41 protein-coding genes and 3 pseudogenes are annotated in these 46,310 nt (G+C 41.1%); 5 read left to right on the forward strand and 39 right to left on the reverse strand.

Annotated features, from left to right (window positions below; genetic code table 11):
- Positions 1 to 274 precede the first annotated feature (274 nt).
- On the reverse strand, positions 275 to 1,702 hold the full coding sequence (locus BI182_RS07390; RefSeq protein ID WP_286806596.1) for an adenylate/guanylate cyclase domain-containing protein: 1,428 nt from the start codon (positions 1,700 to 1,702) through the stop codon (positions 275 to 277).
- 15 nt (positions 1,703 to 1,717) lie between these two features.
- The gene (locus BI182_RS07395; RefSeq protein WP_286806598.1) at positions 1,718 to 1,966 is read right to left on the reverse strand and encodes a single-stranded DNA-binding protein; all 249 of its coding nucleotides are present in this window, start codon (positions 1,964 to 1,966) and stop codon (positions 1,718 to 1,720) included.
- Between the two features lie 1,002 nt (positions 1,967 to 2,968).
- On the opposite strand from BI182_RS07395, the pseudogene BI182_RS07400 reads away from it, so the two are divergent.
- A pseudogene (locus BI182_RS07400) lies at positions 2,969 to 3,427 on the forward strand (IS630 family transposase); the annotation flags it as partial.
- A 205-nt stretch (positions 3,428 to 3,632) separates the two neighbouring features.
- On the opposite strand, the gene BI182_RS07405 reads toward BI182_RS07400, so the two are convergent.
- From BI182_RS07405 to BI182_RS07475, 15 genes are all read right to left on the reverse strand, one after another.
- Complete coding sequence (locus BI182_RS07405; RefSeq protein ID WP_353744758.1) at positions 3,633 to 4,637, reverse strand: MFS transporter; 1,005 nt, start codon at positions 4,635 to 4,637, stop codon at positions 3,633 to 3,635.
- Positions 4,522 to 4,932, reverse strand: a complete 411-nt coding sequence (locus tag BI182_RS07410; RefSeq protein WP_242988605.1) for an MFS transporter — start codon at positions 4,930 to 4,932, stop codon at positions 4,522 to 4,524. The genes BI182_RS07405 and BI182_RS07410 overlap by 116 nt, the downstream gene beginning before the upstream one ends.
- 209 nt (positions 4,933 to 5,141) lie before the next feature.
- The gene (locus BI182_RS07415; protein ID WP_286806599.1) at positions 5,142 to 7,475 is read right to left on the reverse strand and encodes a methyl-accepting chemotaxis protein; all 2,334 of its coding nucleotides are present in this window, start codon (positions 7,473 to 7,475) and stop codon (positions 5,142 to 5,144) included.
- A gap of 382 nt (positions 7,476 to 7,857) precedes the next feature.
- Positions 7,858 to 8,091, reverse strand: a complete 234-nt coding sequence (locus BI182_RS07420; protein WP_070372589.1) for a hypothetical protein — start codon at positions 8,089 to 8,091, stop codon at positions 7,858 to 7,860.
- 161 nt (positions 8,092 to 8,252) lie between these two features.
- Positions 8,253 to 9,587 carry an aminomethyltransferase family protein gene (locus tag BI182_RS07425; RefSeq protein ID WP_070372637.1) on the reverse strand — a complete coding sequence of 445 codons (1,335 nt, stop codon included), beginning with the start codon at positions 9,585 to 9,587 and terminating at the stop codon, positions 8,253 to 8,255.
- Between the two features lie 205 nt (positions 9,588 to 9,792).
- Positions 9,793 to 10,983, reverse strand: coding sequence for an MFS transporter (locus BI182_RS07430; protein ID WP_111887169.1), 1,191 nt, complete (start codon positions 10,981 to 10,983; stop codon positions 9,793 to 9,795).
- Between the two features lie 50 nt (positions 10,984 to 11,033).
- Positions 11,034 to 11,939: a carbon-nitrogen hydrolase family protein gene (locus BI182_RS07435; protein WP_070372591.1), complete on the reverse strand. Its 906-nt coding sequence runs from the start codon at positions 11,937 to 11,939 to the stop codon at positions 11,034 to 11,036.
- A 267-nt stretch (positions 11,940 to 12,206) separates the two neighbouring features.
- Positions 12,207 to 14,213: an oxidoreductase gene (locus BI182_RS07440; protein ID WP_286806600.1), complete on the reverse strand. Its 2,007-nt coding sequence runs from the start codon at positions 14,211 to 14,213 to the stop codon at positions 12,207 to 12,209.
- Positions 14,214 to 14,258: 45 nt separating this feature from the next.
- Complete coding sequence (locus BI182_RS07445; RefSeq protein WP_286806601.1) at positions 14,259 to 15,842, reverse strand: malonate decarboxylase subunit alpha; 1,584 nt, start codon at positions 15,840 to 15,842, stop codon at positions 14,259 to 14,261.
- A 41-nt stretch (positions 15,843 to 15,883) separates the two neighbouring features.
- On the reverse strand, positions 15,884 to 17,047 hold the full coding sequence (locus BI182_RS07450) for a thiolase family protein (RefSeq protein WP_286806602.1): 1,164 nt from the start codon (positions 17,045 to 17,047) through the stop codon (positions 15,884 to 15,886).
- Positions 17,048 to 17,179: 132 nt separating this feature from the next.
- On the reverse strand, positions 17,180 to 18,031 hold the full coding sequence (locus tag BI182_RS07455; protein ID WP_286806603.1) for a 3-hydroxyacyl-CoA dehydrogenase family protein: 852 nt from the start codon (positions 18,029 to 18,031) through the stop codon (positions 17,180 to 17,182).
- Between the two features lie 30 nt (positions 18,032 to 18,061).
- Entirely contained in the window at positions 18,062 to 18,982 is a 921-nt protein-coding gene (locus BI182_RS07460; RefSeq protein ID WP_286806604.1) for an enoyl-CoA hydratase/isomerase family protein, read from the reverse strand.
- A gap of 797 nt (positions 18,983 to 19,779) precedes the next feature.
- A complete protein-coding gene (gene ltrA / locus BI182_RS07465; protein ID WP_286806605.1) occupies positions 19,780 to 21,195 on the reverse strand; it encodes a group II intron reverse transcriptase/maturase in 1,416 nt (471 codons plus the stop codon).
- A 471-nt stretch (positions 21,196 to 21,666) separates the two neighbouring features.
- Positions 21,667 to 23,121 (reverse strand): sigma-54 interaction domain-containing protein, encoded by a 1,455-nt coding sequence (locus tag BI182_RS07470; protein WP_286806606.1) that lies wholly within the window; start codon positions 23,119 to 23,121, stop codon positions 21,667 to 21,669.
- A 250-nt stretch (positions 23,122 to 23,371) separates the two neighbouring features.
- On the reverse strand, positions 23,372 to 24,706 hold the full coding sequence (locus tag BI182_RS07475; protein ID WP_070372598.1) for an aminomethyltransferase family protein: 1,335 nt from the start codon (positions 24,704 to 24,706) through the stop codon (positions 23,372 to 23,374).
- A 178-nt stretch (positions 24,707 to 24,884) separates the two neighbouring features.
- On the opposite strand from BI182_RS07475, the gene BI182_RS07480 reads away from it, so the two are divergent.
- Both BI182_RS07480 and BI182_RS07485 read left to right on the forward strand, forming a co-directional pair.
- Positions 24,885 to 25,790 carry a LysR family transcriptional regulator gene (locus BI182_RS07480; protein ID WP_286806607.1) on the forward strand — a complete coding sequence of 302 codons (906 nt, stop codon included), beginning with the start codon at positions 24,885 to 24,887 and terminating at the stop codon, positions 25,788 to 25,790.
- Positions 25,791 to 26,480: 690 nt separating this feature from the next.
- Positions 26,481 to 27,986 (forward strand): annotated as a pseudogene (locus BI182_RS07485) (IS5 family transposase).
- A gap of 28 nt (positions 27,987 to 28,014) precedes the next feature.
- Here the strand turns inward: BI182_RS07485 and BI182_RS07495 are convergent.
- The 22 genes from BI182_RS07495 to BI182_RS07600 all read right to left on the reverse strand — a co-directional run bounded on the left by BI182_RS07495 (position 28,015) and on the right by BI182_RS07600 (position 44,483).
- Positions 28,015 to 28,461 carry a uroporphyrinogen decarboxylase family protein gene (locus BI182_RS07495; RefSeq protein ID WP_286806610.1) on the reverse strand — a complete coding sequence of 149 codons (447 nt, stop codon included), beginning with the start codon at positions 28,459 to 28,461 and terminating at the stop codon, positions 28,015 to 28,017.
- A gap of 88 nt (positions 28,462 to 28,549) precedes the next feature.
- On the reverse strand, positions 28,550 to 30,160 hold the full coding sequence (locus tag BI182_RS07500) for a recombinase family protein (RefSeq protein WP_286806612.1): 1,611 nt from the start codon (positions 30,158 to 30,160) through the stop codon (positions 28,550 to 28,552).
- A complete protein-coding gene (locus BI182_RS07505; RefSeq protein WP_286806614.1) occupies positions 30,157 to 31,464 on the reverse strand; it encodes a recombinase family protein in 1,308 nt (435 codons plus the stop codon). Before BI182_RS07505 ends, BI182_RS07500 begins: the two co-directional genes overlap by 4 nt.
- Positions 31,465 to 31,528: 64 nt before the next feature.
- Positions 31,529 to 31,684, reverse strand: coding sequence for an SHOCT domain-containing protein (locus BI182_RS07510; protein ID WP_175440976.1), 156 nt, complete (start codon positions 31,682 to 31,684; stop codon positions 31,529 to 31,531).
- The gene (locus BI182_RS07515; RefSeq protein WP_286806616.1) at positions 31,681 to 32,106 is read right to left on the reverse strand and encodes an RNA polymerase subunit sigma-70; all 426 of its coding nucleotides are present in this window, start codon (positions 32,104 to 32,106) and stop codon (positions 31,681 to 31,683) included. Before BI182_RS07515 ends, BI182_RS07510 begins: the two co-directional genes overlap by 4 nt.
- Before the next feature lie 67 nt (positions 32,107 to 32,173).
- A complete protein-coding gene (locus BI182_RS07520; protein ID WP_070372605.1) occupies positions 32,174 to 32,680 on the reverse strand; it encodes a phage holin family protein in 507 nt (168 codons plus the stop codon).
- Between the two features lie 63 nt (positions 32,681 to 32,743).
- Positions 32,744 to 34,072: a Kelch repeat-containing protein gene (locus BI182_RS07525; RefSeq protein WP_286806619.1), complete on the reverse strand. Its 1,329-nt coding sequence runs from the start codon at positions 34,070 to 34,072 to the stop codon at positions 32,744 to 32,746.
- Entirely contained in the window at positions 34,062 to 35,750 is a 1,689-nt protein-coding gene (locus BI182_RS07530) for a hypothetical protein (RefSeq protein ID WP_286806620.1), read from the reverse strand. The genes BI182_RS07525 and BI182_RS07530 overlap by 11 nt, the downstream gene beginning before the upstream one ends.
- A gap of 18 nt (positions 35,751 to 35,768) precedes the next feature.
- Complete coding sequence (locus BI182_RS07535; RefSeq protein WP_286806621.1) at positions 35,769 to 36,740, reverse strand: hypothetical protein; 972 nt, start codon at positions 36,738 to 36,740, stop codon at positions 35,769 to 35,771.
- Positions 36,741 to 36,752: 12 nt separating this feature from the next.
- Positions 36,753 to 37,904, reverse strand: coding sequence for a phage tail protein (locus BI182_RS07540; RefSeq protein ID WP_286806622.1), 1,152 nt, complete (start codon positions 37,902 to 37,904; stop codon positions 36,753 to 36,755).
- Positions 37,905 to 37,912: 8 nt separating this feature from the next.
- Complete coding sequence (locus BI182_RS07545; RefSeq protein WP_286806624.1) at positions 37,913 to 38,296, reverse strand: hypothetical protein; 384 nt, start codon at positions 38,294 to 38,296, stop codon at positions 37,913 to 37,915.
- On the reverse strand, positions 38,296 to 40,602 hold the full coding sequence (locus BI182_RS07550) for a phage tail protein (RefSeq protein ID WP_286806626.1): 2,307 nt from the start codon (positions 40,600 to 40,602) through the stop codon (positions 38,296 to 38,298). Before BI182_RS07550 ends, BI182_RS07545 begins: the two co-directional genes overlap by 1 nt.
- A 71-nt stretch (positions 40,603 to 40,673) precedes the next feature.
- Positions 40,674 to 41,129 (reverse strand): hypothetical protein, encoded by a 456-nt coding sequence (locus BI182_RS07555; RefSeq protein WP_286806627.1) that lies wholly within the window; start codon positions 41,127 to 41,129, stop codon positions 40,674 to 40,676.
- 16 nt (positions 41,130 to 41,145) lie between these two features.
- Complete coding sequence (locus tag BI182_RS07560; protein WP_286806629.1) at positions 41,146 to 41,424, reverse strand: hypothetical protein; 279 nt, start codon at positions 41,422 to 41,424, stop codon at positions 41,146 to 41,148.
- Between the two features lie 261 nt (positions 41,425 to 41,685).
- Positions 41,686 to 41,853 (reverse strand): hypothetical protein, encoded by a 168-nt coding sequence (locus BI182_RS07565; RefSeq protein WP_286806630.1) that lies wholly within the window; start codon positions 41,851 to 41,853, stop codon positions 41,686 to 41,688.
- Between the two features lie 11 nt (positions 41,854 to 41,864).
- Positions 41,865 to 42,263, reverse strand: a complete 399-nt coding sequence (locus BI182_RS07570; RefSeq protein WP_502691634.1) for a hypothetical protein — start codon at positions 42,261 to 42,263, stop codon at positions 41,865 to 41,867.
- A 2-nt stretch (positions 42,264 to 42,265) separates the two neighbouring features.
- Positions 42,266 to 42,841, reverse strand: a complete 576-nt coding sequence (locus BI182_RS07575) for a major tail protein (RefSeq protein WP_286806632.1) — start codon at positions 42,839 to 42,841, stop codon at positions 42,266 to 42,268.
- Positions 42,841 to 43,185 (reverse strand): hypothetical protein, encoded by a 345-nt coding sequence (locus BI182_RS07580; RefSeq protein WP_286806634.1) that lies wholly within the window; start codon positions 43,183 to 43,185, stop codon positions 42,841 to 42,843. Before BI182_RS07580 ends, BI182_RS07575 begins: the two co-directional genes overlap by 1 nt.
- Positions 43,182 to 43,613 carry an HK97 gp10 family phage protein gene (locus BI182_RS07585; protein WP_286806635.1) on the reverse strand — a complete coding sequence of 144 codons (432 nt, stop codon included), beginning with the start codon at positions 43,611 to 43,613 and terminating at the stop codon, positions 43,182 to 43,184. Before BI182_RS07585 ends, BI182_RS07580 begins: the two co-directional genes overlap by 4 nt.
- A complete protein-coding gene (locus BI182_RS07590; RefSeq protein WP_286806636.1) occupies positions 43,606 to 43,938 on the reverse strand; it encodes a head-tail adaptor protein in 333 nt (110 codons plus the stop codon). The genes BI182_RS07585 and BI182_RS07590 overlap by 8 nt, the downstream gene beginning before the upstream one ends.
- Positions 43,939 to 43,940: 2 nt before the next feature.
- Positions 43,941 to 44,252, reverse strand: a complete 312-nt coding sequence (locus tag BI182_RS07595; protein WP_286806638.1) for a head-tail connector protein — start codon at positions 44,250 to 44,252, stop codon at positions 43,941 to 43,943.
- Between the two features lie 18 nt (positions 44,253 to 44,270).
- Entirely contained in the window at positions 44,271 to 44,483 is a 213-nt protein-coding gene (locus tag BI182_RS07600; protein ID WP_286806639.1) for a Head fiber protein, read from the reverse strand.
- A 174-nt stretch (positions 44,484 to 44,657) separates the two neighbouring features.
- On the opposite strand from BI182_RS07600, the gene BI182_RS07605 reads away from it, so the two are divergent.
- Both BI182_RS07605 and BI182_RS07610 read left to right on the forward strand, forming a co-directional pair.
- On the forward strand, positions 44,658 to 45,194 hold the full coding sequence (locus BI182_RS07605) for a transposase (RefSeq protein ID WP_286806640.1): 537 nt from the start codon (positions 44,658 to 44,660) through the stop codon (positions 45,192 to 45,194).
- Positions 45,195 to 45,341: 147 nt separating this feature from the next.
- Positions 45,342 to 46,127 (forward strand): annotated as a pseudogene (locus BI182_RS07610) (DDE-type integrase/transposase/recombinase); the annotation flags it as partial.
- Between the last annotated feature and the right edge of the window lie 183 nt (positions 46,128 to 46,310).

A 46,310-nucleotide genomic window follows, 5' to 3' on the forward strand; every position in this document is an offset into this window, starting at 1 on the left:
AGCTGTCAATGCGGACTCTTTCCGTGGTGTGGAATTCGTTGATGTAATCCAGTGGGTGTTCAGAAAAGTGTTCCAGGTGAACCATGGCTTAGGCTTCCTTAAAGTGCTTAATGATTAATCATTATACCATAGTTGAAAAGCTCGGCTTAGCCGGAATAATTTGATTAAATCAGGACTGTTTTGACACTTATAATTTGACAATTAACACCAATATCTGATATAAATCATCTTTTTCTAGTTTATTTTCGTTTTTCATAGTCCGACCACCTTACAGTTAATATCCCATATCTTTTAATTTGTTTAACGCTTCTTGAAAATCATATATATTGCTTTGAGATATTCTTGTTTCCAACTTTCCTTTTAACGATGCCCAATGTCCCGATTTTCTAACAATCCCTTCAAAGTTGCGGAACAATACCTTTTCCCCATATTGCGCACATACACATAAAACATCATAGGCTTCTTCATACATATCCAAATCATAATAAATATCAATTAAATAATAATTCAGGTCTAAAATCACATCTTTTTTCTCTTTTTCTATACGATTTCCATACAAATACATATCATTAATCAATTTGATCCAAAAATCTTTTCCAATCTGTTTTATAGCGGGGTCGCTCGGATATGCTTTAGCGAAAAAATCTCTATTAAGATTATATTCATTAATATGATTTCGCTTGTCTTTCTCTTCAAGTGTTATCTGCATATCCTGCAACTGTTGTTCTTTCTGGCTTAAGCGAGATTCCTTCTGACTAGTTTGATTCTCTCGCATTTCTAAATTTTCTTCTCTTTTTTTAATATTCGCAAGTGCTATAGACAATTCGGCTGACTTTTTACTAATATCATCAATTAAAGATAATGCCTCCGCTTTTGTTTCCTCAAATATTTGTTCAATAGCTGATGTTCCATTATCTTTCTCATCTTCACCGATAACCAATTCTGCATTTACATTGTCAGGTAATTCTAAATAATAATCCTTTGATACATACCCCTCAAAAGCTTTTGTTCCTTTAAGTCGTTCTGTTTTTGTCCAAATATCCTGTTCATTATCTATTTCTTTAAACGTCGTTTCATCAATAAATATTTCTCTTGGAGTAGCTAAGGAACATAGGCGACTCGCATAATTTGTGGTTGAACCAACCCAAACAATGCCAAGTTCATTTTCTGTTGCTTCATCCGCCTCTTTTCCACGCATACCAACCTTAGTAACCATAATGTTTCCTGTACAAATGCCAATACCGCAAGCAACTCCGAGGCCATCCATATATTTCTTCATCTTAGGATTAAGACAATAGTCGATTAAAGTCAATATGTATCTAGCAGCATTTAAGGCCTTCTCAGAGGATGTTGTTTTTATATCATCCTCAATACTGTCTTGAAATACACCCATAATTCCATCTCCAGCAAATTGACGACTATATCCACCAGTGTATCTTATTGCTTGGATAATAGAACGTATAAAAGCTCTATAGACTTTTACCATCTTTTTAGATTTAATTTCATCTGTCAAATCTGTTGATTTTCTCATATCTACAAATAAAATTGAGAGTTTACCTTTGAAAACTTTATTCGAGTCAGCGATTTCATCTATGGGAGGAATTGCATCAGTTAACTCTATATTTTCCACCTTTTGAGTTAATATATTTTCAATTGCATTTTTAGCCGTTTCAAACTCGTCTTTTGACAATGAATATGCCATTTGCACACCACCTGCTTATTTCTTGTTCTCTTTTTTTATTTTATACTTCTGCTGTCCTGAAGTAGTTTTTTCAATCGGTTGAACCTTACCGCCATACCGATTGATGTGGTTAAGAAACAGCGTACCAAGCAATAATCTATCCTTACGTGGTATTCGATTCCACTCATATCCTCTGAACAATTCTTTCAAGAGAAAGACCTCGTTGTAATTTAGATTTTCGATTTCCTTTAGTGCAAGTTCTAATAGTTCGTTGACATCATACATATTTATCCTCCTGACAATCGCAATGACAACGTTGTCAATAATACTATTTTACTACTTTCTGTGATTTTGTCAATATATGAACGAAAAGCAGCCCCATCAACAGACCACTTTTAGTAGTGAATACCAAAACCATCATTCAGAAAAACATCTAGCTAACGTACCATGTTGCAAACACCTCTAGACGTTTGCGTTCTATCCAACCTTGACGCTTATATGAACGGTAAATTTTCTCTGAAATTTGTACTTTTTACCGTCAAAGGTTATGTAATATTCTAAGAAATTTTCCTTTGATAGAAACCACATATAGAATATCTGTCTTGATAATACAGATTTTTTATATAATTGTCTACTGATTAATGGATTAAGTGCCATGTGCAAAAATTTCAAAAATGCATCTACTCCTACTTCTGTGTTATGCAATACATTCTTCACATTATAACCACTAATGCAATTACCTAGTCAAACTGTTACTACTAAATCTTAGCTACTCATCCATAACCTATCTTTTTTAAACCCGTTAACTCGGCCCTGCGTTAAGGTATGTTTGGATATTTCCTTAAAAAATAGAGCAAGAACTTAAATTTTCTAAACACTTTGAAATCCAATTGTTTAACACTTTTTAATAGTATATTTCTAAACCGGTGACATCAATACAACTGTCTCAACGCACCCGTTTTTGGAAATACGTCATCATTCTTCAATTCCTAAAATGCACACCCCTATTAAAAAATGCACCCTTTTGCACACCCCTACTCTGTAAAAAATATTTTCTACACTTTGGCAAACTTTACTATTTTCGACATTCAACCATTTTATTTATATCGAATTCATATCTGCTATGAAACCGCTTTGCAAAGCCATTTCTACCACAATACAAAAAGCCACCTCATCACAAGGTGGCCTTCGATTGTATTAAATTTTACGTACGATTTTGTCTAAGAACGTAAATTATAATACAATTTAGCGGTATTGTCAATTACGCTAAATTGTATTATTACGCTAAAAAGTATAATAATTAAATATTTGGACCGGTATGTACCGACTTATGGGAAACATCGCGGTGTAAAATTGGTCGGAAATCTTAACTACGAAACCGGTGAAGTTTACTGCGAAGGAGCATGAAACCTATGATGCAGCGGTTTTCCTCGGATTCCTTGAAAATTTACTTTCAAGGAATCCGGATGGTAAGACCGTTCTGATTCTGGACAACGCACGTATCCATCACGCAAAACTGCTGATTCCCTTTCTTACTGAGAATGCTGACCGGCTCCAACTGATTTTCCTACCGCCTTACAACCCGAATCTGAATCTCATTGAGGGACTCTGGAAGTGGCTGAAGGAACGGGTCGTTAATAATGTATTCTATCATTCTGTTTCTGAAATACGTAAGAATGTTGCTGATTTCTTAACCTCCATTCAGTCCGGGAAGCGGTCATTCAGAGACTGTGTTTCAAGTTATAGCTATTCAAAATCTTTAATCAATTATATATAGTTTTTCTGACAAAAAATTGTTGACTGTTTCAAAATCTGCTGGCATTAACTAACTGTTTCACTTATGGGATGTACAACCATATTGATACCTTTTTACGCTTACACCCTTCATATTTAATCATTTAATTAAAACGTCAACAAATATTTCATATACCTATAAAACTTTATCAAACAACTATTGAATCACTGGCAAATGCGCTTCTTTCGGTTTCCGGATAAAAAATGATGCAACTGTACCGAGTACAACCAGAATAATAACCATCTCAAGAATTGCGACACACGAATGCGTCAGATCAAATACAATACCCGCAGCCATCGATCCAAATGATGAAACCAGCATATTCATATTCACAACGGAAAGATTGATCGGATAGTTCTTTGAACCATAAAAACGATTAACATAGGCCGATCCTGTCGGGGTTATGCAGCCGTAAGCAAGCCCCGTTACGATATAAGCGACGATCAGTAATACCATCATATGACTTGTTAATGCGGTTATCAGCAATATTATCGCGATTATAAATATCACACTCCCAATAACCATTGTGAAAAAATGTCCAATTTTATCGAACAGTGTACCGAATACAATCCGTCCCACTCCATTAAAGACCGAAATAAGACCGACAACCGTTGCTACAGTACTCATTGTGATTTCCGGACAAGCTTCCATTGCCATCGGTGCCCCCTGCGAAATGATGGCCAATCCCGCTGCTGAGAGCGACGTCGCCCAGAAAAGATATAACCAGAATGAAGGGCGCACTACCATTTCTTTTGAACAAATCTCCTCATAACTTTTTTCAGATTCTTTAACATTTTCTGTTACATCAACATCCCATTGTTTATCGTTCTTTACTATAAAAAAACCGGCAAAAGCCATGACGACAAAAATAATAAACCCAAATACTAAAAACGTTGTCCTCCAACCGCCATTGCTATCCATTGGCGTTACCGCAGTGTAGACTTTTCCAATAATAAAACCGCTTATCCCAAATCCCATTAGCAGAAGCCCTGAAATAAATCCCTGTTTATCAGGAAACCAGCTCGTTACTGAACTCATTACTGCATTATACACTAGTCCTAAAGCCAAGCCCGCCAATACCCCAAAACCCAAATAAAGGGTAATCAGTGAATCGGCAACTGAGGTAATACTGAAACCAGCCAGAAACAGCAGGGCCGAAATCCAAACAATGACTCGCGGTGTCAGTTTTTTTTTGCATTACTCCACCAAGGAAACCGCCCAGGCAAAAACAAAACATGATAATTGTAAACGTGACTGATAGCTGGCTTTTTGTCCACTCTTTATACATCATGGCGATTGGCGCCTGCAAAACAGTCCATGCATAAACAAGACCGGCCAACAACATAATAACAACTCCGACGCTGGCATATATCCAGCGATTTAGATGATTCATTTCAATAATTATTCCTTTCGTTTCACTCAGAAGACAAAATGTTCTGAAATATTTTATCTTCAAGTATTATTTTCCAAATGAGAAAATGCCACTAAAAGATCTACAGTTTGCCAACTAAGCCTTTCGTAATGGCATTTAAACAACTTATTGTCGTTTTTTGTTTTAATTGAAGTTGAGCTAATCTTCATTCTTAACATTTACGCTTAGTCTGCCGCTCTACCAATTTGTTCTTCATATAACAGCTAAAACTGTTTGGTGATATCGATGAAAAATTAGCACTTCCCATTCTTTAATTTAAATCGATATAGCTTATTTTTAAGCATTTCCGCTTGCCCGGACAGTTCTTCACTGGCCGCTGCACTTTCTTCAGCAGTCGCTGAATTCTGATGGACTACCTGTGACACCTGCTCAATGCCCTGGTTGATCTGAGCAATTTCTACGGCCTGTTGAGTTGATGCCGAAGCAATACGACCATTAATTTCGGAGATCTTACCGATCCCATCTACCATTTCATGAAGAGATATTGCAGTTTGATTGGCAATCTCAGTTCCATTTTTCACCTTATTGATGGTACCTTCAATTAGAAATGTTGTCTCTTTTGCGGCATCCGAACTACGTGCTGCCAAAGTTCGTACTTCTTCCGCTACCACTGCAAAACCTTTGCCATGTTGTCCAGCTCTGGCTGCCTCAACAGCTGCATTTAAAGCCAGAATATTTGTCTGAAAGGCGATATCATCGATCACTTTTATGATCTTTGAAATATCGATGGATGACTGATTGATTTTTTCCATAGCATGTTGCATGGTAGCCATTTGCCCATTACCAGCTTCAGCACCTAATTTGACATTCTTTGATAACACCTGTGCTTGATTTGCTGAATCCGCATTTGTTTTAGTCCGATTGGCAATTTCACTAATCGCAGCAGTCAATTCTTCAATAGCACTGGCCTGCTCAGTCGAACCTTGTGCAAGCGACTGACTACCACTGGCTACCTGACTGGCACCTGATAAAACCTGCTCAGCAGCATGGTTGATTTCTGATAACAGCTCATTCAGAGTTTCAATAATATCATTTAGAGCAGTGGAAATTTCAGAAAAATCACCATCAAAACTATCAATAGTATCCAATGCCAAATTTCCGTTACTGATTTCGCCAGTTATATCTTTTATTCGCTTCGTGATCCAGTTCAGATAAGTATTGGTCTGATTTACTGATTGTTTCAACTTATCGAAGTCGCCCTGGTAATCGCCTTTGACCATAACGTTCAGATTACCGCCTGAAACAGCTGTCATCACAGTAATTACTTCATCTAAAGGTGCTTTTATCCGTTTTAGAATTGCGTTAAGACCAATAATCAGCGTTTTCCACGCCCCTTCAAATCCTATTTCATCAGCGCAGGCACTTAGATTCCCTTTCATTATTTCCTCAATCATCCAAGTCGTGTTGTCAATCAAACCGCCAACTGATGCTCCTACCTGTCGCATCATCTCTCTGATACTTTCATATTGCTGATAGACTTCCTGCGTAAATTCATTCGGCTCACCAAGATTCAAGTCAAAATTTAGCTCTCCCCTTGCTAAATTACCCAAGTTCCCCACAAGCCGTTTTATTTCCGTTTGATTGTAAGCATTCACACTCATTACAGCTGTCTGATCTAGTGTCATCTCTAAGATATCCGTAGTGGGCTTCCCATTTTTATCAAGTAAATAAGCAATATCTTGCTTATAATATTTTCCTCTTGCATCAAAGTTTACAGTATTTATGCTTCTTTCAATCAACATTTTTCTGGCACAGTTTTCATTCCCACACATGCTCGAGCCGGATAAACTACAATCCATACCCACTGCCATTTCACGCGTTTCAATGACGCCTTTGCTAATAAAATAATCAGCCATGCCTTTATTGATATATTTGTATTTGTAATTATCGTCTGTAACCATCAAAGCATATGGAATTGCATCAAGGATTGCCCCGAGAAAATCCTTTTGTTCAGTTGCTTTTTTTAGCGCTTGCTGCTGATTTATAAAGACCCTTTGAAATCCTCCAGAAAGTTCCATAACACCAGGTATTTTTCTGTCTCCCTTATCGCATTGGGTTAATAGAACATTTTCTTCAGTTGTAGCTTCTAATACACTTAAGCACTCATTTATTCTCAATAATGCCAAATCAAAAGGAATGTTAGCTGATAGCAACTCGCTTTTAGGTGAAAAATCTCCTTCCGAAATTGAATGAACCATCTTATAATGGAACTCAATCTGATGCTCAACCATTTTGATTCGTAAGATCAGTTCATCCAACGGATTACCACCCTCACTTGCCAGAACGTTACCAACTCTGCTTTGTTCTGATATGTTAATTCTACCCAACATATCAGCCATATTGACAATTTTGGTATACCATTTTTTCATTGAAAGACAGTATACGCTGATTGCAGAAATAGAAAATATTAAGAAAATAACAGCCATTAAAGAATTAATTGTTTCGTTGATTTTATTAGATGGGTTAAATATTCCCAGTAATAGAACCAGTAGCATCAAAGTGATCAAAAACAATGGTGCACATTGATCAATAATTATTTTTTTTAATAGCCTTCTTTTGAATTTCATTTTTCTCTCCTTGTATCTCTACAAAGTGATACACTTACCAAATAACACATTCGGTAAATAAGTAACCTTTGCATAACCACCTGTTAAACGAAGCTGATGTCATACCGGTGCCCTTTTCACCTTTCCATAATAATCCGCTGTATAATAATCAACGGAATCGTATCGATGGCAAACCAGTAACTAATTTCCATGACACGATTCCAAAGTTATGTTCAATAAAGAAGAATTGACCTGTTATAACCACAAAACTGAAAATTTCCAACACCATTGGAACTGCGGAAATATAAATAAAATTGATCATCAAAATAAATATGCAACAAGCCCATCTAATCTACAGTTTTTAAATTTTCTGCCATGTTAAAATCGCTAAATTGTACAGTTATTATTTGCTTTTCTCATTCACTTCTGCAAAACACTTGGCTATCTTTTGTTTATTCACAACAAAGGTCATTAAAACACCCAAAAAGGTGCTGACTAATCCACTTATCCCATTATTGATCGCATTTGCTATTTCATTTTCAGGTATACCAATTACAAAATAAGAAATTATAAAACTCATTATAAACCCCATAACAATACCTGGTAATCCCATAATTAGAATATCTTTTACTTTCAATTATTTCACCTCTATTTATCGCTAAAATTTTCAAATCAATTGAACACATTATTTTATGACTCATCTATTAGCACGACTTTCCCGGCAGTGCCAGGTTGCGCCTCAGTCCTTTATTGTGTTTACCATGCCCATCTCTTGATCATGACCTGTTAAATAAAATCTCAAACGTTGAATACTGGATGGGGAATTTTTTCTACATCAAATGTTTCATTTCTATATTCTTCATTGTAATAAGGGAATTGTGCCACTATTGCCCGGATTTCCTTTTGAGGTGTACCCGGCGTTCCCCAAAGGATTTTGAGTTCTTTTCCTTCTATAGCGAATTCTGATTTGATAAACGCAAGAGAAATCATACGACGGTGGTAAAAGTCATGTGTTCTGCCTGAAGCCACACCGACAACACTCCCTTCACATAATACCTTGCTGATAATGAACGGTTCATCAGCTCCATCTCCTACCTTTGTAATTATGTCTAAGGGCTCTACCTCAGCACCCATGAACTGGCTGGCAAAAATCTCTCCAACATCTGCCGCATTCCACTCCAAAGTTACGCACTTTCTCGGACTTTTCTTTTCAATTTCCTGTAGCGCTTCTTTACCAACAAAGTCATGATCATAACTAATTAGATAATCCCACGCAAGGTCATGCGGTGTCACGAATGCATTCTGAACATCATCACTTGCACTTCCTGAGAATGGGTAGATTTTATGGTGAGGAGCAATATGTGGTTCATTAGTAACGAACTGTGCAAGCGCATCTCCGCTAGAAAGCCACGGATACCAGAAATGAATCCATTGATTCGGATAGCCGCCCTGAGTGTGATTTCTGCAGTATGTATTCGTGCCTTGCTGCTTAATACCAAATTCCTTACCTGCTTCCATGATGGTGTCAAAGACCAAATCGGCATTTTTTTCTTCACCATGAACTTCATAAGCTAAGCAACCCGACATCCCGAGCCGCACTACAGTCATATCTGTACCAGCGATCTTAACGTCCTTTTTGCCTGCGAACTTAATGTCGTGTAAATCTGTCTGGGTAGCTTTTTCGAGTATTTGAAGAGACTTTGGTCCATCAATCTGGAAAAAATACTCGTCTGTTATCCACTGGCCTTTTACATTCATTCCAAGTGTGTCCACATAAAATGGCAACGCTGGTGCCAACCAATAAGTACGGAATGTCTCATCATCGATTCTAGTTATTAATCCATCAGCAATAAGCTGTCCTTTCTCATTGCACATTAATGCATGTCGGGAACCGCTAATCTTTAACTTGCTAAAATCCCTATTTACGCATACGTCATTCAGTAGTTTTACTGCATCTGGTCCTGAGACATCATAGACCGGTGAAATATTCAAAAAGCATCCTAACCATGCGGTCTCTCTGCATGCAAGCAATTCCTCTTTAGGTGACGAAACCAAGAATGGATACAGCGATGGTCCTCGCTTATTCATAAGTTTGCAATCCCGATTAATCGAACTATCTACTGAAAATTTCATTGTTATATTTCCTTTCATAATAAAATTAATTTTATATTGATAGCGGATAACGCAAGCAGCAATTACTACGATGTTGGTGTTATCCGCTTTAACCTCATGACACCTTAAATTCATGTCTTTATAGTCAGAAAATTTTAAATCGTTAAGCTTTTAAACAAATGGATACCATCCCCCCACTGAAAAACCTTATAAAATTCAAATGACTTTACGCTACATTATCAGCTTTTTTTTGACTGGACTGTGAGAGTAGTGTACAAACTATCGACACAACAAAACCTATAAGTGCAATGACTCCAAACAGCAAATACGAACCCCTTGCAGTTGTAACATTAAATAAACTTTCAATCATTGGGATGATATACGATGCTAAAAAATAAGCAAGCGAATAAACCACTCCAAGATATGTTATAGCCATTGTCGCTCTTTCTTTAGGCACCAATACAGCTACTCTTGCTGTAAAATACGGTTGGATCAGTCCTACCGCAGCACCCGCTGTAGCGCAGGCAAGATAAACGCCTGTAATACTGTACGTAAAATAATAAATAACATACCCTGTCCCCAATAGACAGCATCCCAACGCAATTGTATATCTCTCAATTTTAGTATATATTTTCCCAAACAGCATTCCCGATAGAAAACCTGCCACAAATACAGTCGCACTTCCAATCCCTATCTGCATGGGTGTCCCCAATTGCTCAGTGGTAACAAATACCCCCATCTTCAATTGGTTTATAACTAAGATTACCGATAGAAAAAACACAGCAGCTAGAAAATAGTAATATGAGGAACTGAATTTCTGCATTTTTTCTTCCTTTGCCGCATGTTGATAAAGTTTTTTTTCTGGTTCATCTTTAGGTAAAGCCAAAAAAGCCAACAGTGCGATGGGCAAAGCAATCAGATACAAGAACAACGCATAGTGATAATCAACGACAGCAATTCTTCCTGAAGCAAGTGCCAGTAGAACACCGATTCCACATGCTGTAGCCTGCATGATCCCTAACATACTTGCTCGTTCTTCGCCATCAAAGTACTGTACAGCGAGAGCTCTTGCAAGAGGATAAAGAATCCCCATTCCAACTCCAAGCAATGCTCTCATAGCCAAGACATAATAGATATTTTCAAATAAAAGAGTCCCTGCTCCAGCTAACGAAAAAATAGATAAGCCTATTACTAGAAGAGTCTTTTTACTAAACCAACTGCACAATTTTCCTCCTATAAAAATAAACGGAATAACTGTTAGATTGGGAATGAGATAAATCAAGTTGGTCATTACAGCGCCATTACTTGAATATGTTTTCACAATATTCCCGAAAACTGAAACAAAAATACCGATATTAATATATAGGTAAGTCGAAGATAGAGCAAGTGATGCTTTTACTAATTTTTTATTTTCCATATAAAACCCCTCCTGTATTTTTAAGGTAATTTTAGCTGCTCATCATACAGCTATCTTCTGTGTTTTTCAAAATACGGTATATATATATCAGTTCGTAGATCTCTGATAGAATCCATGTTTCCAAGACCAAAAGTAGCAAAGCAGTTTGCAATTGCCGCCTTTGGATCAATCTCCGCAATCGCCATGTCTTCTTCCCAGCCAGTTGTAACAATAACATAACCTTCTGGACTATATATTCTTGCATGCCCTGCTTCAAGGCCTTCTTCCATGCGGGTAATATTTTCCGGGCTAGCTCCACAGCTATCTACAAGTACAACGGCGTTTTCAAGCGTACGGCAATAACCAGTACTCGTCCAGAGATTCAAAGTGAAATCATCCTCGCCTGTGCTTTTATCTGTTCCTGGCCAGGCGGACATTGCAAGTATTATTTCTGCACCCCCAATTTTTAGGCATCTTGCGATTTCTGGCCACCACCTATCAAAACAGATCATCATACCAATTCTACCGATTTTTGTGTCGAACACCGGTATCTCGTTACCAGGATGGAAGAAAAGCCGTTCTGTACCGGGTTGTTGAATTTTTCTGTATTTCCCTATAAATCCTTCTGGCCCAACCAATACACCACAATTGTAGAATCTGTCACAATACTCCTTGTCTTGTTCTGACATGGTCCAAGAGATATAAATATTACGCTCTTTCGCCTTTGCAATCAAGGCCTGAACTGAATCACCCTCGGGCACATACTCCGCTGCATTCACCCAATAAGATGTCGCATCAATGTTGGTAGACATCATAGTAAATGTAGTTGGAATACCTGGAAGACAAAATTCAGGAAACGCAATAAGATCAACCCCTTTTTGGGCTGCTTCATCAATAAAACACAACATTTTTGCCAAATTTACCGCCTTATCAGGAACACTTACCATTGCTACGGATGCAATTTTAATTTTAGACATTACTTTTCCTCCTTTAAATTGTTTTCTTAAAATTGTAGTTTTTGTTTTTAAAGCGCTCAGTCTTTATTAATTCCTCCTTACAAGATTTGGTTATAATTACAGCAAATCTTGTGCCAAGTTTTTTTCCGCTTTTGCCACGTTAAATCAGGTTTCCGTTTCATTATGCGTCGCAATGTCTCAAGTTGAGAATATAAAAGATGCGCATTTCTGACACATTTCGAGACACTTTGGATTTCTATATATTATATCAATAGAAAGTTACTTCGATTATTCTGCGAGTGCTTCTTTAGCGTCTTTCAGAGCATCTATCACTTTTCGTGGTTTTCTAGCGTCGCCAATTACAACCATATCTGCAATTTTCCCTTTTAATTGCTCTGCCAATTTATTTTCGGCTCGAGATCCAATTGCCAAAACAACTGTTTCTGCAGGTATAATCTCCCTTGTGCCGTCGGAACGTTCTACGGTAACTGAATTTTTCTGAATAGAGATAACTTTTGAATCAGGATGTTTGTCAACATTGTATCTTTCCAAATTTGTCATCATAATCCACTTGGAAGAAGGTCCAATATCCGATCCAATTTTAGGCTGCATTTCAACAATGGAGACTTTTTTGCTGCCATGAGTCAATAATTCATATAGCATTTCAGGTGTTTCTGCACGATTCAGAAAGAGAAATTTAAGCGTATCTGCACTGATAGTTCCTTCTTCAGCAATTTTTAACGCAGTTTCTATACCAACCGCTCCACCCCCAACGACAACAACCTTTTTTCCAATAGATGCTTTCCCACGCAGAACATCCCACGCTGAAACTATATTTGCACCTTCCTCTTTTGGAAAATCAGGAAGTAAGGGTTGAGCTCCAGTTGCTAAAACTACTTTGTCAAACTTTCCACTTTCAACACAAGATATAATCTCCTCTGCCGTAGCTTCATGATTGAAATCAAAAGTTACACCAATATTTTTGCAGGCGATGTATTGGAAAGTAGAAAGCTCAGCAAAACTTTCGCGTCCTGGAGGTGAAGAAACTAAATCCATCTGTCCGCCAGGTTCATCTTCCTTTTCCCAAACAGTAATTATGGAGCCATCAGATGCAGCACGCAGGGCAAATTCCATCCCCGCCACACCAGCACCAATCACAAGAATTTTCTTGATCAAGGAAGACGCAGATTCAGACTCGAATCCTGCATCACTATTTGCAAGACAGGCCAGTGGTTTTGACTTGAAAACGTGATCCATACATCCTTGATTGCAACCAACACAAGGCCGAATTAAATCAGGACGTCCATCCTCTAATTTTCGCACCATATCCGGGTCAGCTATAAAAGCTCGACAAAACCCTATAAAGTCTGCATCTCCTCGGATTACGACTTCTTCTGCAGTCGAAATATCAAAGCGATTACATGCGTATACAGGAATAGAAACGGCCTCTTTCACGCGTTTTGACAAATAGCTAAAGGCACCTCTTGGTACATCCATAGTAAGCTGTGGCACCAACGTTTCATGCCAACCTCCCGTTATATTAAGTGCAGCTACGCCAAGTCGTTCCAATTCCTTGGCAATGATAATGCAACTGTCATTATCATTACCATTGGGTACAAACTCATTTCCAGCTAATCGTACGGTAACCGGAAAATCGGAGCCCACAGCTTTTTTTACTGCAACGACTATATCACGAAGAAAATTCATGCGGCCATCTAAAAATCCGCCATAACGATCAGTGCGAAAGTTTGTAGATGCTGATAGAAATTGTGCAATTAAGTACCCAGCACTAGCGACCAATTCAATACCATCAAAACCAACATCTTGTGCCCGTTTTGCCGCTGCAGCAAAATTACAGATAATTTCTTCTATTTCTTCTATTTTTAATGCACGTGTCTGGGCTCGATTAAATTTGCACTTATAATCAGAAGGGGCAACAGGGGTTTGACCGTTGTACTCTTCAGGTTTAGCGTAAGCTCCAGGATGCCACAATTGCGGGAATATTTTCCCACCTTCCTTATGAACGGCATCTACCAATTCCTTCATACCTGGCATATCGTTGTCACGCGAAAGTTGCATTACACCTGCAGTGCATATACGCATAGGATCCACACCTACTGCCCCAACAACAATGAGGCCAGCACCGCCTGCAGCACGCCGACGGTAAAATTCTATTAACCTGGGTGTAGGCTTGCCATCTTGTGTTGCATAGGAAAGCTGAACAGGAGTCATTACAAAACGATTTTTAATTGTTATTCTACCTATTTCATATGGTTGTAACAAAATATTAGACATATATTAGCACTCACTTTCTAATGTAAATTTAAAACAATTTTTCTTTTAATTTTGAATTTTAAAATCAAAAAATTCATGATCCATGATTTTAACATTTTCTGCGATCAATGGTACAAAATCCATATTTGCCAGTATATCACGCTCTATATCAATCCCAGGAGCAACTTCTGTTAATAATAATCCTTCAGGGGTCAGTTTAAATACACAGCGCTCTGTGATATAGGTAATATCTTGATTATTCTCTATGGCACCATCTCCTGAAAAGGATATTTGTTCTACTTTATTTACAAATTTTCGATTAGTACCCTCTTGAATAATGCGAAGTTTATTCTCTTCAAATTTTAGCTCCATATTCTTTCCATCCATAAAGTTTGTCATGAAGACAACTTTATGTGATGATTGTGTCAGATTGATAAATCCGCCTACTCCGATAATTACACTACCTACTTTGCTTACACCAACGTTTCCCTCTGATGATACCTGTGCAGCACCAACATATACACCATCCAGATTCCCACCATCATAAAAATCAAACATGATGGACATTTCTGTAATCATCTCAGCATTAAGAGAAGCGCCAAAACCAGGACGAGGCAGGGGAATCCCACCGATCAGGCCAACTTCATTGGTTAAAGTAATATCCTCCCAATCACCGCATTCAGTAGCTATCGTAGCAATGAGTCCTGGAATGCCAACTCCCAGATTGATTATGTCACCCTTATTGATCTCTTTATATGCTCTTCGAGCAATGATATATTGATCATATCTTTTCTTATTTCCAGGAATAAATGATACCATTCTTTCAATGTAAGGTACGATCTCTTCTGAATAAAGTATCCCATCTCCATTAATAGCTGGCTGGTTTTTTTCAAATACGCACTGCAACTGATTCGGGTTAACGATAATATAATCCACTGCTTTCCCCGGAATCTTTACCAATTTTGGATGCAATCGCTTATCCGATATCTGCTCAACCTGAATACATACTATTCCCCCATTAGCCTTTGTTGCTAATGCAATTGCAATCGCATCAACAAAAGCAGCCTCATTCTCAAAAGAAATATTACCTTTTTCATCAGCGATAGAGCCTGCAATAAATGCAACATCAATCTTAGGTGTGAAAAACTGAAGATATTCCTTCTCAGCAATATTTACGACTTGGGAAAGCGGAGGTTCATTACGAGCTTTTTCATTAAGACACGCACCGTCGAGACGCGGATCAACCGAGGTATTTAAACCAATTCCACTAATTATTGCTGGTTGTTTTCCTGCCGCAGCCCTATACAAATGTGAAACCACTCCTTGAGGGAGATTGAAACCAGCTATTTTGTTTTCAGAAATCATTTGGGCAAGAGTAGGAGTAGAGTTGACTTGTCCCAATACCGCTTTTTTGAAAAGCCCTTCATTGTCTAAAAACAAACTATCTACAAAGGCACCTTTTTTTGATAAGCCGAGCGCTGTTGCACCCCATAGAGTAAGTCCACTAGGGGTTTTTGTGTCTTGGTATCGTTTGCCAAGAGCTTGACAAAGCAGATCAGGGTTACATACTGTAGCTACGCCATTTACTGCTAAAACATCGCCATCTTTGACTAAGCGAACGGCTTCTTCTGCACTAATAATTTTTGCCATAATTTTATTTCTCCTATTCAATTCTTAGTAATTTCTTCTTACTATTTACATAACTCAAAGACACCTGCCGCTCCCATGCCGCCACCTATACACATAGTAATCAAGGCATATTGTCCACCAGTATCACTCAGATAAGACAACGCTTTTGACGTAAGAATAGCACCAGTAGCCCCCATAGGGTGGCCAATGGACATAGCACCTCCATAAGGATTAACCTTCTGCATATCCATACCAAGTTCGTTAATGCACGCTAATGCCTGTGATGCAAAAGCTTCATTTATCTCGATAACATCCATCTGTTCGAGAGATAAATCGCATTTTTTCATAAGCTTTGGAACAGCAAATAAGGGTCCCATCCCCATTTCTGTTGCGTCACAACCCGCTACAGAATATCCCGCAAACTTGGCAATTGGCTTTATGCCAAGCTCTGATGCTTTCTCCGAAGACATAATAACTACATATGCTGCCGCATCAGTCATTTGAGAGGAAGTAGCTGCCGTTACTTGACCTTCTTCACGGAAACACGGAGTCATTGCGGCCATTCTTTCCATACTCGTTTTAAGCATTCCATTTTCGTCGGCGAGAATCCCCTCATCTATCATGATCATGTTACCTTGATCATTTAAAACCGGGATGATACAATGAGCCAACTTGCCTTCGGTACGAGCTTTTGCGGCTTTTTTATGGGATTCCAAGGCCATTTTTTCCATGTCTTCACGTCTGATCATATAATGTTCTGCTACCCTTTCAGCCGTTTCACCCATAGACATATAACCACCAATATAATTTTCTTTAATCCATGGATTCATATACGAATCAGAATACGGAATAAAACACTTACTCATACTCTCTACGCCACCTGCTACTGCTACATCATATTCCCCTGAAATAATAGCATTAGCCGCAGATGAAATCGCTTGTAAACCAGATGAACAAAAACGATTTATCGTTTGTGCTGGTACACAATCAGGTAATTCAGCTCGATTTACAATCAGTCGACTGATATTCATATGTGCCTCATTTATCGGCATAGCACATCCAGTAATTACATCACCTATTATTTCAGGATTGATTTGAGGAACCTTGCTTAGTACTCCCTTCAGTGTCTGTGCGGCATAATTTATCGGATGACTATTTGCAAACCCTCCTTTATTTGCCCGACAACAAGCGCTGCGTCCATATGCAACAATAACTGCTTCTTTCATTATTTCCTCCTTGTTAATTCTAAAAAATGCTTACTCCTCACAACTTCATAGACATAATTGCAAAAAGTATTTTTTATCTTTCGATATTTTTACGCTTGACAAATAAACTATTTAAAACTATTTAGTTTATATTTATTTATAGTCATACCATCCATGGCCTGACTTTCTTCCTAATCGCCCCTCTTCAATTAATTTCTTGACACTATCGCAGCACTCCCATGTTGTAACTGGCAGTTCTCTTAATGATTCACAGGCATGAGGATATATATCCAATCCAGACATATCCATCATTTCAAACGGTCCCATTGGGTGATTAAGCCCCTGCTTCATAGCAGTATCGATATCTTCGATAGTAGCTATGCCATCTTCATAGCAGTGAAGTGCTTCCTGTAGAAAAGCAAACAAGCACCGGTTGACAATAAAACCTGGTGTATCAAACTTGCATTCAATAGCTATCTTACCTATATAACTGGCCACTTGTTTAATTACTGAAACCGTAGCATCTGTTGTATCATTTGATCGAATCACCTCCACCAACTTCATGACTGGTGCAGGAAAAAAGAAATGCATGCCCGCGCAACGCTCTTTCATTGTACATTCACTCATAACCTGAGAAACTGATATCGTGGATGTATTTGTGCAAAGAATCGCATCAGGTCTGCATATCGTTCCGAGTTCTTTGAATATAGACTGTTTTAATTCTAATACTTCAGGCACTGCCTCAATAACCATATCGCAGATTCCTAACTGCTTCAAATCCTCAGTAGTATTAATCTTTTCTATGGTATTTTCTACTAAATCGGTTGTGATTTTTCCTGCCTCAGCACGTTTCTTTAAAGATGCGTATATCTTTTCTTTTGCATTTTCACAATACTCTTCCTTAATGTCGTAAAGAATGACTCTATAACCTCCAGTTGCAACAGCCTGCGCAATACCAGCTCCCATCTGTCCTGCGCCAATTACACCTATCGTTTGTATGTTCATAATAATATTCCTTCCTATTCCTTTTAAATTTTAATTATTAGTAAATACTGCAACTCTTTTTTCAAGCATTGCAGACATTCCTTCTTTCTGATCATCTGTATCAAATAATAAAGAAAATTCAGCCGTTTCAGCTGTCTTACCAGCTCGAATACTCTCGTTAGCTGCCGTATTGATTACAGCTTTTGCTGCAGCTAAAGCGCATTTAGGTTTTGATTTCAACAATTGCGCAATGTCCATTGCTTTTGTATAAATAGCCTCAGCTTCAGCAGCATCTGCTACTTTCTCTGCTGATCTTGCTCTATCTTCTGCTTGTTTTAATAAAACTTTGTTTTCCTCACAAGATTTTTGAGCTATCAGTGAAGTTTGAGCGGAGGTTACTTCTTCATCCAAGGTAGCATTTCCTGTAACATACCAATTAATCAGACCAATTTCGTAAGCAAGCTTACCTGGTATCTTCTCATTAAGCATTATTAACTGTTTCGCCTTTGACGGTCCAATTATTGATGTTAAGCGAGCACAGCCATGTGCTCCGGGGATAATGCCAAGACCAACCTCCGGTAAAGCTAAAAGTGTTCGTGAGCCCCCTACTCGAAAATCACATGCTAGAGCCAGTTCTAATCCGCCTCCCAACGCAAGACCATTTATTGCTGCGATAGTAGGGATTGGCATACTTTCCAATTCATTATTAATATCAATTGCTACTGTGCAAAATTCTCTTGCCTTGCGTGGCGGAAAATCAGACATTTCTTTTACGTCTGCTCCAGCCACAAAAGATCTACCAGTGCCGGTTACAATCAGTACCCGAATGGACGAATCAAGCTTTATTTTTTCAAGCTCATTTAATATTTCTTTGCTAATTGTGCTGTTTAACGCATTTAGAAATTTAGGTCGATTAATTCGAATTGTTGCTATACCATTTTCCTTTACAACAGTAATATTACTCTCTTCCATAAATAATTTCGTATGAAATACCCAAAGTGATAGTCATACTTTTCCTTTCATCTTATTCTTTTTTATATGGCAACAGTGCTTTATCTCATGCACATGGCGCTGTAACCTCACTTTATAGCAATTAAATATCTTCCCACATCGATCAAAAATATCTTTTTTACTCATTATTGAGCTATAACCATAATGACAAATTTTTTATTACATTCATAAAAATTACTCATTTCAGCTGGAATAGCGCTTTTTTCCGCTCACTGAACCTCCTTCTAGTCTTGATATATTAAAAACAAAGGGCTATTACATCTAAAAATCTCATTTCTAAATAAAGCAATTTAATAATTAAGATATTTTCTTTTCCTCTTAGCGATTTGAAATAATAAATTCATTCAGTAAATTGGGATTGTATCTGTGGTTCACATATTTTTAACATTGCAATATGAAGTAATTTATATATTAGCAATTTATATGCCAACTTTTATTCAAAACTAAATTATGACAATGTACAATTTAATAATCCTGGAGCAAAGCGATTTATTTCGAATCTGCTCCTTCATAATGCTTTATTACTGTTTGCATATTTTATTTTTTATAAGACAAATTGATACACTAATGTCAATGCCTCTGAACGAAGTTGAAACAATTTGACACGCGTTCATGTCCCCGATTATTTTACGGAGATGCTGATATCACTATAAAATAACGATGATTTTCCACCAATCGGGTAGGAGGCTGACCATTAATTGATCAACCGACCTCCCACACCACCGTACGTACCGTTCGGTATACGGCGGTTCCAAAGTTTACACGGTTACTTGCAGATAATAATCATAAAAGTTGGGATATCCTGCCCGCTTCAAGCGGTCATTAGAAAGGGTTCTCAGTAAGATTGGGCTATGGGCGGTTCGCCAATAGCCTTTTCTTGTATTTGCCCACATCCAGGCCCGTTCTTCATCCAGTCCCAATTTCTTGAGATTGATAAATCGGGTTTTCACTTTCTTCCAGCGTTTCCAGACAACCATCCGGATCCGGCTTCTCATCCATTCATCCAGCGGTTTGAGGATCTTTTTCATATCCGCCAGCTTGAAGTAGTTGACCCAGCCCCGTACGATTTGCAGCAGTCTTTCTTTTCGTCTCTGAATTCCCATCCCATTACTGCGCCCGGTAATCTGTCGGATTTTATCCTTCAGCTTCCGAATGCTCTGAGGGTGAACTCGCAACCTTCCCTGTCCCCGGTAGATATAGAATCCATAACCGAGGAATTTCACTTTTGTGACGTTGGCCACTTTCGTTTTCTCCCAATTAATGTGAAGAAACAGTTTCCCTTCGATAAACGGTGCGATGTTCTTAAGGGTTCGTTCGGCAGCTCTCCGGCTTTTGCAGAAAATCATCAGATCATCGGCGTATCGGACAAAACGGTGTCCCCGGCGTTCCAGTTCTTTATCACATTCATTAAGCATGATATTCCCAAGAATTGGGCTGAGTGGTCCGCCTTGTGGTACGCCTTCCTCATTTCTCTCGAATACACCGCCTGACATCACACCAGCGTTTAAATATTTGTGTATCAGGGAGATGACTTGACCATCTTTGATGGTTTCAGACAGAATCTGTATCAGTCGACTGTGATTGACGGTATCAAAGTACCGCTCCAGATCCATATCCACGACGTATTTATATCCGTCGGTGATATTCTCCTGGCATTGTTTCAAGGCTCCCTGAGCACTGCGCCCCGGTCTGAATCCATAACTGTTGTCTGAGAATTGTTGCTCGAATATCGGCGTCAACACCTGGCTGATCGCCTGTTGAATCAGTCGATCCACCACGGTTGGGATTCCCAATTTTCGTGTTTTCCCGTTATCTTTCGGTATTTCTACCCGTCTGACGGGTTGTGGTTTGTATTTTCCACTTCGGATGGCTTCAATGAGTTCATTCCGGTTTTCTTTCAGGTAGGGCAGAAGTTCATCCACCTGCATCCCGTCAATTCCACCTGCACCCTTGTTTTTCTTCACCTGCTTATAGGCCAGATTCAGATTATCACAGGTTAGAATTTTCTCCATCAATCCATCCATCTGCTTGCTTGTGTTGGTGATTTCGGTTTTAATTATCTTTGGTGATTTGCACACGTCTGCATATTCTTTCTGTTCCGCAAATACCTTTTGCAGATCGCCTTCATTTTGAAGTTTTCTGTGTTTTATTTTATCACCGTCAGTAATCTTCATTGATCTTCACCTCCTCTGGTTCAGCCCTTCCTTCGACATCTAGAATGTTTCCGTACTATGGCTTCGGCTGACTTCTCACGATAAATCTTATTTCAACCATGTTTCATACTCTGTTTTCACACGTCCGTGAGATCTCCCCGGGTAAGAACGCAATCTTTCCTTCCATCCATCTGCCACATTTACATCATCAACTTTCCGGATAGTTTTGGGGCTTTGGTTTGATTTGCAACCTTACCCAGTTGATAACGCCTGATGTGATTTCTGTTCGTCAGACCGGAAGTTTGCCGCCAGCTTCCTTCAGATTCCCTGTCGCCGGGGACACCCTTGCCTTAAGCTATGCACTTGGCACTACCTACCCGTGCTCGGGACTTTCACCCGTTAGATTGCGCCCATGCCGGGCGCACTAAAAAAAGCTTGTAATGACAGTGAAGTCATTACAAGCTTTTTATGAGAATATCCCAATATTCGAGTTTATTTATTAATAGGGTGTTTTTTCAAACGACGATATAATGTGCTTCTCGAAATACCTAGCATTTCTGCCGCTATTGTACGGTTTCCACCGGCCTCTACTAACGCCGTAAGAATCTTATCGGACTCGATTTGGTTATATTTATCTATAACTGTATTTTCTTCCCATATCGCCTCATGATCTTGACGAGTGCCGATTGTAGTGTCTGCTACTAAAAAGTCTTCACCTTGAAGTAGTCTATTAACCATTTGTGCGTTAATAAGGTTCTCTTCTGATAACACTACCAGCTTCTCTACTAAATTACGTAGTTCTCTTACATTTCCAGGCCATGCATATTCTCTAAACAAATGATATGCATCTTCAGCAACTCTGTGATGACTACAATAAATCTTATTCAGTAGTGAAACGAAATGATTAACCAATGGAATAATATCGTCTTTCCGTTCTCGTAGCGGAGGAATATTAAGAAAAATGACTCCAATACGGTAAAGCAGATCCTCTCTGAAGCTATTATCCTTCACCATTTGTTTAAGATTCTTGTTAGTCGCTGCAATAAAGCGAACATCAAGCTCAATCGTTTTTGTGCCACCTACTCGCGTAAACTTGCGGTTTTCCAAGACACGAAGAAGTTTTACCTGCAGATCAAGCGATATATCTCCAATCTCATCCAAAAAAACCGTGCCACCATTAGCACTTTCTAACAAACCTTCATGTCCTGAACTTAGTGCTCCGGTAAAGGCGCCTTTTTCATAACCGAATAACTCCGACTCCATTAAGGCAGGTGACATTTGGGGTATGCAAACAGCAACAAATGGCTTTTCACGACGATCACTGTTTTCATGAATGACCTTTGCAATTATTTCCTTACCTACACCTGATTCTCCTGTAATCACCACACTAGCATTTGTTGGGGCAATTTTTACCGCATTTTTAACAATTTTACTCATACTTTTGTCTGCAAAAACATGAATGTTATCATTTTTAATAAGGTAATTATATAGCTGCTTATTTTCTTGCTTATAATATTCCAAATGGAGCCGCATTTTATCAATTTCTTTTAAAAGTTCATGAGGTAGCACACTATATGTTACTACATATTCTAATTCACCCTTAAAATCTTTTATAATTTTACTCTCGGAATACACCCATTGGTCATCGATCGCATGAAAAAACTCTTTTGCGTCAGTTCCTTCAGAAAATGCTCTTTCACTGGCTGATGATTCATATAATTTTTCCTGGATTAACTCTGTAGAACCTTTGCCCTCAACATCAGCGGGTTTTAGCTTTAGACCTTTCAAAAATTCTTCACTAACAAAAACAAACTTTTTATCCGGTCCACGGACTGAGATAGATATCATCTCAGAAAGACTTTCCACCAACATGCGATTAAACTGCTCAGTATCTCTATCACCAATATTATAATAGTTCATGTGATCACCGAGTAGAATACCCGACATTCCCCTCCTTTTGTTCTAAACCTAACTGTTTGCTTTTATTAATTTTATTATTCAGTCAAAGCCTTAAAAAGTGAAATTAAAGTCAAACCGTCGTATCTAATAAAGGGCAAAGGCTTTAATTTAACCTCTTGCCCCGTTGTTGTATAATCAGGTTAATAAAAACGGTGCTGAAAATTAACGACACATTTTGTTGTTTCAAATATCTGATTTTAAATTTGAATGAATAACCAGGTGAGTGGCTCAGTTAGCATTATTCAAAAACTGGATGCGGTATCTTTTCCACATCAAAGGTTTCATTTCGATACTCTTCATTATAGTAAGGAAACGGTGCAACCGTTGCGCGTATCTCAAGCTGTGATGTTTCTGCGGTACCCCAAATCACTATCAGTTCCTTGCCTTCAATTGCGTAATCCTTCTCAACAAAAGCCAAAGAAATCATTTTTTGATGATAATAGTCATTTGTTCTTCCTGCGGTCATACCTACCATATTTCCGTTATTTAAAACCTTGCTGATCACAAAAGGTGCTTCCCCTCCATCACCGACACGCGTAATCTCTTCAGCAGTTGCTTGCTTTGTTCCATTAAACTGCGTTGCAAAAACTTTCCCAATATCTTCAGAATTCCATTCCAGTGTCACACATTTTTTAGGCGGATTTTTAGCAATTTCCTGAAGCGCTGTTTTCCCAATGAATTCATGATCATAGTTAATTAAATATTCCCAAGCCACATCAAACGGCGTTACAAAGGCATTTTCAGAGTTGTCGCTTGCACTTCCAAAGAATGGATATTGTTTGTGACCTTCAAAAATATATGGACACGTCTCAATATATTTCAACAATTGTTCGCCGCTGGAACGCCAAGGATACCAAAAATGAATCCATTGATTGGGATAACCACCCTGGGTATGGCTTCTACAATAATTACTGACGCCTTGGCGCTTTAAACCAAATTCTGCTCCGGCTGCTACTACTGCATCATAAACAGCATCAGCATGATCAGTGCTGCCATGAATTTCGTAAGCCAGCGCACCAGACATCCCAAGTCTCACTATTGTTACGTCAGTACCTGCGATTTTTATATTTTTTCTTCCTGCAAATTTTATGTCATGTAAATCAGTTTGTGAAGCTTTCTCCATAATTTGCAATGATTTTGGGCCGTCAATCTGGTAAAAATACTCGTCAAAAACCCAATTTCCAGTCACATTCATACCTAATGTATCGACATAAAATGATACAATCGGAGCCAGCCAATAGGTTCTAAAGGTATCTTCTCCAGTTCGGATTATTAAACCGTCTGCCAACAGCTGACCTCTATCATTACACATTAAGGCGTGTCTTGACCCACCGATTTTTAGTTTTTCGAAATCCCGGTTAACGCAGACATAGTTGAGTAACTTAACGGCATCCGGCCCAGAAATATCATACACCGGCGAACAATTTAAAAAGCAACCAAACCACGCTGATTCTCGACAGGCGAGCATTTCATCCTCACTGGATGTGAATGCATAGGGATAAATACCGCCATCTTTTCCCCAATTAATCAATACGGGGCAATCTTTATTTACTGCACTGTCAATTGTAAACATCGCACTTCCTCCTAAAATTGTTTTTATCAAAGTAATTACCTTTTATGCTTTCATTATAGTGCTTTTTTTAATTCTTGAGAAATGCCAATATTAACGGGATTTATGTCAATAAAGCATAAATAACTTGCCAGTGCACTTTTTTACTGATATATTCAAAATAAAAACTGGAGGTACCACTTTGAAACTGCACTATATTGAAGAGTATCTAAAACTGGCTGAGACACTTAATTTTTCAAAGACAGCTGAAATAATGTATATTACCCAACCTGTTCTTAGTCGACACATTGCAATCGTTGAAGCAGAAATGGGAGCCAAACTTTTGCAGCGCAATACCAGACATGTCGTACTCACTGAAGCAGGAAAAGTGGCATATGAAAATTTTACTGCTATGCTTACGCAATACCATATTGCACTTGAACAGATAAAACTTCTCACCTCCGGTCAATTAGGGAGCCTTAAAATCAGTAGTCCCTACTACTACACATCTGATTTTACCGAACCAATCGTCGAACGTTTCTCTTTGGCTTATCCAAAATGTGATGTGCAAATATTATCCTGTCAACCGATTGAAGGTCTTAAAAGTCTGCTGACGGGAAACAGCGATCTTTTTCTCACAACTAACACTGGTTTGACGGCGAATAGCGAACTTCGGCAAATACCTTTTGCTTCTGAAATACTCGCTGTTTTACTTCCTTCTATGCATCCACTTGCCAATCAGTCATTCATTAATCCGACAGATTTAGTCAACGAAACCTTTATTTTTTTAGACAACAACGCCGGATATCGAGATTTCAATGCTGAAATTCTCTCAATCTTTGTTCGTTTTGGCATTTCGCCAAAAAAGACTATTTTCACACAACAAGTCGATACACTGGGTCTTGCTATCCGTAAAACTGGAGGCATCAGCATTATGCCATATAGTGTACGTCATATGGATAGAGATTATATTAAAACTATTCCGCTTATAGGGCATGAATTTATCGTGAAAATGTGCTTATATTACCGCTATGACAACCCAAACCCTCTTATTCATAACTTTATCCAAACCGCAATAAAAACTTTTCAAAACAAGGAAGAATCGTGAGCCAAAAGAGCATCAATTTGGCGAAAAATTCAAAAGTTATCCATACAATCCTTTTTAATACAACTTATTATTTTAAGCCATTGTTACACAAAAATTATATGACTTTCCTTGCATAAAAGGTTATTAATGCCTATAATTTTTACATTTCATCACATAATAAGTGGTTTACTGTTTCGCGCGCTTTGCGTACGAAACAGACTCAAGTCTATAAGGAAAAAGACCCGGCAAAACCAGATCTTCCTCAGTATTTATCGCAATCTCTAAGTTGATTGGAGTTTCGCCAATCGTTCTTTGTTTTTCAAGCAATTAATCATTCGCTTCGTATGAACTTACTTTTCTTTGACCGGAAAAGTCAATGAAACATTAATCCATCCTAACACCCAGCCAAATAACCCCATTATTATAACCCATATCAGACTTGTGAAAATAACCCAGTATGGGTTTTCAATTGGTCCGACCTTAGTGTAGTAACCGGCCGTAAAATATACCCCCAAAAATAAGCTGAGACCGTTAAATACAGCTAAACCATGCTGGGACTTTATCCATCCAGTAACAAAGCAAAAACATAAATAGGGCTTACTGAACAAATCAAAAATCGCTTAAATGCTGACTTTGAGGCATATTTTTAGTATAATAAGTGCAAAGATAATTACTTTTTTACCATAAAACCCTTGCAGATGGAGGTGCCTTATGTATATCAGAAAGACGGACCAAATCAAGTTTTCGGATGATTTCTTTCTTCCTTTCGGAGGAAAACTTAACAAAGACAACCGCTGGGTCAAACTGGCGGAGATGATTCCGTGGTCTGATTTTGAGGATGCCTACGCCAGGAACTTTAAATCTTCAACGAGAGGCGAAGAAGCGTTCTCAGTCCGGGTTGCTCTGGGAACACTGATTTTGCAGACCCGTTTAAAACTGGTTGATGCTGAAGTGCCGTTACAGGTGATGGAAAATCCCTATCTCCAGTATTTTCTGGGCTTTGACGGTTTTGAAGATACCCGCCCGCCATTTGATGCATCACTGATCACGCACTTCAGAAAACGCTTTACGCCAGATATTCTCATGGAGATCAACAACATGATCGCCATGAAGGAGTTTGAAGCTGTAGAAGACAAAGGCGAGGATGATGATCATCACGATGCCCCCGGCCCATCAGAACCATCCGATGAAGGAAGTCAAATCAGCTTTTCTAATATCCCGAAGAAAGGTAAACTGATTCTTGATGCAACCTGTGCGCCAGGTGATATCCGCTTTCCCACCGATTTGCGTCTTCTCAATGAGGCACGTGAAAAACTTGAAATGATGATTGACGTTCTGCATACGCCGGATATCGCTCTTGTTGCCAAACCCCGAACTTACCGCAATAGGGCCCGAAAAAACTATCTGTCCATCGAAAAGCAGCACAAAAAGCGCAGCAAAACAGTCCGTAAAGCAATTCGAAAACAGCTGGGGTATGTGAAACGGGATCTGGAATACGTCGAGACTTACCTGAAAGACGCTGCCAGAGCCGAACTTCTGACAAAACGCCAGCACAGCGAACTCGAGACCATCCGAAAGCTTTATGAGCAACAGAACACCATGTATGAGACGAAAACGCACTCTGTCCCAAACCGGATTGTGAGCATCTCACAACCTCACATCCGGCCAATTTTCAGAGGAAAAGCCGGCTCAGACGTTGAGTTCGGGTGTAAAGTAATGACAAGCGTTGTTGACGGCTATACCTTCATTGAGAAGCTTGACTTTGAGAGTTTCAATGAAGGAACTTTATTGCAGGAAGCGGTTTTATAATACCTGATGCGCTTTGGCTGTTATCCGGAGGCGGTGTTGGCAGATTCAATCTTTCGTAACCGTGAGAACCTGGCCTGGCTGAAGCTTCGGGGCATTCGAATCAGTGGCCCGAAGCTGGGGCGCAAACCGAAAGTGGTATCTTCTGAAGTTAAGCAAGTGGAACGTGCCGATAATGGCGAGCGCAACGCAATCGAAGGCTCTTATGGTGTCACTAAACGAAAATATGGCTTTGGCCTCGTCAGAACTAAACTTGAGGACACAACCAAAAGTGCCATTATTTTACAGTTTCTGGTAATGAATCTGGACCGGAGGATGCGGTTCTTTTTGTCTCAATTTTGGATTCGTTTCATCGACTTAATGCAAGCTGTAAATTTGGTTGCTGGTTATGGATTTCAATCCGTTCAGTAAACCCTACTTAAATCTCCTGGCCCAGTCGTCAGGCTTCTTCAAAAAAACCTTGATGAGCCGCATTGGGCGTGCCTGGACACGAAATGTAAACCATATAGCGGCCATTTCCTGCATACTGATCAATGCAGCGTTTAGCTTCAGCTGCTCCCTTTTCGTAAGTAATATCCGTTGAAAAAATTGGTGACTGGGAGTCAGCCCCACCGTGAATAACAAACTCCGGATATTTCTGCTGGATGGCTCGAAAATTATTGGAAGGCTGAGCTGGGAAGAAACTCTGGATTCCAATCTCAACAAAATCATCAACCAGAAGATCCCGTTTTTCACAAATATGTTGTTTTGCAATCATTCCGTTATCTTTGATCGCCTGAATAATTCTGGCATGATGTTCTTTAAACAGTTCTCGGTAGGTATTAGGTGAGATCATCGGACTGATGACTGAAGCAATATCATCCATGTAGGTAAAAACATCAGGCATAAACTGAGCAGCTTGTGCTATTATGCGGTATTTAGAGATTTTGCGTAATGCCTTCACTATTAATTGGTTTAAAACGCTTGCCTTGCAACTAAATATTTCCTTTCATTGGCCATTTTATCTCCGCTCCATCTTTAAACCGGAAATTGACTTCATCGACGGAGAAAACAACCATCTCTAAAATAGTCCGACGCCAGAGGGTTTCATCAAACTCTGTGAGTAGCTGGTCGCGTTTTTCAAGAATATCCAAAAAGGCATGAATCTGGCTTTTTCGAGCTTTTCGTTTTCTGATTTCTTCGGTTAAGGCCATATGGCGATTGCGAAGTTTATCATAGCTCTCAGCATAAGCGTTATAGCGGCGCTGGTATTCCTCCTGGTCCATCGCTACCCGGGTGTTTTCACTGACAAAGGCATCAACCATCATTTCAATGGAGCTGCATTCTTCATCGACTTGCTTCAGTTCTTCCTTTAAATTCTGACAATCTGTTAGCTTCTCAATCATAAGGCGGTAATTCTTAAATATCTCTGTTTTATTTTTAATAAGGTGATTCATAACTTCTACGAATAGTTTTTTAATGGTTTCATCATACAAGTGCGGTGTGCTGCATTTGTCTTTTTTCTTAAACTTGTTATTACACTGCCAGATAGTATGCTGATATTTGCTGCCAGAATGCCAGACTTTGCTGCCGTAGGCACTGCCACAATCGCCGCAAATAATCCGGCTGGAGAAACAACTTTGACAAGCAGTATAACCGCCTTTTGATTTTCTTCTGGCAAACTCTTCCTGTACCAGGCCAAAGGTTTCTGGTGGAATGATGGCTGGGTGACTGTTTTCAACATAATATTGAGGAACTTCCCCCTCGTTGGTCTTTGTTTTTTTAGTCAAGAAGTCCGTCGTGTAGCGTTTTTGCAGTATTGCATCGCCCTTGTATTTTTCGTTTTTAAGAATGCTGATCACCGTTGACACCGGCCATTTTTGTCTTTTCGTTGGGCTTAAAATGTTTAATGCCATCAACTGTTTGGCAATGGATGATGGCGTGTGACCTTCCAGAAAGAGCTTATAAATAAGTCGAATTGTCATTGCTTCATCTTCAACTATCTGCGGCAATCCATTCTCCCCTTTTACATATCCTAAGAAGCTCTTGTAAGGTAGGGAAATATTTCCGTCAGAAAAACTTTTTCGTTTCCCCCACGTCACATTTTCTGAAATTGAGCGGCTTTCGTCTTGAGCCAAACTCGACATTATGGCGATCAATAGCTCTCCTTTACTGTCGAGGGTGTAAATATTTTCTTTCTCAAAGTAGATTTCGATGTTTTTTTCTTTCAGTAATCGAACATTTGTCAGCGTGTCAACTGTATTTCTGGCAAATCGAGAAACTGATTTGGTAACAATTAAATCGATCTTTCCATCCAGCGCATCCTTAATCATGCGATTGAAGCCATCACGCTTTTTGGTACTCGTTGCTGAAATACCCTCATCCGTATAAACTTCTACAAATTCCCATTCCGGCTTGTCTTTTATATACTTCGTGTAATAATCCAGCTGAGCCTCAAAACTGCTTTGCTGTTCTTCTAAATTAGTTGATACTCTGGCATATGCAGCCACCCGCTTTTTTCTGGAAGGCTTTTCATCGATCTGCATAAACAATTCAGGAGTTGCCGGAATAACCGTTACGGATCTTATATTTCTTGCACCATTCAATTTGCCAGCCCCCTTTCCATTATCAGACTTTGTCGTTTTCTGGCTTCCTGTCGCTTCTTCTCATCCCAGCTGTCTTTTCTTGATTTATTATGCCATCCTTTTTCGACGGTATCTCCGTTGTGAAAAACAAATTTCAATTTAAAATCATCCGGCACCCGGATCTCTTTAATCTGCTGATGAAAAATTTCTTCATCAAACGGGTCAAGCCCTAAGACTTCGGCTGAAACCTGCATGAGTATTACTTCGGGAATCTGCTTGGTATGACAGACTGATTTTCCAAAATGCAGAAAGGTTCTGCAATTCCAATACACATACCCATGGGTTGCCTTCCGGTTGTAGTGTTTTCCGCATTTGTCACAGACTATTTTTTCAGTAAAAGCATAAACGGCCTTCTCTTTCTTCCCTGATGTTTTTCGCTTTGATGCTAATAAAACCTGCGCTTTGTCAAAGGTCTCTTGATCGATGATGGCCGGATGGGTATTTTCGGCGTAATACTTTGGCAACTGCCCCCAATTGGTAATTAACTTTTTTGTCAAATGGTCTGAAACATATTTTTTCTGCGCAAGCGAGTTTCCAGCATACTTCTCATTTTTTAATATCTCTCCGACCCGCTCCGCCGTCCAGATTCCGTCTCTGATTCTTTTAACATTTAATTCTCTGAGCTTTTTAGCAATCTGGGTACATCCCATTCCACCAAGGTAATCATCAAAAATCATTCGGACAATCTGGGCCTGTTCTTCATCAATCTCTATCAGACCCCTAGAAATCCGATAACCATACATAAACCGAAGGTTAACCAACTCCCCTTCCAGAAAACCCTTGCGGATACGCCATTTGCAGTTCTCGCTGACCGACAAACTTTCCGCCTGCGCAAAAGAAGCGAGGATAGTGAGCATCAACTCACCATCCCCGCTTAGGCTGTAAATATTTTCTTTTTCAAAATAGACTTCAATATTAAGGCTACTTAGTTCCCGGACCACTTCTAACAATGTCACAGTATTTCGTGCAAACCGTGAGATCGACTTGGTGATAATCAGATCTATTTTTTTATTCCGACAATCTGTCAGCATTTTTTGAAACTCAGCGCGATTATCTTTGGTGCCCGTTGCTGCTTCATCGGCATAAACACCGGCATACTGCCAATCCAGCCGACTTTGAATGGTTTCACTGTAATGGCTAATCTGAGCTGATAACGAATGAAGCATGGCATCTTTTCCGCTACTAACTCTGGCGTAAGCTGCTACCCGCTTTTTCACCGGTAGCTTGATTGCGACAGGATCAATTTTAATAACTTTTCGCATCATTTTGTCACTCCTTTCTACCTGTGATGTTAGCTCTGATTTTGATACAAAGCAAGTCATTAAGCCATTATAAGCTCGAAATAATGGGCTGATATTTTTCCAGAAGCATCGTATCGAGGCGGTCAAACTCTTCCTTTGTGATAAGACCTTTACTCATCAGTTCTTTTGATAATATGACTGAAATGCGATAGTTTTTTTCCTGTTCCAGTTGATCTTTTGTCATGGTGTCTCCTCAACTTTTTCTTTAAACCGATATTGGATATAACAGGAATGGCTGCAAAATTTTCGCTTTGAATTGCCATAGCTTTTAAAACTTTTACCGCAACCATGGCAAACCAGGGTGTAATATGCTTTTCTCTGGATATTGGCATCATTGGCTTTCCACCAGAGTCGGCGGCATTCTTCAGTACAAAACTTTTTATGCTTCCCTTTTGAACTTTGCTTGATGGGTTTCCCACACTGTTTGCAGACATCTTTTTCATCAATAATACCGGTGGGTTTCTTTGTCATCGTCTTTCCGAGATTATGGCGCCGACAATAGGATTTGATGGTGTTTTCTGAAATATTGAGGTCATTAGAAATTTGTGAATAGCTAAGACCCATAAGCCGCATTTCATGGATTCGATCTTTTTCTGCAGTCGTCATTTTTTCCTCCAATAAAAAAACAGAGGCGATGATCACTGACCATTTCCTCTGTTTTTGTTTTTAAATCTTAGCTGTTACTACTTCCGGTTTCATTGCCCGACTTTTTATCTTCTGTATCAGATTGAATTTTACCTTCAGATTCATTCTCCATCTGGGTACGGATATTCTGGGTCAACTTTTCTAAGAATGGTGGAAAATTGACATTCATATCTTTCATGTTTTCCAGAATACTAATAATCTCATTACATATCAACCAAACGGCAACAAAGGATGCGATGACAAAATTGACTTTTGCATCGACGCCAATATACTGACTGGCATAGAGTAAGGTGTAATCGAGAATCGCACCCACTGCAATCAGATAAAACAGGCAGACTTTTTTCATGATGCCCTGAAAGCCTTTGTAGCTTGAAATCTTATTGCCCCGGTACTTGGCTGCTGCCAGTCCGGTGATATAATCAAAGGTAGCCAGGACAAAAAGCAAGATGACCGGCACGGCCAACATCCCTAACCAACCGGAAAGGGCCGTGAAGGCCACGGCGACAACTAATTTAATCTTATCAAGATATTCCATTTTTAGTTTCTCCTTCAAATTTATTTTTCTCTATTAAAAAAGAGCCCAAGGCTCCACAATTGTTTAGATCAGATTCCACTGGGCGTTATTATAGTAGTAGGCTTCGACCTTTTGTGCTTTGTTGTTGGCATCTCCTTTAAATACATTGGATACTGGGAGTTTAACGTCAATTCCATGCTGATTAAAAAGTGCAACCCGATGACCGGATGTGAGACTGGAAATCAGCAGATGGTTCGATTCCAAAGTGACATCAGCAGTGGTTTTTATCACCCGGTTGACAGCACCACTGCCGCAGAAATAAAAAATGTCGGTGCCATAAGAAATAATGGTGCCGCCATTAAAATCCCAAGCCAGTCCGCTTGAAACCGTTGAAAGGGTATTCGTCAGGGTATCCAGCTTAAAAATGCTTTTGTCCCAGTAAATGTAAATATCCGTCCCAACAGCGGCGGCTCGACAGTTTGTGTATGCTGCTGGTAAATATGCCACGATCGTATAGGTATCGAGAAGGGTATCATATTTTGTAATCCGTGTTGTTGCAGTGCCGCTTGAATTGCGACCGCCGATCAGATAAATGTCCGTCCCAATAACCGCGGTACCCGCTTCAATAAAATGATTAGATGGCGCCGCAATCATGGTAAATGTCTGTGATACCGTATCAAAGTAATACGCTTTCGTAACAATATAGGAGTTGGAAAAACTGGTTGAATTATAGCCACCAAATAGATAGATCCGCGTTCCAACTGTCGCATAGGCAAATGACTGCCAGCCATGATTGCCATCATTAGTAATGGCAACCGCTAGCTTTGTCATCGTTTTTTCAAGGATATCATATTTGTAGATGTCCAGTGACATGGTTGAATACTTTAGTCCGCCCAATAAATAGATGAAATCGCCAACCAGCCCCGTGGCTGCATATCTAAAGTAATTGGATGGCATCGCCACACCCGTGGATACGGTTACGAGGGTGTCCAGGTTATAAGTCAGGATCTTCGGACTCATGGTATAGGCTCCTAAAAGATAAACCAGATTACCAACCCGCTCAGCACAACCACCGACGCCACTGACAATTTCATTGGTGGCAGCATCAAGGATATCATTCACCCGGGTAGTCGCATTTAAAACACTGGAAATATCGCTATCAAGTTTAATATCTGAAACCGGAGTGCTTTTTACCCACAGCTTTGTCGTATCTTCTGGGGCGACATCCCCAAAATGAATATTAAACTCCGCACTGGCCGGGGTGCCAATCAGCAGACCATCAATCAGTCCTGAATAGCTATTAGTTGGTGTACCGGATGGAATAGCGACACCTTTACCGACCAGTGCGGTTTTAATATTGGAAAGATCAGTGATGGCCGTTTGAATATTTTCACTTAAGGTTTTAGTTGCCATTTAACGCTCCTTCCAATTGATCATTGAGGGTGCCAAGTTGGGTTGTGATAGATGTAATAGCAGATTCAGCTGCGTCCAGCCGTGTCCCTAAAGGATTAAACCAGGCGGCTTGATCGGCTGCAGTGAAATAGTCCACGCCCTTTACCGGTGAATAACCGGCAGCACCCGCTGGTCCAATTGGACCTACATCACCAGTAGCGCCCTTTTCACCTGGAATACCTTGAATCCCTTGCTCGCCAATCGGTCCTTGAATTCCGGGTTCACCCGGATCGCCTTTGGGACCTTGAATGCCTGGTTCCCCTTGAGGTCCAGCTTCACCGGTCAAACCCTGCAGTCCTTGGATCCCTTGATCCCCTTTTGCGCCGGGCAGACCTTGGATTCCCTCAACACCCTGGTCACCTTTCGGGCCTTGAGGACCTGTTTCTCCCGTTAGACCCTGCAGTCCTTGAATTCCAGGATCACCTTGTGGTCCTGTTTCGCCGGTTAAGCCCTGGAGTCCTTGAATCCCTGGTTCACCTTTATCACCCTTGGGACCTTGAACACCTTGCTCACCCTGAGGTCCCGTTTCGCCTGTCAAGCCCTGCAAGCCTTGAATCCCTTGATCTCCTTTAGCACCGGGCGGGCCTTGGATTCCCTGAATGCCTTGGTCACCTTTCGGGCCTTGGATCCCTGGCTCGCCTTGAGGACCAGTTTCACCGGTGAGACCCGGCAGCCCTTGAAGTCCTTGATCTCCTTTTGCGCCGGGCAGACCTTGGATTCCAGGATCGCCTTTATCGCCCTTTGGGCCTTGTTCTCCTGGTTGTCCGTCAATGCCGGGATCGCCTTTCGGCCCTTGCAATCCGGGTTCTCCTTGAGCACCATTTTCTCCCGGTAGCCCTTGAGGGCCTTGTAACCCAGGGTCACCTTTTTCACCAGCCGGACCTTGAAGACCAATCTCGCCCTGATCTCCTTTTGGGCCTTGAATTCCCGGAATGCCCTGAACACCCTGTGGTCCAGTCTCACCGGGTGGTCCCTGGAGCCCTTGCAATCCGGGTTCACCTTTTACCCCGGCTGGACCTTGAAGTCCAATAGCGCCTTGATCGCCTTTTGGTCCTTGAATGCCGGGCGGACCTTGCGGCCCAGCTTCACCCGGAATGCCGGGATCGCCTCTTGCACCAATAAACTCACCAGCATTGGCGCGCTCCACAACGATTAGTGCTTCACTGCTGGCATGATCGGCTTTTTCCATTATCGATTGGGCGTCTTCACCCAGTTTTATCATTTGCTGCTCCCATTGCAAAAGGAGTGACGGTTCGATGGGCGGTTGGGGTGTATCAGCCTTAATCGATTGGTTGATGCGGATCAACCCTTTTTCACTTTGCCAGACCGGGATGCCGGGATCTGATTTACCATCCAACTGCACTTCGAAAGCCAACAGCCCGGCAGCCTGGGTTGTCGTAGCGGTCAGAATCCAGATAAAACGAACGAAATCACCATCGATTACCGGTATCATCAGAATCCGATCCGTCAAACGACCAAGCTCGGTTTCGATATGAATATTAAAATCGGCCACGTTAAGGCCATCATTTATTCTAGGAATCTCAAATACCAAACACTGAACCAAATGATCATATTGACTGACGATCATCTCATCATAAAAAAGCTGCTTCTCTTTGACGGCAACCCTAAAATTTCGCATAAAATCTCCTTCCAAACTTTACTCCTCCTCCGAATAATCCGGCCAGTTGGTGATGGTCTCAACCACGTCCCAATTTTTATTCAGTGCCACACTCAGTTCGCTTTGAGAAAGCTTAGCGATATTGGCGGCGCCCAAACCAATGGCCAGCTTATCTTGACCCGTACGATTGGTCAGCCCCGCCAGTACATTTCTCAGACTGCTCTTGGTTAGATTGATGCAGGGCGATAGGTCAATGGAAATATTGACATTGACCAATTTCAACTCTTTAAGATTGGTTCGGCCCTCAAACATTCCCATTCCATATATGGCGTTGGTCATATCCAAATATGGCACCGACACTAACGCAGCACAGCCGCCAAAAATCCCCTGCAAGCGGTAGGCGCTAAGTTTCATTGTGAATTCTTTAGGGACAGCCTGGAGCTTTCGGCATTCATTGAAAAATCCGAGATAAAGCGCCACACTGCAATCATCAATAAAGACGGATGCCTGGTTTAACAGATCAAAGTAAGCGATGTCCGTCCAGAGACAGGGATACCAATCCGCTGTGACACCATCAAAGCAGAAATAGGTCTCGCCATATTCAATGGTACTGGGATAAACCGCTGGATTATTGGGGAAATACATAGTCCAGACGACTTTGGTGTTCGGGTACACTTCACTGACCCGACTGTTGGAATAATCCCAGATATGTTCAACACCATATGTTGCCGCTGAATTATGATAGGTTTGTCCATCGGAAGTGACAACAGTGCCTTCTTCAAAAATAAAGTCATTGACCAGATCTTTGGCATAGTGCATCCGCAGATAGCCGATTCGTCCACCTGATAAGGCTTCCCACTGACTTCTGGCCCAGACCATATCGGGGTTGGGCTGCCAGTGAAAATCGCTTTCTTCCGGCCAGACGATGCGACCATTAATCTTTGCCTCAATAATCGTAAGGCCCTTTGCTTTGAGACCTTCAATCTCACGACCGTTAAATTTTATTCCCATCGCTTACCTCATTTATCTGGAAACATACTTTAGGTACAAGGTGCCTACATCCATGACTTCCGGATAGGCTTCAACACACACCCATTTTTGACCACCAAAGTATTCATTCATGTAGTCATTGACAGCTGGTGGGACAGTTTTAACGATTGCTTCTTTGATATCCTCGGTTTTAAGTTTGGTAATGGTGGATTCAAAATCGGTAGAGACTCGTCCCAATTCAGCAACATTCTTTTCTGGGGTGTCGGGATAGCTGACCAGTTTGACAATCTGATGTTCCACTTCAATCCCGCGGATGCGGTCAATCAGCGTGACCTTATCGCCAATGGCAATGGCCAGGTTTCCATAGTCATCCGGTAACAGACTAGCCAGATCCACCACCGAAGCGGTATAGACCCGATTGGGGATCGATAACCCTGTCACTTTTTTCTGAGCCGCCGCCAGCAGTTCTTCTTTTAGCTCATAGCGTTCATCGACCCAGACCTGGGTAATGACTTTGCTTGTATATTGAAAATTTTCGACATAGGCCTTGCCGCCGTTGATGTCTTCAAAGGAAAGCCCATCTTTTCCAAAGGCATACAGCCGAGTAACCAGATCAAAGCTATCACCCCGGAGTTCACATTCTTTGATGTTGAGTTCATCAGAAAAATGAACGCCTTTGTTGGTGTAGCCTTGGGTGGTGGTGACTCGGATTATTTTCTGAATACAATCATAGCGAAAGATGATACCATAGGTTTTTTCAGCCAGTCTCAGCAGATCCAGGGTGTTTCCGGATTCCATGGATACTGTTTTTGTGGCGGTGATAGTCTCAGTACCGGTGACCATCCAGCCTGTCCCAGAAAGGATTTGATTGAGAAAGGCTGCTAATGTGATATCTTCAAGTATAAGCTGATGATACCCTGTCACCATAAAGTCCGATAAATCCAAACTGCAACCAATAATGGTGGTTTGGCCACGTTCATCGATGCTTTTTATGACATAACGGTTATCGTCAGTTAAAATCAGGTTTTCTTCAATCAGATCTTTATACAGTGGATGCTTAACATAGATTTCAAAGGACAAGGTATCCTCGCCATTTTCCAGCAGTTCAGTAACATAGCAATTATCCAGCTGATCCAGTTCACCGATCGGCGTTTTGTTTTGGTTGAGTAAGCTTAATATCATCATTTCACCCACTATTCTTCAGCCAACAGCATAACGCAATCAAAAACAAACACTGCACTATAGTGGCGGCTTGAGATTTGATTAATCTGGGTGCTCACCAGCATACAGTCAAAGCATTGGCCTTCGATAAAGCGGTTGTTGAGGGTCACCACACATTTTTTCAGGGCTTGTTTTAACGCTTCGATATCGGAGAGCTTACCATTTTTAAAATAGCATTCCACTGCCAGCTTGCTGAATCGTTCTTTGGTTTTAAAGTATATCGGTTTCTCAGCGTTTTCCGGCCAAAAATAGGAAGGACTGTAATCACCAGGCGTGTAAAGACTATTGGCGTAAGTCGCATTGAAAGTTGATAACAAGACTGCACCGGAAGCATTTGTTATTTCGCATACTGCCATCAGATTTTACCTCCTCTCAAACTAAAGGCCAGATCCCGAGAAACAATCGGGGTGATGGAATGGCCCACTGCCTTTTTATCCAGCTCGACAGTGGTGTAGATATAAATCGGTGCGGCACTACCACCGTCCAGCATACCGGTTGAACTATTTCCAGCTGAAGTTCTCCCGGTTAATCCGTTTGATTGGGTGTTCACATCCAGGGTGGTGGGAATCGCACCGAGCATATCCCGGGTGACCGTCGCCATTTTTCTGACAAAACCAACCCCGACCCCGGCACCCATGTTTTCGCCAATATCCGCATACACTGTCGATGGTGAGTGCATCCCTAAGAGATTTCTGACACCGTCCGTAACGCCACCAAAGAAACCGGTGACCTTATCTGAAAGCCACTGTCCCATGGACATGATCCCGTCCCATAAGCCTTTGACGATGTTGATCCCCACATCATAGATCGCCTCAGCTGCCTTTCCTAGACCGCTCACGAGAGCGATAATAATTTCAGGTAGCGCCGCAATCAGTGTGGGAATGGCGGCTATCAGGCCGGTGACCAGGGATATGATTAAGTTGATCCCGGTTTCAATAATCAGCGGTAAGTTATTGACAAAGTAGTTGATAAACGAATTGATCAATTGTGGTAAAGCTTCAATCAAAATGGGTAAGGCATTGATCAGCCCTTGAGCCAGTCCTGTGATTAAGGCTAAGGCCGCTTCAATTAAGAGTCCGGCATTATCCATCAGGGTTTGAGCCATCAGGATGACACACTCGACGATCTTTGGTACCAGTTCTGGCAATGCCTCAGCGATCCCGGTAATCAGAGTGGCTACCATCACCATGGCACTCTCCAGAATAGCCGGAAGATTATCGAGAATCCCCTGGGTGAGAGCCAGCACCAATTGCAGGGCGCCATCGGTTAATTGCGGCAGGGCTGAGATCAAACCTTCCAGAAGGGTGAAGATTAATTGGTTGGCGGTATCGATTAACATCGGCAGATTAGCAAGAAATGAACTGCCCACCGCTCCGACAATATCCATCCCGACCTGAACAACGGCGGGCATGTTACTCAGAACCATATCGGCAATCCCGCCGACAGTGCTACCAATGACCTGGGATATTTTGGTAAAGTCGCCGCCAGCATCTTGCAGACCTTTGGTAAAATCGCCAAGCAGAGAAACACCCTCATCGGCCAGGATCTGAAGCTGGGGCAGCAGTACCGTGCCAAGGGCATTTTTAGCTACATCACTGCCAGATTTTAAGCGCTGGACGCTGTCATCAAATTTCCCCAGCTGGGCCAGGGTTTCATCACTGAGCACAGCCCCCATCCGTTTGGCTTCGTCGGTAAGTTCAGCAATCCCAGCTGAACCCTGAGCAATCAGCGGATTTAATTCCTGGGCGGATTTCCCGAAGATCTTCATGGCCAGGGCATCCCGCTCAGCACCTTCTTCCATTTTGCCAAGGGCATCAATGGTTTCCCAATAAACATCTTCGCCACTTCGCAGGGATCCGTCGGCATTTGCGACAGATATTCCTAATCGATCATAAGCTTCAATCATATCGGCTGAACCATCCCGGGCCGAAGACATCGATCGGATCTGTTTGGCCATTGAGCCAGTGAGGGTTTCCATGGAAACATCGACTAACTCTGCCGCGTATTTGTACGCCTGCAGGCTTTCAGCCGATACCCCCGCAACGGTAGCAGTCGTCAGGATTTCATCGGCATAGGCTGCCGCTCCCATCGTCATATCGGTTAAAGATTTAGCCGAAGAAACCGCTGCCGCACCAACGGCGACAAAGGCTGTGCCCATGGCGATACCGATGCCTTTTAGCGTCCCGCCTAACGCTCTAAATTTACCGCCGGAGCTTTCTGCTTTATTGGCAGTATCATTAAGGGACTTGCCAAACTGTTCGGCCTGTTTTTCAGCATCATCAAACTCATCTGCGATTTCAGTCAGGGCTTTTTCATTTTTCCTGATTTCCTGATCCAGCCCATTGAGATGCGCCTTGGCATTGTTGAGTTGGATCGCCCAGTTTTGGGTACGGCGGTCATTCTCGCCAAAGGAGGTGGCAGCATTGTCCAGGGCTTTTTCCAGGGCTTTGATCTTATCTTTCTGGGCATCCATTTCTTTATTTAACAGCTGGTTCCGGGCGGTGACTGCTTCGATGCTTTTATCCTGCTTATCAAACTGGGACTCGACCAGCTTCATTTCGCTGCCCAGCACCTTAAAGGATTGATTGATATCCCGGAGGGCGTTCTTAAACTCTTTTTCGCCTTCAACCCCAATTTTTAAGCCGAAATTTCCATTAGCCATATGCATCACCTCCTGCTTTTGGGCATGAAAAAAGACACTCAGAATCGAGTGCCTGATATGTTACTTCATTATTATCTTTGAGAACTGAACCCTTCATATTTAGGCTGGTATTTTAAATGGAGACTTGTTTCAGCAAAACTTAATACTAAGGGTCCGAAATTTGCGTCAAAAAGAATATCAATTCTTCTTAAATTCTTTTTCATCCACGATTCAATATTATCAGTGGACAAGCTGTATTTTTTCATTTCGGGATCTGATAAGATTGACGAAGCCAGCGTACTTTGAGCACTTCCAGGTTTATAATGCTGATAAGTAAAACGTGGTCCGCTGTTTGAACCCGCTTTTCCGATTTTTAGAAATCGGTCATTTAGAGCAAAAGAATAGATGCCCATTTTTCCCCTAGGCAAAGTACGTGCGCAATGTGGACAGCCCAAATCGATTACGTCGATTCTTTCGCTATCAATTTGATATTCAACAGCTTTAAAAGCGCTTTTTAACAATTTTTCAAATTCTACAACATAGTCCATTTGACCCTCATCTTGATTAAACATAATACCGAACAACCAATCTTGAACCAAATCCACTACTTTCTGTTTTTCCAGCAACAGGTCGCGGGAGTTCTAAAACTTTATCCCCGGTTTTCATGCAATTATACATGGCCTGACAGCAACTTTTCATTCGAGCATCTTTTCCCTTTGGATCTCCAAGCATCTCATGCAGTGTTTTTGCACAAATATCAACGTGGTCTTCTCCATCCTCTTTTACATCCCGTTTCAATAATTCGATTTCCGTCATAAAATCTTGAACATTTGGAATAGCCATTTCATTACCTCCGTTTTTTTCTGCATTATAACACAGACACTATATAGTAATTCAAGTCATAGTATTGGATTGTAATTGGAAGTAACTGGTGTGTGATTGAGTTGTGATTTGTACAATTTTTTTAAAAAAATGGCCATTTCATGGGGTTGTTTGGATCTGCTTTTTATTTTGCATCTAAAATGCAACGAAAACGTAAAATATTAGTATCATCAGAATGCTTAAGTTTTTTTAAGTAAATTTATAAATATTCTGATGCGCTTTTTATGGAATAAGATCATCAATGGTCCATTCCCGTTTGGGTTTCTCCAACCCCAGAAACTGTTTATGACAGGTCCAAAGATCAAGCAGCAGGCCCAGTGGCATCAACAAAACCTGTTCTTCTGATCGGTTTAAATGAACGGTGCCATAATATAAAAGTCGAGTAAACAAGGCTTCATCATCTACTCGACTTTCACGTTTTTTAGGGGTTCACCATCAGCGGTATTATCCTCGCTTTCGACATGGCGCTTGGTGCCAAGCATCATCGCTTGGGTAATGGCATTCTTATAATCTGCCAGTTCCATCGGGGTCGTTAAAAGCTCGACGGCTTCTTCGGTTAGTAGCGGTTTCTTTTCTTCATTCTGAAGATTATGAATTAGGATGCTTTGGTTGGCCAGCAGCGAAATCAGCCAGGTTACCTCATCCAGAGCCATTTCAAAGTTTTCATTCTTCATTAAGGTTTCACCCAGGTTGGCGAGACCGCCATAACGCTTGGCAATTTCCTTGGTGGCTTTGGTGGTAAAAATCAGCGGATACTCCACGCCACCGATTGCAACGACGGCCATTCGATCAGTATCCATCATCATGGTGTACCTCCAATACTGGCCATGGTATTTAACCAGGTCTTAGCTTCTGCTTCGGTTGGGAAGGTGGCTTCTTCTTTCCAGACATCCAGCACATCGGTTAGGATGGTGCCTTCAATGGTCGGGGTTTGGAAATTGATGGCTTCCCCTCGAGTTTCCATACTTTCAGATGGGACACCAAATTTTACCTTGGTTAACCAAATGGCCCTAAAACCTCGGATATTGTTTTTAATGCTGGTGGCATAAAAGCCAACTCCGACAAAAGCCCCATCATCGGAGCCTTTGGCGGTCATTTTTTTATTGGTCCCGGATTCAATAGTCGTCAGGGTATGCCCTAAGATAAGCGCTCGGGTTTCATAGTCCAGATGATCCCCATTCAGGGTCAGCTTACCCGATTTGAATTCTTTGACATTTTCAATAATCCGGTCATCGCCCCGCAGCACCCCTTCATTCACTTCAATATTCATATCCGCTTTGATTGCATAGGCCATAATCCGGCCTTCTGCATAGGTGGTGTCGTTTTCGGTTTCTGTCAGTTTTGAACAGATGAGATATTTAAGTCCTATTTGTGCCATTATACTTCCTCCACTTCATAGTCTTTTGCCACATCGATGGCATAATGGTGATAGCCGGTGTCATCCTCATGACCGACGTAGCGCCGATCGGTGATGACAAAGCCTGAATTAAGTAGGCTTTTAATAAGTCTGTTTTTTAAAGCCATGTAATTGTTCTTACAAAAGATCGAAATCCGCACCTCCTCAACCGTTCGCAGGGGCAGATCGTCGCCGTAGAGTGCAAATGTATCTGTCAGCGGGGTCACCACCATATACTCGTATGATGGTTCTTCAGAAAATTTCCCAGTTTCCACCAAAACATTGAGTCCGCTAATGATCTGATTGAGTTCGATTAAGCTGTTCATAGACTTTCAATCTCGCTTTCCAGTTTATTCTTCATCGCTTCAATACAAGCCTTCCGGGACTTGGCCCGGGCTGGTTTGAGAAACGGTTTCGGCAGTTGGCCGCTTTTGCCGTATTCCAGAATATTGGCAATCTTGGCATTGCTTTCACCACCGGAGCGGGGTTCAGAAAAACCAATCTTGAGATTGTAATTACCAGCACTGTCTTTTTTCACCGGAGATACCCCCAGGGCTGCTTCCAGCTCGCCAGTAGATCGACTCTTTAGTTTTGTTTCGCTACCAATGACAGCGCTGAGATTGCTTTTGACTTTTTCAAGGACCACATCGCCACCTGCTTCCAAAACTCTGGGAATGATGTCATCGGACTTTTCAGCAAGGGTTGAAATTTTGAGCAGAAAATCGTCCGGCATTTTGATCGTAATTTTAGCCACTGGTTTCCATCCTTTCACAGAGCACTTCGGTGTACATCCCTCGACCTTTCACATCCTCAACTGAAACGATGTTGTAGCGTCCGGTATCACAGACGATTACCATGTTGGTTTTAACAACAATGCCGGGAATGGCTCTAAATCTAAAAAGTGCCGAGGCATTGGTAAAAATCGCTCTGTTTTTCCAGCTTTCATTGCCATGGCGATCCTCTTTATAGGCTCGAACTGAAGCGATGATGGTATCGCCGGTGCTTACAAACCCTTCAGTATCTTTAACCGGTTGGGTAGTGATCAGATCGATCGTGGTATTCATTTTTCCAAAACTCATGATCACACCTTAAAATCCTTATTCATTTGCAGAAGCCGATTGACCACCGTCCAGACCTGATTGCTGGCCTGAACATTGTCGGCAAAAAAGCCCCCGGTGCTGCCATCCCGGCTTTCATAGAAATGGGATGACAGCATAATCACTGCCTGTTCGGTGGTGGGGTGCATATCATGCTTTAAATAAAAACCATCTTCTTTTTTTTGATAGCTTTCCGCATAAGATGTGGCAGTAAATATGAAATTCTGTAATAACTCATCATCCTCACTTTGCTCAAGAATCAGATTGGCTTTGACTTTTTCCAGGAGTGTTTTCATCACTGCCACCTCGTTTCATTATTCGGTTTTCATTAAACCGGCTGCTTTAAACTTTGAAAGTAGGGCATTAAAATCTGTCACCAGTCCCGCAATGGTCGTAGCGGTGCTGTCAGTCTGAAAATCAGCCTGGGGCTGCCCCAATAAAACAGCACCCTCTTTAATTTCGAGGGTGCCGCCAATCACCGTTTTATCGCCGCCGTCAGTTGTATAGTTTTTCGTCGTATAGCTCATGACCCACCTATGCCTTTTGTTTCAAAACTTTAATGGCTTCCGGTAAGATCAGTGTTAATTGTCAAATTATAAGTGTCAAAACAGTCTTGATTTAATCAAATTATTTCGGCTAAACCGAGCTTTTCAACTATGGTATAATGATTAATCATTAAGCACTTTAAGGAAGCACAAACCATGGTTCATCTGGAACACTTTTCTGACCACCCACTGGATTATATCACCGAATTCTACACCGCTAAAAAAGTTCGCATCGATAGCTGTCCTCATTGTTATTCGCGCAGGCGGCTCCATCTTCATGGTGTCTATCACCGGCATGTGATCTGGTATGAGGATGTCTTCTCCATTCCGGTACAACGCCATTACTGTATTCATTGCGGTAAGACCGTGAGTATCCTGCCTTCTTTCTGCCATCCCGGTTTTCAGCTGGCCCTTCCATTTCTGCTGAAACTGCTTTGGGCCTTCTTTAACAGGATTCCTTCAGGCTGCGCTTTAGCGCATCAGCATCGGCACTTTATCACCCGGCGTTTTCTTTTTTGTCTGAACCGGCTGATTGAGTATTTTCGCATCTGCCATGATCCTTTAATCGTCTTTCCTGATTTTGGGCATGAAAAAGCCATAAAGCTTCTTGAAATGGTCCACTCGGTGGGGAAGCCCCACATCTTCGGCAAAAGATATCACGATCATTTTAAGAAAGGATTTATGGCACTTTAATTGTACCATCCTTCCCTATTTTTTTGAAGAACTATTTGTCCCACAGCGCTTTTGCTTTGCCTTTTATCGATTGATCCGTTATGCTCTACTTACCTGGTTTTCTGGATCCTTAAAACCTCATATCTAATTAATCGGAGGTTTTTTACAATGACTGAAAAAGACAAAGAATTGATTGCTTTATTTCGCTATGGCCTGATTGCGCCGTTACTGACGGATACCGTCACAAACCACACGGCTTATCTGGATGAGATCAGTGCAAAAACCCATGATGTCCCCCATTATGGCATCCGCACCTACAACCGCAAAACCCTGCTGGAATGGCATCGGCTGTACCGGCGCCATGGTTTTGATGCGCTCAAGCCCAAGGTTCGGACGGACAAAGGTTCATCCCGGGCGCTACCGGCAGAATCGGCCAAACGGCTCCTTACGCTGCGAACGGAAAACATCCATTTATCGGTGAAGTTGTTCCATGAGTGGCTCATTCATGAAGGCCACTTCACCAGCTCCGACTGTTCCTATTCGACGGTGTATCGACTGCTGAAAAAACATCAGATGTTAAAGCCATCAGTGGCGGATACGTCGGATCGCCGCCGTTTCGCCCATGTTGATATCAACACCCTGTGGCAGACCGATGTTTCCCACGGCCCCTATCTGACTCTTAATGGTAAAAAGCGCAAAACCTATCTGATCGCTTTTATCGATGATGCTTCCCGGCGGATTACCGGGGCTCAGTTCATGCTGGCTGAAAAGAATGAAGATCTCCTTCATGTCCTTAAATCTGCTTTACTTACCTGTGGTAAGCCCACCATGCTTTATGCGGATAATGGCAAGATTTTCCGTTCTCATCAATTGAATACTTCCTGTGCCACTCTGGGCATTGCACTGGTCAACACCAGGCCTTATGATCCCAAAAGCAAGGGTTATGTTAAGCGTTCCGTTATGTAAAGAAAGGGCTATTCATTCCCATGCATAACGGAAACGCAGGTGATATTTCTTTACATAATCACCGTTGTTGATTAAAGCTTTTTAACCAGTGTTTTAGATTTTTATTATTATCCCATTTTGCCTCCTCGTCGGGAACAAGTTCTTTACTTGCGGCCTCTTTCCTACTTTTGA

Source organism: Acetobacterium sp. MES1 (genome assembly GCF_002237635.1).
GTDB classification, from domain to species: Bacteria; Bacillota; Clostridia; order Eubacteriales; family Eubacteriaceae; genus Acetobacterium; species Acetobacterium wieringae.

Bases quoted from the DNA above. Each gene is read 5' to 3' on its own strand.
- BI182_RS07540 (WP_286806622.1), bottom strand. From the start codon at position 37,904: ATGATGATATTAAGCTTACTCAACCAAAACAAAACGCCGATCGGTGAA.
- BI182_RS07460 (WP_286806604.1), bottom strand. From the start codon at position 18,982: ATGGAAGAGAGTAATATTACTGTTGTAAAGGAAAATGGTATAGCAACA.
- BI182_RS07510 (WP_175440976.1), bottom strand. From the start codon at position 31,684: ATGACAAAAGATCAACTGGAACAGGAAAAAAACTATCGCATTTCAGTC.
- BI182_RS07545 (WP_286806624.1), bottom strand. From the start codon at position 38,296: ATGGCAGTATGCGAAATAACAAATGCTTCCGGTGCAGTCTTGTTATCA.
- BI182_RS07390 (WP_286806596.1), bottom strand. From the start codon at position 1,702: ATGGCATATTCATTGTCAAAAGACGAGTTTGAAACGGCTAAAAATGCA.
- BI182_RS07430 (WP_111887169.1), bottom strand. From the start codon at position 10,983: ATGGAAAATAAAAAATTAGTAAAAGCATCACTTGCTCTATCTTCGACT.
- BI182_RS07550 (WP_286806626.1), bottom strand. From the start codon at position 40,602: ATGGCTAATGGAAATTTCGGCTTAAAAATTGGGGTTGAAGGCGAAAAA.
- BI182_RS07475 (WP_070372598.1), bottom strand. From the start codon at position 24,706: ATGTTTACAATTGACAGTGCAGTAAATAAAGATTGCCCCGTATTGATT.
- BI182_RS07450 (WP_286806602.1), bottom strand. From the start codon at position 17,047: ATGAAAGAAGCAGTTATTGTTGCATATGGACGCAGCGCTTGTTGTCGG.
- BI182_RS07470 (WP_286806606.1), bottom strand. From the start codon at position 23,121: ATGTCGGGTATTCTACTCGGTGATCACATGAACTATTATAATATTGGT.
- BI182_RS07445 (WP_286806601.1), bottom strand. From the start codon at position 15,842: ATGGCAAAAATTATTAGTGCAGAAGAAGCCGTTCGCTTAGTCAAAGAT.
- BI182_RS07575 (WP_286806632.1), bottom strand. From the start codon at position 42,841: ATGGCACAAATAGGACTTAAATATCTCATCTGTTCAAAACTGACAGAA.
- BI182_RS07395 (WP_286806598.1), bottom strand. From the start codon at position 1,966: ATGTATGATGTCAACGAACTATTAGAACTTGCACTAAAGGAAATCGAA.
- BI182_RS07415 (WP_286806599.1), bottom strand. From the start codon at position 7,475: ATGAAATTCAAAAGAAGGCTATTAAAAAAAATAATTATTGATCAATGT.
- BI182_RS07525 (WP_286806619.1), bottom strand. From the start codon at position 34,072: ATGGCAACTAAAACCTTAAGTGAAAATATTCAAACGGCCATCACTGAT.
- BI182_RS07605 (WP_286806640.1), top strand. From the start codon at position 44,658: ATGGTTCATCTGGAACACTTTTCTGACCACCCACTGGATTATATCACC.
- BI182_RS07495 (WP_286806610.1), bottom strand. From the start codon at position 28,461: ATGCCTGATGTTTTTACCTACATGGATGATATTGCTTCAGTCATCAGT.
- BI182_RS07590 (WP_286806636.1), bottom strand. From the start codon at position 43,938: ATGAGTTTTGGAAAAATGAATACCACGATCGATCTGATCACTACCCAA.
- BI182_RS07600 (WP_286806639.1), bottom strand. From the start codon at position 44,483: ATGAGCTATACGACGAAAAACTATACAACTGACGGCGGCGATAAAACG.
- BI182_RS07435 (WP_070372591.1), bottom strand. From the start codon at position 11,939: ATGTCTAAAATTAAAATTGCATCCGTAGCAATGGTAAGTGTTCCTGAT.
- BI182_RS07580 (WP_286806634.1), bottom strand. From the start codon at position 43,185: ATGAACAGCTTAATCGAACTCAATCAGATCATTAGCGGACTCAATGTT.
- BI182_RS07555 (WP_286806627.1), bottom strand. From the start codon at position 41,129: ATGGACTATGTTGTAGAATTTGAAAAATTGTTAAAAAGCGCTTTTAAA.
- BI182_RS07560 (WP_286806629.1), bottom strand. From the start codon at position 41,424: ATGGCTATTCCAAATGTTCAAGATTTTATGACGGAAATCGAATTATTG.
- BI182_RS07535 (WP_286806621.1), bottom strand. From the start codon at position 36,740: ATGGGAATAAAATTTAACGGTCGTGAGATTGAAGGTCTCAAAGCAAAG.
- BI182_RS07530 (WP_286806620.1), bottom strand. From the start codon at position 35,750: ATGCGAAATTTTAGGGTTGCCGTCAAAGAGAAGCAGCTTTTTTATGAT.
- BI182_RS07425 (WP_070372637.1), bottom strand. From the start codon at position 9,587: ATGAAATTTTCAGTAGATAGTTCGATTAATCGGGATTGCAAACTTATG.
- BI182_RS07505 (WP_286806614.1), bottom strand. From the start codon at position 31,464: ATGATGCGAAAAGTTATTAAAATTGATCCTGTCGCAATCAAGCTACCG.
- BI182_RS07520 (WP_070372605.1), bottom strand. From the start codon at position 32,680: ATGGAATATCTTGATAAGATTAAATTAGTTGTCGCCGTGGCCTTCACG.
- BI182_RS07595 (WP_286806638.1), bottom strand. From the start codon at position 44,252: ATGAAAACACTCCTGGAAAAAGTCAAAGCCAATCTGATTCTTGAGCAA.
- ltrA (WP_286806605.1), bottom strand. From the start codon at position 21,195: ATGAAGATTACTGACGGTGATAAAATAAAACACAGAAAACTTCAAAAT.
- BI182_RS07440 (WP_286806600.1), bottom strand. From the start codon at position 14,213: ATGTCTAATATTTTGTTACAACCATATGAAATAGGTAGAATAACAATT.
- BI182_RS07515 (WP_286806616.1), bottom strand. From the start codon at position 32,106: ATGACGACTGCAGAAAAAGATCGAATCCATGAAATGCGGCTTATGGGT.
- BI182_RS07570 (WP_502691634.1), bottom strand. From the start codon at position 42,263: ATGGATACTGATCGAATGGCCGTCGTTGCAATCGGTGGCGTGGAGTAT.
- BI182_RS07455 (WP_286806603.1), bottom strand. From the start codon at position 18,031: ATGAACATACAAACGATAGGTGTAATTGGCGCAGGACAGATGGGAGCT.